The 43,780-nt window shown below is 73.6% G+C and carries 40 protein-coding genes; 25 read left to right on the forward strand and 15 right to left on the reverse strand.

Annotated features, from left to right (window positions below; genetic code table 11):
* Positions 1–131: 131 nt before the first annotated feature.
* A complete protein-coding gene (locus tag AB0D28_RS25400; RefSeq protein ID WP_357389666.1) occupies positions 132–938 on the reverse strand; it encodes a hypothetical protein in 807 nt (268 codons plus the stop codon).
* A 74-nt stretch (positions 939–1,012) separates the two neighbouring features.
* Between AB0D28_RS25400 and AB0D28_RS25405 the strand changes: the two genes are divergently transcribed.
* Positions 1,013–1,957, forward strand: coding sequence for a Ppx/GppA phosphatase family protein (locus AB0D28_RS25405; RefSeq protein WP_357389668.1), 945 nt, complete (start codon positions 1,013–1,015; stop codon positions 1,955–1,957).
* A 75-nt stretch (positions 1,958–2,032) separates the two neighbouring features.
* Positions 2,033–2,839 carry a sugar phosphate isomerase/epimerase gene (locus AB0D28_RS25410; RefSeq protein WP_357389670.1) on the forward strand — a complete coding sequence of 269 codons (807 nt, stop codon included), beginning with the start codon at positions 2,033–2,035 and terminating at the stop codon, positions 2,837–2,839.
* A 31-nt stretch (positions 2,840–2,870) separates the two neighbouring features.
* Here AB0D28_RS25410 and AB0D28_RS25415 read toward each other — a convergent pair whose 3' ends face one another.
* The 3 genes from AB0D28_RS25415 to AB0D28_RS25425 are packed head-to-tail and all read right to left on the reverse strand — an operon-like array spanning position 2,871 to position 4,909.
* The gene (locus AB0D28_RS25415; protein ID WP_357389672.1) at positions 2,871–3,437 is read right to left on the reverse strand and encodes a CGNR zinc finger domain-containing protein; all 567 of its coding nucleotides are present in this window, start codon (positions 3,435–3,437) and stop codon (positions 2,871–2,873) included.
* A gap of 19 nt (positions 3,438–3,456) precedes the next feature.
* The gene (locus tag AB0D28_RS25420; RefSeq protein ID WP_357389674.1) at positions 3,457–4,623 is read right to left on the reverse strand and encodes a glutathionylspermidine synthase family protein; all 1,167 of its coding nucleotides are present in this window, start codon (positions 4,621–4,623) and stop codon (positions 3,457–3,459) included.
* A 1-nt stretch (position 4,624) separates the two neighbouring features.
* Complete coding sequence (locus AB0D28_RS25425) at positions 4,625–4,909, reverse strand: hypothetical protein (RefSeq protein WP_357389676.1); 285 nt, start codon at positions 4,907–4,909, stop codon at positions 4,625–4,627.
* Between the two features lie 118 nt (positions 4,910–5,027).
* On the opposite strand from AB0D28_RS25425, the gene AB0D28_RS25430 reads away from it, so the two are divergent.
* Complete coding sequence (locus AB0D28_RS25430) at positions 5,028–5,948, forward strand: proline dehydrogenase family protein (protein ID WP_357389678.1); 921 nt, start codon at positions 5,028–5,030, stop codon at positions 5,946–5,948.
* Position 5,949: 1 nt separating this feature from the next.
* Here AB0D28_RS25430 and AB0D28_RS25435 read toward each other — a convergent pair whose 3' ends face one another.
* The gene (locus AB0D28_RS25435) at positions 5,950–6,354 is read right to left on the reverse strand and encodes a VOC family protein (RefSeq protein WP_357389680.1); all 405 of its coding nucleotides are present in this window, start codon (positions 6,352–6,354) and stop codon (positions 5,950–5,952) included.
* 76 nt (positions 6,355–6,430) lie between these two features.
* On the opposite strand from AB0D28_RS25435, the gene AB0D28_RS25440 reads away from it, so the two are divergent.
* The 11 genes from AB0D28_RS25440 to AB0D28_RS25490 all read left to right on the forward strand — a co-directional run bounded on the left by AB0D28_RS25440 (position 6,431) and on the right by AB0D28_RS25490 (position 16,475).
* Entirely contained in the window at positions 6,431–7,225 is a 795-nt protein-coding gene (locus AB0D28_RS25440; protein WP_357389682.1) for an alpha/beta hydrolase, read from the forward strand.
* Positions 7,218–7,787, forward strand: coding sequence for a TetR-like C-terminal domain-containing protein (locus tag AB0D28_RS25445; RefSeq protein ID WP_357389684.1), 570 nt, complete (start codon positions 7,218–7,220; stop codon positions 7,785–7,787). Before AB0D28_RS25440 ends, AB0D28_RS25445 begins: the two co-directional genes overlap by 8 nt.
* On the forward strand, positions 7,784–8,119 hold the full coding sequence (locus tag AB0D28_RS25450; protein WP_357389686.1) for a YrdB family protein: 336 nt from the start codon (positions 7,784–7,786) through the stop codon (positions 8,117–8,119). Before AB0D28_RS25445 ends, AB0D28_RS25450 begins: the two co-directional genes overlap by 4 nt.
* 116 nt (positions 8,120–8,235) lie before the next feature.
* Complete coding sequence (locus AB0D28_RS25455; protein ID WP_357389688.1) at positions 8,236–9,858, forward strand: hypothetical protein; 1,623 nt, start codon at positions 8,236–8,238, stop codon at positions 9,856–9,858.
* A gap of 29 nt (positions 9,859–9,887) precedes the next feature.
* A complete protein-coding gene (locus tag AB0D28_RS25460; RefSeq protein ID WP_357389690.1) occupies positions 9,888–11,285 on the forward strand; it encodes an efflux RND transporter periplasmic adaptor subunit in 1,398 nt (465 codons plus the stop codon).
* A complete protein-coding gene (locus tag AB0D28_RS25465) occupies positions 11,282–12,169 on the forward strand; it encodes an ABC transporter ATP-binding protein (protein ID WP_357389692.1) in 888 nt (295 codons plus the stop codon). The genes AB0D28_RS25460 and AB0D28_RS25465 overlap by 4 nt, the downstream gene beginning before the upstream one ends.
* Positions 12,166–13,350: an ABC transporter permease gene (locus AB0D28_RS25470; protein ID WP_357389694.1), complete on the forward strand. Its 1,185-nt coding sequence runs from the start codon at positions 12,166–12,168 to the stop codon at positions 13,348–13,350. Before AB0D28_RS25465 ends, AB0D28_RS25470 begins: the two co-directional genes overlap by 4 nt.
* Before the next feature lie 212 nt (positions 13,351–13,562).
* Positions 13,563–13,772, forward strand: a complete 210-nt coding sequence (locus tag AB0D28_RS25475; protein WP_013288759.1) for a helix-turn-helix domain-containing protein — start codon at positions 13,563–13,565, stop codon at positions 13,770–13,772.
* Between the two features lie 221 nt (positions 13,773–13,993).
* Positions 13,994–14,095, forward strand: a complete 102-nt coding sequence (locus AB0D28_RS25480) for an AURKAIP1/COX24 domain-containing protein (RefSeq protein WP_007465623.1) — start codon at positions 13,994–13,996, stop codon at positions 14,093–14,095.
* A gap of 119 nt (positions 14,096–14,214) precedes the next feature.
* Positions 14,215–15,288, forward strand: a complete 1,074-nt coding sequence (locus AB0D28_RS25485) for an NAD-dependent epimerase/dehydratase family protein (RefSeq protein ID WP_357389696.1) — start codon at positions 14,215–14,217, stop codon at positions 15,286–15,288.
* Positions 15,289–15,617: 329 nt separating this feature from the next.
* The gene (locus tag AB0D28_RS25490) at positions 15,618–16,475 is read left to right on the forward strand and encodes a lysophospholipid acyltransferase family protein (protein WP_357389735.1); all 858 of its coding nucleotides are present in this window, start codon (positions 15,618–15,620) and stop codon (positions 16,473–16,475) included.
* Positions 16,476–16,481: 6 nt separating this feature from the next.
* Here AB0D28_RS25490 and AB0D28_RS25495 read toward each other — a convergent pair whose 3' ends face one another.
* The 3 genes from AB0D28_RS25495 to AB0D28_RS25505 form a co-directional block, all read right to left on the reverse strand.
* Positions 16,482–17,360, reverse strand: coding sequence for an HAD-IB family hydrolase (locus AB0D28_RS25495; protein ID WP_357389698.1), 879 nt, complete (start codon positions 17,358–17,360; stop codon positions 16,482–16,484).
* A gap of 112 nt (positions 17,361–17,472) precedes the next feature.
* On the reverse strand, positions 17,473–18,330 hold the full coding sequence (locus AB0D28_RS25500; RefSeq protein WP_357389700.1) for a DUF5667 domain-containing protein: 858 nt from the start codon (positions 18,328–18,330) through the stop codon (positions 17,473–17,475).
* 282 nt (positions 18,331–18,612) lie between these two features.
* Complete coding sequence (locus AB0D28_RS25505) at positions 18,613–19,584, reverse strand: ECF subfamily RNA polymerase sigma factor, BldN family (RefSeq protein ID WP_357389702.1); 972 nt, start codon at positions 19,582–19,584, stop codon at positions 18,613–18,615.
* Between the two features lie 708 nt (positions 19,585–20,292).
* On the opposite strand from AB0D28_RS25505, the gene AB0D28_RS25510 reads away from it, so the two are divergent.
* The gene (locus tag AB0D28_RS25510; protein ID WP_013288752.1) at positions 20,293–20,547 is read left to right on the forward strand and encodes a glutaredoxin family protein; all 255 of its coding nucleotides are present in this window, start codon (positions 20,293–20,295) and stop codon (positions 20,545–20,547) included.
* A gap of 24 nt (positions 20,548–20,571) precedes the next feature.
* Positions 20,572–21,213: an HAD hydrolase-like protein gene (locus AB0D28_RS25515; RefSeq protein WP_357389737.1), complete on the forward strand. Its 642-nt coding sequence runs from the start codon at positions 20,572–20,574 to the stop codon at positions 21,211–21,213.
* 9 nt (positions 21,214–21,222) lie between these two features.
* Here AB0D28_RS25515 and AB0D28_RS25520 read toward each other — a convergent pair whose 3' ends face one another.
* Together AB0D28_RS25520 and AB0D28_RS25525 are read right to left on the reverse strand one after the other, a co-directional pair.
* A complete protein-coding gene (locus tag AB0D28_RS25520; RefSeq protein WP_357389704.1) occupies positions 21,223–21,879 on the reverse strand; it encodes a response regulator transcription factor in 657 nt (218 codons plus the stop codon).
* Between the two features lie 87 nt (positions 21,880–21,966).
* The gene (locus AB0D28_RS25525) at positions 21,967–23,271 is read right to left on the reverse strand and encodes a sensor histidine kinase (protein WP_357389706.1); all 1,305 of its coding nucleotides are present in this window, start codon (positions 23,269–23,271) and stop codon (positions 21,967–21,969) included.
* 390 nt (positions 23,272–23,661) lie between these two features.
* Between AB0D28_RS25525 and AB0D28_RS25530 the strand changes: the two genes are divergently transcribed.
* The 6 genes from AB0D28_RS25530 (at position 23,662) to AB0D28_RS25555 (ending at position 30,409) form a co-directional block, all read left to right on the forward strand.
* A complete protein-coding gene (locus AB0D28_RS25530; RefSeq protein ID WP_357389708.1) occupies positions 23,662–24,432 on the forward strand; it encodes a redox-sensing transcriptional repressor Rex in 771 nt (256 codons plus the stop codon).
* The gene (locus AB0D28_RS25535) at positions 24,429–25,802 is read left to right on the forward strand and encodes a glutamyl-tRNA reductase (RefSeq protein ID WP_357389710.1); all 1,374 of its coding nucleotides are present in this window, start codon (positions 24,429–24,431) and stop codon (positions 25,800–25,802) included. The genes AB0D28_RS25530 and AB0D28_RS25535 overlap by 4 nt, the downstream gene beginning before the upstream one ends.
* Positions 25,799–26,785, forward strand: a complete 987-nt coding sequence (hemC, locus tag AB0D28_RS25540; RefSeq protein ID WP_357389712.1) for a hydroxymethylbilane synthase — start codon at positions 25,799–25,801, stop codon at positions 26,783–26,785. Before AB0D28_RS25535 ends, hemC begins: the two co-directional genes overlap by 4 nt.
* Positions 26,782–28,362 carry a uroporphyrinogen-III synthase gene (locus tag AB0D28_RS25545; RefSeq protein WP_357389715.1) on the forward strand — a complete coding sequence of 527 codons (1,581 nt, stop codon included), beginning with the start codon at positions 26,782–26,784 and terminating at the stop codon, positions 28,360–28,362. The genes hemC and AB0D28_RS25545 overlap by 4 nt, the downstream gene beginning before the upstream one ends.
* A gap of 14 nt (positions 28,363–28,376) precedes the next feature.
* Entirely contained in the window at positions 28,377–29,360 is a 984-nt protein-coding gene (gene hemB / locus AB0D28_RS25550) for a porphobilinogen synthase (protein WP_357389717.1), read from the forward strand.
* A 476-nt stretch (positions 29,361–29,836) separates the two neighbouring features.
* A complete protein-coding gene (locus tag AB0D28_RS25555; RefSeq protein ID WP_357389719.1) occupies positions 29,837–30,409 on the forward strand; it encodes a helix-turn-helix transcriptional regulator in 573 nt (190 codons plus the stop codon).
* A gap of 32 nt (positions 30,410–30,441) precedes the next feature.
* On the opposite strand, the gene AB0D28_RS25560 is transcribed toward AB0D28_RS25555, so the two are convergent.
* From AB0D28_RS25560 to AB0D28_RS25570, 3 genes are all read right to left on the reverse strand, one after another.
* A complete protein-coding gene (locus tag AB0D28_RS25560; RefSeq protein WP_357389721.1) occupies positions 30,442–33,711 on the reverse strand; it encodes a lamin tail domain-containing protein in 3,270 nt (1,089 codons plus the stop codon).
* Between the two features lie 92 nt (positions 33,712–33,803).
* The gene (locus AB0D28_RS25565) at positions 33,804–34,820 is read right to left on the reverse strand and encodes a GNAT family N-acetyltransferase (RefSeq protein ID WP_357389739.1); all 1,017 of its coding nucleotides are present in this window, start codon (positions 34,818–34,820) and stop codon (positions 33,804–33,806) included.
* A 67-nt stretch (positions 34,821–34,887) separates the two neighbouring features.
* On the reverse strand, positions 34,888–36,234 hold the full coding sequence (locus tag AB0D28_RS25570; protein WP_357389723.1) for a murein transglycosylase: 1,347 nt from the start codon (positions 36,232–36,234) through the stop codon (positions 34,888–34,890).
* A gap of 38 nt (positions 36,235–36,272) precedes the next feature.
* On the opposite strand from AB0D28_RS25570, the gene AB0D28_RS25575 reads away from it, so the two are divergent.
* On the forward strand, positions 36,273–36,488 hold the full coding sequence (locus AB0D28_RS25575; RefSeq protein ID WP_357389725.1) for a zinc ribbon domain-containing protein: 216 nt from the start codon (positions 36,273–36,275) through the stop codon (positions 36,486–36,488).
* Positions 36,489–36,643: 155 nt separating this feature from the next.
* Positions 36,644–39,460: an adenylate/guanylate cyclase domain-containing protein gene (locus AB0D28_RS25580; RefSeq protein WP_357389727.1), complete on the forward strand. Its 2,817-nt coding sequence runs from the start codon at positions 36,644–36,646 to the stop codon at positions 39,458–39,460.
* Between the two features lie 55 nt (positions 39,461–39,515).
* Here the strand turns inward: AB0D28_RS25580 and AB0D28_RS25585 are convergent, their stop codons facing one another.
* Together AB0D28_RS25585 and AB0D28_RS25590 are read right to left on the reverse strand one after the other, a co-directional pair.
* On the reverse strand, positions 39,516–40,058 hold the full coding sequence (locus AB0D28_RS25585; protein ID WP_357389729.1) for a phospholipase: 543 nt from the start codon (positions 40,056–40,058) through the stop codon (positions 39,516–39,518).
* Positions 40,059–40,219: 161 nt separating this feature from the next.
* Positions 40,220–41,884: a family 10 glycosylhydrolase gene (locus AB0D28_RS25590; protein WP_357389731.1), complete on the reverse strand. Its 1,665-nt coding sequence runs from the start codon at positions 41,882–41,884 to the stop codon at positions 40,220–40,222.
* Positions 41,885–42,156: 272 nt separating this feature from the next.
* Between AB0D28_RS25590 and AB0D28_RS25595 the strand changes: the two genes are divergently transcribed.
* Positions 42,157–43,650: an amino acid permease gene (locus AB0D28_RS25595; RefSeq protein WP_357389733.1), complete on the forward strand. Its 1,494-nt coding sequence runs from the start codon at positions 42,157–42,159 to the stop codon at positions 43,648–43,650.
* Positions 43,651–43,780: the final 130 nt, after the last annotated feature.

Genomic DNA, 43,780 nt, shown 5'->3' on the forward strand with positions numbered 1-43,780 from the left:
CGCCCAGACCGTCCAGGTGTCGGCCTACCCCGACCACTACGCCCAGTGGGAGCAGCAGGCCGCCGACCTCGTCGCCGAGCACTGGAACAAGTAAGCGAGACAGGCCGGCACCCCGAACGGGGTGCCGGCCTTCACGCGCTTGCCGGGTGCGGGGCGACCTGGCCCTGGCGCTGCCGGGCGGCGCAGAGCTCGGCGAGCTTCGCGTACGCGGGCGCGCCGATCAGCGCGGTCAGCTCCGGGCCGTACGAGACGTACATCGGGTCGGTGCCGACGTGCGCGTCGGTGGAGGACGTGCACCACCAGTCGAGGTCGTGCCCGCCCGCGCCCCAGCCGCGCCTGTCGAACTCGGCGAGCGTGGAGATCAGCACCTTCGTGTTGTCCGGCCGCTTGTGCCACTCCTGGTCGCGGCGTACCGGCAACTGCCAGCAGACGTCCGGCTTGTACTCCAGCGGGTGCACCCCGTCGCGCAGCGCCTGGGCGTGCAGCGCGCAGCCGCCACCGCCGGGGAAGTCGGCGTCGTTGAGGAACACGCACGGGGCGTCCACGTCGCGGGTGGCGGTACGCCGGGCCGGGGTCTTGCCGTCGACCGTGTCGTTCTCGGTCCAGTTCTTGAACCCGCGCCGGAAGTGCTGCCACGTCTCCGGCGTCAGCCGCTTCACCGCGGCCCGGACCCGCTTCTCGTCGTCGGAGTCGGTGAAGAACGCGCCGTGCGAGCAGCAGCCGTCGGCGGCCCGTCCGGCGATGATGCCGTGGCAGCCCTGGCCGAAGACGCACGTCCAGCGGGACAGGAGCCAGGTGAGGTCGGCGCGGACGACATGCTTCGGGTCGGCCGGGTCGACGAACTCGATCCACTCCCGTGGGAAGTCCAGCCCGACCTCGCGGCTGCGCGGGTCCTCGGGGTCGTCCACCAGCACGTGAAGCTCGATCTGCCCTGTCACTCGGACCAGCGTACGCGCGGTGACCCCGCCCGGCCGTCGAGCCGACGAAACGTGTTGGCCCTAGGGTCTTTCCCATGCGACTGGGTGTCCTCGACGTCGGTTCCAACACGATGCACCTGCTGGTGGTGGACGCCCACCACGGCGCGCATCCCTGGCCGGCGCACTCGGAGAAGGTGGTGCTGCGGCTGGCCGAGCAGATCGGGCCGGACGGCGCGCTCACCGTCGGTGGCGCGGACGGCCTGGTCAAGGCGGTCGGCATGGCCAGGGCGGCGGCGGACGGGCTGGGCGCCGAGGATCTGCTGGCGTTCGCCACGAGCGCGGTCCGCGACGCCACGAACGCCGCCGACGTGCTGGCGCGCGTCCGCGACGAGACCGGCGTACGCCTGGAGGTGCTCTCCGGCGCGGACGAGGCGCGGATGACGTTCCTGGCGGTGCGGCGGTGGTTCGGCTGGTCCGCAGGGCGGCTGCTGGCGATGGACATCGGCGGCGGCTCGCTGGAGCTGGCCGCCGGCATCGACGAGCACCCGGACGTGGCGATCTCGCTGCCGCTCGGCGCGGGGCGGCTCAGCCGGGAGCGGCTCGCCGTCGATCCGGCCGGCGCGGCGCCGCCGCCGGCCGAGGCCGTGGAGGAACTGCGGGCGTACGTGGACGCGCAGCTCGACCCGGTGGTGGAGCAGTTGACAGCGGTGGGCTGGGAGCGTCCGGTCGCCACCTCGAAGACCTTTCGCACGCTGGCCCGGCTGGCCGGAGCGGCACCCTCCGGCGCGGGACTGTGGGCTCGGCGCAGCCTGACCCGTACCGGCCTGCGGCAGGTGCTCGGGTTCATCAGGCACATCCCGCCGGCCCAGCTGCCCGAGCTGGAGGGGGTCAGCGCGCAGCGGGCGCACCAGCTCCTCGCGGGCGCGGTGGTGGCCGAGGCGGTGATGCGCCGGCTCGACGTGGACTGCGTGGACATCTGCCCGTGGGCGCTACGGGAGGGCGTGATCCTGCGCCGGCTGGATCAGCTCGCGCCGATGTGACCGTACGAGCGCTCTGGGTAGTTTTGCGGTTGCTCGTCCCGATGCTCGCTGGCGGTTGGGGCTACCCTCGAAAGCGTGACCTACCGCGTTCCGGTGCTCCTGTCCACGTCCTCGGTCTTTCCCGAACGGACCGCAGCGGCGTTCCAGCTCGCCGCCGAACTCGGCTACGACGGCCTCGAAGTGATGGTCTGGACCGACCCGGTCAGCCAGGACGCGGGCGCGCTGCGCGGCCTCGCCGAGCACTACGGCGTACCGGTGCTGTCGGTGCACGCCCCGTGCCTGCTCGTCACCCAGCGGGTGTGGAGCCCCGACCCGTGGGAGCGGCTGCGCAAGGCCGCCGAGCTGGCCGAGACGCTGGAGGCGCCGACGGTCGTGGTGCACCCGCCGTTCACCTGGCAGCGTGACTACGCGCGCACCTTCGCCGACGGGCTCGACACCATCGCCGGGCAGTTCGGTGGGCTGCACTTCGGGGTGGAGAACATGTACCCCGTGCGGATGGCCGGGCGGCAATTCGTCCCGTACGCGCCGGGCTGGGATCCGACCGAGATCGGGTACGCCTCGTACACGCTCGACCTGTCGCACTGCGCGGCCTCGCACACCGACGCGATGGCGATGGCCGACCGGATGGGCTCCGGGCTGGCACACGTGCACCTGGGCGACGGCACCGGCGAGGGGCGCGACGAGCACCTCGTGCCGGGTCGCGGCGGCCAGCCCTGCGCGGAGATGCTGCGCTCGCTGGCCGGGCGGGGCTTCACCGGCTCGGTGGCGGTGGAGGTGACCACCCGGGGCGCCAAGAGCCGCGCGGTCCGTGAGGCGGACCTGCGGGAGTCGCTGGAGTTCGCCCGGGCGAACCTGACCGCGCCCTCGCCTGTCGACGTCTGACCGCGACGCGTCGCCCCGGCCGGGCGGCGGGTCAGCTCACCGGGGACAGCGGCTGCGCCGGTACGGCCTGCTCGCCGACCGCGGCCCGCTTGCGGGCCCGATGCGCCGCCACGTGGGAGCGGGTGGCGCAGCGCTCGGAGCAGAACCGGCGGCAGCAGTTGGACGAGGTGTCCAGGTAGACGTTGCCGCAGCGGTCGTCGGCGCAGACCCCGAAGCGGGCGCTGCCGTACTCGCAGAGCCACACCGACAGGCCCCAGACGGCACCCGCCAGGTATTCGGCGGAGACCGACGCGCCCCGGCTGGTCACGTGCATGTGCCAGTCGGAGGAGTCGTGGCCGGAGATGCGCGGCTGCACCGGGAACGCCTCCAGCAGCGCGTTCAGCTCCGCCACCGCCTCGTTGTCCCGGCCGGAGGTGCCGTATTCGAAGACGTCCCGGAGGCGCTTCTGCGCCCGCCGGAAGATCGCGAGGTCCCGTTCCGCGACCTCGTCGCGCATCCAGGCGTTCTCGTCCGGGAAGAGGGCCCGCAGGCCGTCGAGGTCGTCCAGCCGGGCGTTGACGAGCTCGACCCCGGTCCGGGCGTACGCGTCGAAGTTCACGACACCAACGGTAGACGACTCACGGCAGACGCGGTGCGTCGATGTAGTGGGGCAGGAACCGCGCGTAACCGTCGGTGATGAGGCTTTCGCTTTCCCGTACGCCCGCGCCGGCCGACTCGCCGTCCACGATCCAGCTGCCGAGCACCGTCCGGTTGCCCTCGAACTCGGGCAACGCGCGGAACTCCTGGAAGCAGAAGCCCTCCTCGCCGTAGATCCCCGGGTTGGTGATCTCCGTGCCGCCGGTCACGATGCGTACCGATCCGCCTTCGCGGCCGAGCAGCGGCTTGGCCACGTACTCGGTCATGCCGCGCGGCGAGTCCAGGTACGCGGGCAGCAGGTACTCGTGCCCGGGGTACAGCTCCCAGAGCACCGCGAGCAGCGCCTTGTTCGACAGCAGCAGCTTCCAGGCCGGCTCGATCCAGGTGGTGGGCGTGCCGGGGTCGAGCGCCGGCCGCCCGTACGGCTCGGCGAGCATCCACTCCCATGGGTAGAGCTTGAAGCAGGTGGTGATCGGCCGGTCGTCGGCGTCGACGAAGCGCCGCCCGTCCCAGCCGACCCGCTGGATCGGCATGAGCGTCACGTCCAGCCCGGCCTGGCGGGCCGTCTCGGCCAGGTAACCCGCGGTGATCTGGTCCTCGCCCGACTCCTCCTCGGAGGACCAGAGCACGTGCGCCCGCGGCTCGTGCAGCCCGGCGCCGATCTTGGCCCAGGCGCCGACGAGGCGTTCGTGCAGGCTGTTCCACTGGTCCGCGTCCGGGCGGGTGTGCTCCAGCCAGTACCACTGCACGATGCTCGCCTCGACCAGCGCGGTCGGGGTGTCGGCGTTGTACTCCAGCATCTTCGGCGGCCCGCTGCCGTCGTACCAGAGGTCGAACCGGCCGTAGAGCGTCGGCGGGGACTCGCGCAGCGAGCGTGCGACCGCCTCGGCGGCCCACTCGGGGATGCCGAACTCGGCGTACCGGTTGCGGGCCACCACGTGCTCGGCGGCGGCCACCGACATCCGGTGCAACTCCTCGGTGGCCTCCTCCAGCCGGAGCACCTCGTCCAGCGTGAACGCGTACGCCGCCGTCTCGTCCCAGTACGACATGATCTCGCCGTCGGGCAGCTCGGTGTCGACGTACACCAGGCCCTGGGCCCGGATGGTCTCGTCCCAGCCGGGGCGCGGCGTGCTCGCCTCGCGACGCACGTCAGCCGCCGCAGGAGGCGAGGTGGGTGCCGAAGCCGCCGCGTTCGGGCAGCGCGGAGGTCGTCGGGAACGCCTCGCCGCGCGCGCCGGTGGTGGCCGTCGCCGCCGGTACGCGCTGGGCGACGGCGACGACGTCGCCGCCCCCGCCGGCCGGGCCGAGCGCGCAGTCGTCATCGTCGTCGTCGTAACCGTTGTTGCAGCCGGAGAGCGCGAGGGCCAGCGCGGTCAGCGCGCCGAGCTGCACGGAGGCCGAGCGGAGCCGGCGCCGGGGGTGTCGTCGATCCACGTGAACGTTGTAGCCGATCCTCGCCAGCCGGGGGTGCCCGGCCCAGGTCGGAGGAGGGTGCGGGGCGGGCCTCGGACGTACCCGGCGGGGGTCCGGTGGTGAGCGTTACGCTCGGCTCATGCTCCGTTCCGTCATCCTCGCCGCCTCCCGGTCTTCCCAGGTGGAGCGGCTCGTCGCGACGGCCCCGTTCACCCGGGACGTCGTCCGCCGGTTCGTCGCCGGCGCCGCCACCGACGACGCGCTGCGCGCCACCCGCGAGCTGGTCGCCGACGGCCAAGCGGTCACCCTCGACTACCTGGGCGAGGACACCACCACCCCGGAGCAGGCGAATGCCACCCGGGACGAATACCTCACGCTGCTGAGTCGCCTCGCCGCCGCCGGGCTCACCCCGGGCGCCGAGGTCAGTGTGAAGCTGTCCGCGCTGGGCCAGATGTTCGACGAGCAGTTGGCGTACGACAACGCGCGGGCGATCTGCGCGGCGGCCGACGCGGCGGGCACCACAGTCACGCTGGACATGGAGGACCACACCACCACCGACTCGACGCTGGACATCCTGGCGAAGCTGCGCAAGGACCACCCGTCGACGGGCGCGGTGCTCCAGGCGTACCTGCGTCGGACCGAGTCGGACTGCCGGGAGCTGGCCTCGGCCGGGTCGCGGGTGCGGTTGTGCAAGGGCGCGTACAAGGAGCCGGAGTCGGTGGCCTACCAGTCCGCCCGCGAGGTGGACAAGTCGTACGTGCGCTGCATGAACGTGCTGATGTCCGGCGACGGCTACCCGATGCTGGCCACGCACGACCCGCGGCTGATCGCGATCGGGGAGGACCGGGCCCGCTGGTTCGACCGCGACCCGGCCCGGTTCGAGTTCCAGATGCTCTACGGCATCCGCCCGGAGGAGCAGCAGCGCCTGGTCGGCGAGGGTTACACGGTGCGGACGTACGTCCCCTACGGCGACCAGTGGTACGGCTACCTGATGCGCCGGCTCGCGGAGCGCCCGGCCAACCTGGCGTTCTTCGGCCGCGCGGTGCTGTCGAAGAAGTGAGTCAGTCGTTCGACCAGGCCCGGGTGCACAGCACGAGGCGGTAGCCGTCCGGGTCGGCGAACGTGACGCCCCACCTGTCCCAGTACGGGCCGGCGGAGACCCTGGTCCCGCCGGCCCGTTCCAGTCTCGGGACCAGCTCGTCGTCGGCCGGGCCGTCGAGGTAGAGCACGACCAGGTCCTCCTCGGCGGGTCGCGGGCCGCCGGCCAGCGCCGGACCGCCGACCAGTTCCAGGTGCCAGCCCGCCCCGGGCAGCCCGAGCATCACCAGGTCGTGCTCGTCCGCGTGACCGCCCTCGCTCCGGTAGAGCACGTCCAGGCCCAGCCCCTGCGTCCAGAACCGTTCGGCGGTGGCGAGGTCGCGGCTCGGGCGGGCGAGGCGTACGTGGGTGTCGGCGGTGATCGGCATGCCCGGGATCGTGCGACCTCATCCCGGGTTGAGGTCAAGCTTGACGGCGATGGCTAATACCATTAGCTTCACGGCTATGACGGTTAGCCAGGTGGCGCGGGACGGCGGCACGATCGCGTACGAGGTGCACGGGTCAGGACCGCTCGTGGTCCTCTCGCACGGCATGGGGGAGAACCGGGCGGCCTTCCGCCACCTGACGCCCCGGCTGGTCGCGGCCGGTTACCGGGTCGCCTCGGTCGACGTACGCGGGCACGGCGACTCCAGCCCGCACTGGCCCACGTACGCCCCCGAGCAGGTCGGCGGCGACCTGCTCGCCGTGGTACGGGCACTCGGCGGCGAGCCCGCCACCCTGGTCGGCAGCTCCTCCAGCGCCGCCGCCGTGGTCTTCGCCGCCGCCGAGGCGCCCGAACTGGTGAGCGGCCTCGTGCAGGTCAGTCCGTTCGTCGGCACGCCGAAGCCGAACCCGCTGATGCGTGTCGCGCAGGCGGCAGTGCTGCGCAGCCCTCGGCTGTTCGGGCTGTTCCACCGCACGCTGTTCCCCTGCGGGCGGCCGGCCGACGACGCCGCGTACCGCAAGGAGCTGGTCGCCAAGCTGCGCGGCCGGATGGCCGCGGTGCGCGGCGTGATCGCACCGGCCGACCCGCACTGGACCGCCCGCGCCCCCGAGGTGCGCCGCCCGGTGCTGGTGCTGATGGGTACGAAGGACCCGGACTTCCCCGACCCGGGCGCCGAGGCGCGGGCCGCGCGCCGGCTGTTCGCCGTGGCCGAGGCCCGGATGGTCGCCGACTCCGGGCACTACCCGCACGCCGACCAGCCCGACGCCACCGCCGCCGACCTGGTCGAGTTCCTGGCGGTGACCGCACGTGCCTAGGGCCGGCCTGACCCCGGCGACTGTGGTGCGGGAGGCCGCCGCGCTCGCCGACGAGGTCGGTTACGAGCGGCTGACCCTTGCCGCGCTCGCGGCCCGGCTCGGCGTCGCGCTGCCGAGCCTCTACAAGCACGTCCGGGGCGCGGACGCGCTGCACCAGAAGCTGGCTGTGCTCGCCACCGCCGAGATCGCCGACGTGCTCACGGCCGCCGCCGCCGGTCGCTCCGGCGGCGACGCGTTGCGCGCCGTCGCCGCCGCCTACCGGGAGTACGCGCGGCGGCACCCCGGCCGCTACCCGGCCGCCCAGCGCGCACCCGACCCGGCCGACCCCGACCACCTGGCCGCCGGGGAGCGCGCGGTCGGCGCGATCCGCGCCATCCTGCTCGGGTACGGCCTCGACGGCGACGCCGCCACCGACGCCATCCGGATGTTCCGGGCCGCCGTGCACGGCTTCGTCGCGCTGGAGGCGGCAGGCGGCTTCGGGCTGCCCCGCGACACCGACCGTTCCTTCGGCGAGCTGGTCGCCGGCCTGGACCGTGCCTACCTCTCCTGGGAGAACCGATGAAGGCGCTGCTGCTCGGCGTGATCTTCCTGCTGGAACTGGCCCTGCTGGGCTCGGCCGGATACTGGGGCTTCACGCTCGGCGCCGGCTGGCCGGTACGCCTGCTGGCGGGGCTCGGGACGCCGCTGGTGATCGCCGTGGTGTGGGGGTTGTTCTGCTCGCCGCGTGCCACTGTGACGTTGCCCGACCCGGCCAAGCTCGCCGTCCAGGCCGCCTGCTTCGTCACCGGCGGCGTGCTGCTGACCTTGGCCGGCCACGCGGTTCCCGGAGTCGCCCTGGTGGCTCTATGGACCGCAGACAAGACCGCGTTGACGCTGACAGGCACCCCGATCTGAGAAATCTTGGAAGGATTCGGCCCCTATGGGGGCCCTTTCGTACCAAGATCTCGGGGCGCGGCGGAACCGGGGCGGGGCTCTTTCCCGGAACGCCCGATTGGTCGTACCCTTCGCCGGTGACCGACGGCGACGAGCAGCCTCCCGGCCGGGCGACGGACGGCGACGAGTCTCGTCCCACCGCCGGCATGGCCGACGCGAGCGCTGACAAGGCGAGCGCCGCTGACGTGAGCGCCGCTGACGCCGACTTCGCTGCCGACGCGAGCGCCGCCGATCTCAAGGCCGACGCCGACGCCAGCGCTGATGACACCCGCGCCGAGGCCGCCCACGCCGCTGACACCAGCGCCGCCCCCGTCGTGGTGGACGTCCCCGTCTACGCACCGGCACCGGCTGCGGCTGCGGCACCGGCACCGGCTGCGGTGTCGTCGCCGTACCCCGTCACCGTCGCGGAGCCGTACCCTGTACCGCCGGCGCAGCCGGACCCGGCGCGGACAGTGCCGGGACGACGGCGGTGGGCGCTCTGGACCGCGCTCGGACTCGCGCTCGGCCTGGTGGCGGGCGCGGTGCCCGGCGTACTCCTGCGGGAGCCGCCACCGGACGCGGCCGGGCGGACGGCCGCGAAGGACGACCCGGGCACGGCGGCGCAGCGGCGGCTCGGCGAGCGGATGCTCGCGCTGCTGGACCGGCAGGCCACCGCCCTCGTCGGCGCGGACCGGGCCGGCTTCCTCGCGGTCGCCGAACCGGCGGCCCGGGCGGGGCTGACCCGCCGGTACGAGGCGCTGCGGGCGCTGCGCGTCACCACCTGGCGGTCGACGGCCGACGGGGTGCCGGCGGCGGTCGACGGCAAGCCGGGGGAGTGGCGGTTCGTGGTCACAGTCGGCTACTGCTTCGTGGTGCTCGACTGCGCGCCGAGCACGGTGGAACTCGGCACGCGCTGGCGGCTGACGGGGGAGGAGCCCCGGCTGGCCGCCGTGGACCCGTCCGCCACGGACCCGGCGGGCGTGCGCCCGTGGCAGGTGAGCGACCTCGCGGTGGCGGTCGGCAAGCGGGTCGTGGTGGCCACCACGCCCGCCCAGCGGCGCCGGCTGCCCGGCCTGCTCGCCCAGGCCGAGACCGCCGCCCTGGCCGCCGACCGGTACGCGATCGGCGGGACGCCGCCGGACCGGTATCTCGTCTACTACGCCGGGAAGGGCGAGTGGCAGCGCTGGTACGGCGGCGGCCGGCCGAAGTGGACCGCGGGGTACGCGGTGGGCGTCGGCGGGGGACGGCACGACGTCGTGCTCAACGCCCAGATCGTCACCCCGGCCGGCATCGACGACCTGCTCCGGCACGAGCTGACCCATGCCGCCTCGCTGCCCGACCGGGGCTACGCCGACCGCGCGGACTGGTGGCTGGTGGAAGGGCTGGCCGAGTACGCCGGGGCCGACGGCCAGCCCGTGCACCGCTACGACGGCCTGGCCGAGGTGCGGAAGCTGCTGCGCGGCGGGTGGTCCGGGCGGCTGGACGCGGTGGCGCCTGCCGACGACGCCGGCGACGACCGGGTCGGCGGTGCCTACGGCGTCAGCTACCTGGCCGTACGCCATCTGGTCGACAGGTACGGCGAACAGCGGATGCTGGACTTCTACCGGGCCGTCGTGCACCAGGGCCGGTCCCCGGCGCAGGCCGCCGACGAGGTGTTCGGCGACCCGTGGTCGATGCTGCACGACGACTGCGTGGCCTATGTGCGTGGCGTGGTCGGCTGACACGTCGACGTCTGTCGACGGGTCGTAGCATGGGCCGGGTGGCCCGCACCTCCTCGCCGCGGCTGCCCGCGGCCCGCCGCCCCCGTCTCGTCACCGCGGTGCTCGCCGTCGTCGCGCTGACCGGCACGACCGCCGCGTCCTGCGGCGACGACGCCCCGGCGGTGACGGTCGCCCAGGTCTCCCGCGCGCCGGTGAGCGAGGTGATCGACGCTCCGGCCACCGTCACCGCGCGAGCCGCGGCCACCCTCACCGCACCCGCCGACGGCACGCTCGCCCGCCTGCGGGTGCAGCCGGGACAGCGGGTGGCCCGGGGGCAGGTGCTCGCGGTGATCGACTCGCCGTCGGCCCGGGACCGCCTGGCGAAGGCGCGGGACGCGCTGCGCGCGGCGAAGCGGGCCGGGCGGGGCACCGGCACCGGCGACCTGGGCGGCAGCCGGCGCGGCACCGACCGGGCCGCCGACGAGGCGTTCGCCGCCGCCCGCACCGCCGCCGGCAGGGTCGGCGACCCGCGGGTACGCGCGGCGCTGCTGCTCCAGGTCCAGTCGGCGCAGCGACAGTACGAGTCGGCTGCCCGCGCCGCCGACCGGGCCGTCGCGCAGGTGCAGCGCGGGGTGGCCGGCCTGAACAGCGCCGTCGGCGCGCTGTCGGCCGCGCAACGACTCCAGGCCCAGCAGGCGTACGACCTGGCGAAGGCGACTGTGGACGCGCTGACGTTGCGCGCCCCGATCGCCGGTGTGGTGCAGCCGGGCGGCACCCGGTCGGCGGCGCCGGCCGACCTGGCCGGGCTGCTCGGTGCGGCGGGTGGCGCCGGGGTGCCCGGTCTCGACCCGTCGGCGCTGGGCGGTGGCGGGCAGGGCGGTCCGCCGCCGGGCGTTGACGACGCGATTCCGGCCGGGGGCCGGGTCACCGCCGGCACCCCGGTGCTCACCGTCGTGGACATCGGCCGGCTCGGCCTGCTCGCCGAGGTGGACGAGACCGACGTGCTGCTGGTCCGGGCCGGGGTGCCCGCGTCGGTCGAGCTGGACGCGGTGACCGGCGCGACGTACGAGGCGACGGTGCGGTCGGTCGACGTGCTGCCGAGCAGTTCGGCCCGGGGCGGCGTCACCTACCGGGTCCGGCTCGACCTGGGCGCCGGCCGCCTCGGTGAGGCCGAGGCCGCGCCGGCGCCCCGCCCCGGCATGAACGCCGTGGTGCGGCTGCGGGTGCGGGAGGCGGCCGACGCGGTGGCGGTGCCGGCGTCGGCGGTGTTCTCCGCCGACGGGCGGGACGCGGTCTGGGTGCTGCGCGACGGCCGGGCCGACCGGGTGCCGGTGACGGTCGGCGTGCAGGGGCAGGACCTGGTGCAGATCGTCGACGGCGTACGGGCCGGTGACCGGGTGGTGGTGCGCGGCGCCGACCAGGTGCGCGACGGCCAGGAGCTGCCGTGACCGTACCGGCGGTCGAGGCGGTCGACGTCTGGCGCACGTACGAGCTGGACGGGGTGTCGGTGTCCGCGCTGCGCGGGGTGTCGCTCACCATCGACCAGGGCGAGTACGTGGCGGTGATCGGGCCGTCCGGCTCGGGCAAGTCGACGCTGATGCACCTGCTCGGCGGGCTGGACCGGCCCAGCGGCGGCCGGCTGGTGATCGGCGGGCGGGACGTGACCACGCTCACCGCGCCGGAGCTGGCGACGCTGCGCAACGAGACGATCGGCTTCGTGTTCCAGGCGTTCCACCTGCTGGCCCGTACGTCGGCAGTGGACAACGTGGCGTTGCCGTTGGTCTACCGGGGTGTCGGGGCGCGGCAGCGGCGGGAGCGCGCGGCGGCGATGCTGGGCCGGGTCGGGCTCGGCCACCGGCTGCACCACCGGCCCAACCAGCTCTCCGGCGGTGAGCAGCAGCGGGTGGCGATCGCCCGGGCGCTGGTCACCGAACCGGCGGTGCTGCTCGCCGACGAGCCGACCGGCAACCTGGACAGCGCCACCGGCGAGGCGGTGCTGGAGCTGCTGGAACGGCTGAACGCCGAGTCCGGGGTGGCGCTGGTGATGGTGACCCACGACCAGGAGGTGGCTGCCCGGGCACACCGGCGGATAGCGGTACGGGACGGGCTGATCCGGTCCGACAGCGCTCATGATCGACCGCTGTCGGACGGATCCGGCGGACCTGCGACACTGGACCCCGCTCCCAGCGCGGAGCCCCGGTCCGCGTCCGGAAGCGGCCCGGGGCACCCGTCCGGTGGCCCCGGTGGCGCCATCGGGGCCACCGGGCGCCTTCCGCGGGCCGAGGAGCGCCTACCGGCCGAGGGCCGCCGCCGACAGGGCGGCGCCGGATGAGGCTTGCCGAGGCGTGGCGGGTGGCGTCGGACGCGTTGCGGGCCAACCGGCTGCGCAGCCTGCTCACCATGCTCGGGGTGATCATCGGGGTGGCCTCGGTGGTGATCCTGGTGGCCATCGGCACCGGCACGAAACAGCAGGTCGAGCAGCAGGTCGAAGGACTCGGATCGAATTTGCTGCTGGTGGTGCCGGGCCGCATCGAGGTGGGCAACGCGCCTGTGGTGTCGCCGCTGGACCTCGGCGACGCCGACGCGGTCTCCCGGGTGGTCGGCGACCCCGGCCGGGTCGCCGTCACGGTGGCCTCCGGCGCGACCGCGCGGGCCGGCAACCGGTCCGACTTCACTACGGTGCAGGGCGTGCTGGAGACCACCCCGTCGGTGTTCACCAGGTCGCTGTCGCGGGGCCGCTACCTCACCGGGGCGGACGTGGACACCAGCCGCCGGGTGGCGGTGCTCGGCGACTCGGTGGCCCGGGCGCTCTTTCCCGACCGGGACCCGCTCGGCCAGCAGGTCACGCTGGCCGGTGTGCGGTTCCGGGTGATCGGCGTCTTCGCCCCGCTCGGCCAGAGCCTCGGCGTGGACCGGGACGACGAGGTGCACGTACCGGTGACGGCGGCGCAACGGCTCTGGGGCACGCAGCGCATCGACGGCATCGCGGTCAAGGCACCGGACCGGGAACGGATCGACGAACTCGGCGACCGGATCGTCGCGGAGCTGTCCCGCCGGCACCCGGACACCGAGTTCAGCGCCGTCACCCAGCGGCAGATCCTCGGTGTGCTCGGCGACATCCTGGGCGTCCTGACCGGCGTACTGGCCGCCATCGCGGGCATCTCGCTGCTGGTCGGCGGCGTCGGCGTCTCGAACATCATGCTGGTCTCGGTACGCGAGCGGACCCGCGAGATCGGCCTGCGCAAGGCGGTGGGCGCCCGCCCTCGCGACATCGGCGTGCAGTTCCTGCTGGAGGCGGTGCTGCTCACCTCGGTCGGCGGCCTGGCCGGGATGGCGCTGGGCGTGGGCACCGCGCTGCTCGTGGACGCGTTCTCGCCGATCCCGGCGGCGATCACCTGGTGGTCGCTGGCGCTGGCGTTCGGCGTCTCCGCGGCGGTCGGCATCGTCTTCGGCGTGGTGCCGGCACAGCGGGCCGGACGGCTCGACCCGGTGGTGGCGCTGCGCGCCGAGTGAACACCGGTGGCGGATTCGGACGAGACACCCGTCCGGGCGAAAAAGCCCTGGTGGACATCGGGTGAACGGCTGTCCCGCCATGATCAAAGGGTGGAAGGGATCGCGCAGGTCACAGCCGTCCCGCTACCGTACTGGTAACACGCGCGTCGCTCGTCGAGGCGGAAGCACCTGCCCGGTGACACGCGCCGGGCACGGGAATGGGTCGGTGAGCCATGGCCGGGTCGCAGTCCGACGCACGACTGTCGGATGTCAGGTTCCTGACCGTCGCCGAGGTGGCGACGGTCATGCGGGTCTCCAAGATGACCGTCTACCGTCTCGTGCACAGCGGTGAGCTGACCGCGGTGCGGGTTGGCCGGTCGTTCCGGGTGCCCGAGCACGCCGTGCACGAATACCTCAGGGGCGCCTTCCAGGAGTCCGCCTGAGCCCTCGGCGCCCGGTCCGCCCGAGTGCGACGAAAGGGGCATCGACGGGGGCGCGTTGGTCCTGCTGACGCACTCCGGTTAGGCTGGACCACGACCGTGATCGCCCTCTGGTGTGCCCTGCCCACCACGCTGGTCCGGTCCGTTGTCCGCAAGCGGTCAGGATGCCACCTCGCGGTGGTGTTCTCCGGTCCGCCCCGCACGTTGCATCGAAAGGCTGTCGTATGGGCTCGGTGGTCAAGAAGCGCCGCAAGCGCATGGCTAAGAAGAAGCACCGCAAGCTGCTGCGCAAGACCCGCGTCCAGCGTCGCCGTCTCGGCAAGTGACCGGGCCGGGCTCCGGCCCGGCACCCGGCACCACTTGCCAACTGTCGACCCTCGGAGGCTCAGGTGATCAGGCCGTGGACGTCCCGGCTCGATCCCGCCTGCCGCGCTAGGCGCTCGACATGACCCCCGGTGACACCTCCGGTGCCCCGGGGGTCGTCGTCGTGACCGGGGTCGGTCGCTGGCTCGGCGCCCACGTGGCCGCCCGGCTCGCCGCCGACGAGCGGATCGAGCGCGTCATCGGCGTCGACCCGGCGCCGCCCAACCCCGAGCTGGCCGACCTGCTCTCCGACGTCGAGCGGATCCGCCTGGACCTCGACTCGCTCGGTGGCCTCCTGCTCGACCTCGACGTCGACACGGTGGTGCACCTGGCGCTGGTCAGCGCCCCCGACCCGCAGCAGGGCGGCCGGGCGGGGATGAAGGAACAGAACGTCATCGGCACCATGCAGCTGCTCGCCGCCGCGCAGCGCGCGCCCCGGCTGCGCAAGCTCGTGGTCCGCTCGTCCACCGCCGCGTACGGGGTGTCGTTCCGGGATCCGGCCGTCTTCACCGAGGAGACCGAGCCGCGCGAGGTGCCGCGCGGCGGTTTCGGCCGCGACATACTCGACATCGAGGGGTACGTCCGCGGGTTCCGCCGCCGCCGTCCCGACGTCACCGCGACGGTGCTGCGGTTCGCGCCGTTCATCGGGTACGCCGCCGACACCACGCTCACCCGCTACTTCTCCCAGCCCGTGGTGCCCACCGTCTTCGGCCGCGACCCGCGCCTGCAGTTCGTGCACTTCGACGACGCGCTGGAGGTGCTGCACCGGTCCGTCGCCGAGGACCACCCGGGCACCTACAACGTGGCCGGGCCGGGGGTGCTGTCGCTGTCGCAGGCGATCCGCCGGGCCGGTCGGGTGGCGGTGCCGGTCCTGGAACCGGGGCTGGCCGGGGTCGCCGCGGTGGCCCGCAGTCTGGGCTTCGGCCGGTACGGCTTGGACCAGGTGGATCTCTTCGTGCACGGTCGGGTGGTGGACACCAGCCGACTGGAGCGGGAGTACGGCTTCACGCCCCGCTCGACCGCCGCCGCGTTCGAGGACTTCATCCGCGCCCACCACGGCGGCGTCGTGGTCACCCGCGACCAGTTGGCCGCCGCCGAGCAGTTGGTGCTGGAGAGCATCAGGCAGGTCCGGTCGACCGTACGGGAGCGTTCGTGAGCAGCCCCGACGAGCGGCGTGACGCGCGCTACGACGTACCGCTGGAGTTGCCGGATCCGGGCGCGGAGCCGGCGCGGCGCAACGGGCACCGGCGGGTGACCGCGCCGTCCGCCCGCCCGGCGGCGCCGCCGGACGAGCCGGACACCTCCGCCGACGAGCCGGGCGTCGCCGCCGGCGCGGGCGTTCCGGGCCCGGCCACGCCGCACCAGGCCGCGAAGAAGACTGTGGCGAAGAAGACGGTCGCCAAGAAGGCCGTGGCGAAGAAGGCCGTCGCGCCGCAGGCACCCGCGGACGAGGCGTCGACCGACGCCGCGCCGTCGGGGCCGGCGGTGGCCGACCGGCCGGGGGACCAGTGGGACCGCCGGGTGGCCAAGGGGCTGGCGTTCCTGCGGCGGCGGCTGGCCGGCGACTACGAGGTGGACGAGTTCGGCTTCGACCCCGACCTGACCGACGCGGTGGTCCACCCGCTGGTCCGGCTGCTCTACCGGGACTGGTTCCGCACCGAGGTCACCGGCCTCGAGCACGTGCCCGCCGACGGCGCCGGCCTGGTCGTCGGCAACCACTCCGGCACTGTGGCGCTCGACGCGCTGATCCTCTCCACCGCACTGCACGACCGGCACCCGGCGCACCGCTACCTGCGGCTGCTCGGCGCCGACCTGGTCTTCCGGATGCCCGTCGTCTCGGAGATAGCGCGCAAGACCGGCGGCACCGTCGCGTGCAACCCGGACGCGGAGCGGCTGCTCGGCAACGGCGAACTGGTGGGCGTGTTCCCGGAGGGCTTCAAGGGCGTCGGCAAGCTCTACGCCGACCGCTACAAGCTCCAGCGCTTCGGCCGGGGCGGGTTCGTCTCCGCCGCGCTGCGCACCGGCACGCCGATCGTGCCGGTGGCGATAGTGGGCGGCGAGGAGATCTATCCGATGCTGGCCGACATCAAGCCGCTGGCCCGGCTGCTCAAACTGCCGTACTTCCCGGTCACGCCGACGTTCCCCTGGCTGGGGCCGCTGGGCATGGTGCCGCTGCCGAGCAAGTGGCTGATCGAGTTCTGCCCGCCGATCCCGACCGCGCACCTGCGGGACGCCGCCGACGACCCGCTTGTGGTGTTCAACCTCGCCGACCAGGTGCGGGAGACGATCCAGCAGACGCTGCACAAGCTGCTCGAACGTCGGCCGGACCCGTTCGGCCCCTGAGCCGGTTCAGGCGTCGCGGTGGCGGCGCCGGTGCAGCGCCAGGCCGGCGGTGACCGCTCCGGCGAGCAGCCCGGCCGCCGCGGTGGAGGGGACGGCGATGCGTGCGGCCCGCCGCCCGGTGCGGAAGTCGCGCACGTCCCAGCCCCGCTCGCGGGCCTGCCGCAGCAGCGCCGGGTCGGGGTTGACCGCCACCGCACGGCCGACGGCGGAGAGCATCGGCAGGTCGTTCGCCGAGTCGCTGTAGGCCGCGCACCGGGTCAGGTCCAGCCCTTCCACGGCGGCGAGCTGGGTGACCGCCTCGGCCTTCGCCGGCCCGTGCATCAGGTCGCCGACCAGCCGCCCGGTGTACGCGCCGTCGACCACCTCGGCCACCGTGCCGATCGCGCCGGTCAGGCCGAGCCGGGCCGCGATCACCCGGCCGATCTCCACCGGGGCGGCGCTGACCAGCCAGACCCGCTCGCCCGCGTCGAGGTGACGCTGGGCCAGGCGGCGCGTGCCGGCCCAGATGCGCGGCGCCATCAGCTCGTCGAAGATCTCGTCGGCGAGGCGTTCGATGTCGTCCACCCGCCAGCCCTGGACGAAGGCGAGCGCCGCCTCCTTGGCCTGCGACATGTCGCCCGCGTGCTCGGTGGCGAGCAGCCGGAACCGCGCCTGCTGCCAGGCGAACCGGGCCAGGTCACCGGTGGTGAAGTACTTCCGGGCGGCCAGCCCGCGGGCGAACCAGTAGATCGAGGCGCCCTGCATCATCGTGTTGTCGACGTCGAAGAACGCGGCGGCGGTCGGGTCCGGCGTGACTGTGGTCGCCGGTGCCGACGGGGTCTCCGACCAGCCCGCGGTGTGCCCGTGCGCGTCGGTGCTGACGGTCACCTTCCGGCTTCCGGCCACGGTGACCTCCCTGCCTCGACGACGGCGTGCGCCCTCCTCGTCGAGCGTATCCGGCACCGTGTGGCGGCCGGGTGCCCGCCGGGAGAAGTGTGGCGCGATAGGCGTCCGCCGCTCAGCGGTCGGCCGGGCAGGTGGCCGGAGCGGGCCCGAGCGTGTCGCTGGCCCGCGGTGCGGGCAGCCCGCAGGCGATCGCCTCGCGGAGCGCGTCCGCGCGCTTGCCCGCCGCGTCGAGCAGTGCCAGGGAGCGGCGGGTGCGCTCGCGGTCGGCGTGGTCGGGCCGGTCGAGCAGGCCGCTGACGACCCGGCGCTGGCCGGCCAGGAAGGTGTCCACCGCGTCCAGCGCCGTCGGGTCGGAGCGCTGCGCGGCGACAGTGGTCAGCAGGCGTACGCCCTGGCGGGTGTCCGCGTCCATGTCGTCGAGGACGGCACTGAAGCCGACCCGGTCGTCGCGCACCGAGGCGGCCTCGTCGAGCCGGGTGCGGGCGAAGTCGAGGAAGAGCTGCCCACGGCCGATGTCCGAGCTGGCGAGCGCGAGCTGGGCGCGTTCGGTGGAGCGCTTCATGCCGTACAGGGCGTCGCCGGGCAGCGCGTTCTCGCTCGCGGCGGAGATGCCGGAGAGGGCTATCGCCCCGGCGGCCACGCCGACCAGGATCGCTCCCCGGGCCCGCGCCCGGCGGCCGGTGATGGCGGGCAGCAGCGTGCCGCGTACCCCGGTGGTGGCGGTCTTGGCCGGGGCACCGACGCCCTCGCGCTCGGCGGTGGCCACGAGCATCGCCCGCAGGCCGGTACGGAACTCGGCGTCCACCTCGACGTCGGGCCGGTCTGCGGTGAGCCGGCGGCTCACCTCGACGAGCGCGGCGAGTTCGTCGTCCGCCCTGGACCGGACGTGGTGCCGGCGCCCGCCGTTGGCCTCGTCGAGGAGTTGCGCGAAGCGCTCGGCTCGCCGACGGGAGAAGAGGTCGCTGTCCACCGCGGCACCCCCTCTCGCTGGTCACGGCCGGACGGCCGTCGTCGTCACCAGCGACCGGTGGCAGCGTGTGGCCCAGGGCCGACCGGGACGGCCGACCTGACCCGCCGGACCGGGTGGCCCGGGGGACGCCGGGACAACCACTGGTCGCACCCGGAGAAACGGACCGCGCCGGTCGCCGGTTACGGCCGGGACGGCGGAAGAAATCACCGGGAGTGAGGGGCGAGCGGGCACGTCGGGCATGCGACACCGCCCGGCGTCCGTGCGCCGGGAGGGTACGACAGGTCAGGAGTGGAAACCGTCGGGCAGCAGCCGGGCCAGCGCCCGGACCGCCCGGTACTGGAGGGCCTTGATGGCGCCCTCGTTCTTGCCCATGGCGCGGGCCGTCTCGGCCACCGAGAAGCCCTGGAGGAAACGCAGCACGATGCACTCCTGCTGCTCCGGGTTGAGCTGCTTGACGGCGGTGAGCAGGGCGACGTTGGTGATGTGCTCCACCACCGCGGCCTCCGGGCTGCCCTCCGGCCCGCGGTCCTCCCGGTCGGCGTCCAGGACGTCACCGGTGGTGACCTCCAGCCGGTAGCGCCCGGACTTGAAGTGGTCGGCGACCAGGTTGCGGGCGATGGTGACCAGCCAGGCGCCGAGGTCGCGCCCCTGCCAGGTGAAGCTGCCGATCCGCTTGAGCGCCCGCAGGAACGTGTCGGAGGTGAGGTCCTCGGCGAGCTGGCGGTTGCCGACCCGGAAGTAGACGAACCGGAAGACGGTGTCCACGTACCTGTCGTAGATCAGCCCGAACGCCTCGGACTCGCCCGCCTGCGCGCGCTCGACGAGCGTCCACACCTCGGTCGCCGGGTCGGACGGGTCGGGGCGGCTGGGGAAGCCGGTGGTGGGCGCGGCGGCCGGCACGGCCGGCAGGACGGCGGTGTCGCCTGTGGTCACCGCCGGCAGGATCGCGGTCTCGGCGGCGGACGGCTCACTCCCGGTCGCCGCGTCGCCGCGTCGCGCCTGGGCGGGCATGGCCGGGCGGGTCGGGCTGCCCAGGCGGCCGGTCGCGGGCTTCGCGTTGCCGCCGGGCGCCGCGGGTCTCGGTGGCGCCTCGTTCGTGTGGTGCGTGCGGCTGCGTGCCCGCCAGCCCTCGCCGCGGACCGCGAGCTGGCCGTCGGCGCCCCGGGGGCCGGGGTCGGCGCGCTCGTTGAGCGGGTTGCGCTGGGCCGGGCCGGTGACACCGGATGGTCGTTCGGCGTACCCGAAGGTGGTCACCGCGCCTCCCCGGTCCGAGCGGACAGTGACCGTGCCGCGGGCCATGGTGGCGCCGGAGGACCGGGTGGCACCCGGTCGGGCACGGCCGGGTCGGGACGTGCCGACGCGCGGCAGATCCCCTTGAGGTGCTGGTCCAATGCGCTCAACGGCACGGGGGCCTCCTCGGGCTGAGGGGTGTCGACTCACGGCAAATGGGGTGAGCCGACCCGAGTGATGATAGGGCCAACGTCACCCACGCGTGGCAAGTCCGTTACACAGAGCGGAAGTATTTCCCGCCAGGTCGCACACATGGCGGACCGGTTGTCCGTCGCGCGTGGTTGACTTTCGCGCCGGAACCTGGTCCGCAGTGGAAAGTCCTGGTCGGAGCCGATTTTCTTTTCGCTCGGCGTGTCGCGGGGGTGGTGCGGTGGGCTCATCTCGGGCTGTCCGCCGGACACCTGTGGAGATCCTCGTCCCGTGGCAGGGAATCCCACGCTACGGCAATTGCAGTCCCGTGCGGGGGACCCGGCGGGCGTGTCCGGCATGGCCCGGCGGACACGGCGCGCCCGCCGCGCGCGTAACCTGGCCCGGTTCGAGTGCCCGACCGCAGTCGAGTTCGTCGGCAGCCCGCCGCACCCGGCGACCGGGAAGGCGCGCAAGGCCGAGCCGCGCCCGGCGCCCGCGTCCCGTCGCCGGCGCCGCCGACCGAGATCCGCACGGAGGTAACCGATGTCCAGTGACCCGAGGCTCATCCTGATCACCCGGCCCGGCTGCCACCTGTGCGACGACGCGAAGGCCGCGCTCGACCGGGTGGTGGCGGTCACCGGCGACCGCTGGGTGGAGCGGGACGTCACCGGCGACCTGGAGATGGAGCGCGACTACGGCGACCGGCTGCCGGTGGTGCTGCTCGACGGCAAGGAGCACGGCTACTGGCGGGTCGAGGAGGACCGGCTGCTGCGCGATCTGACCACGCCGCAGCTCTAGCCTTAGAGTGCTCGGGTGACGGGTATGCGACGCCACCTCGTGTGGGACTGGAACGGAACGCTCCTCGACGACCTCGACCTGGTGGTCCGGGCCACCAACGTCGCCTTCGCCAGCGCCGGCGGGCCGGCGGTCACCGCGGCCGAGCACCGGGTGCGGTTCCGGCGGCCGATCGCCGACTACTACGCCGAGATGCTCGGCCGGGCCGTGGACGCCGAGTCGTTCGGGACGCTGGACCGGGTCTTCCACGACGCGTACCGGGCCGGGCTCACCACCTGCGCCCTGGCCGCCGACGCCACCGCCGCGATCGAGGCGTGGGAGGGCAGCCAGTCCCTGCTGTCCATGTGGTTCCACGACGAGCTGGTGCCGACCGTGCACACGTACGGGCTGACCCCGCACTTCCGCCGGGTGGACGGGCTGCGCGCCACTGTCGGCGGCGGGCACAAGGCCGAGTGGCTGGAGAAGCACCTGGCCGAGCTGGGGCTGGGCGGGCACGAGGTGGTGCTGATCGGTGACTCGCTCGACGACGCCGACGCGGCCGCCTCTGTCGGCGCCCGCTGCGTCCTCTACACCGGCGGCCTCTCCGACCCGGACCGGCTGCGCGACAGCGGCCACCCGGCCGCCGACACGCTCACCGACGCGGTGACACTGGCCCGCACGCTGGCCTGACCGGCCCGGTCAGGCGCGCAGGTGGGCCAGGACGGCCAGGACGCGGCGGTGGTGGGTGGTCGCGTCCGGGGGCAGGTCGAGCTTGGTGAAGATGTTGCGGACGTGCTTCTCGACCGCGCCGTCACTCACCACGAGCGTCCGCGCGATGGCGGTGTTCGAGCGGCCCTCGGCCATCAGCGCCAGCACCTCGCGCTCGCGCGGGGTCAGCGATCCCAGCGGGTCGTCGCGCCGCCGCCGGACCAGCAACTGGCTGATCACCTCCGGGTCGAGCACCGTGCCGCCGGCGGCCACCCGGGCCAGGCCGTCCAGGAACTCGTCGATCGCGGCGACCCGGTCCTTGAGCAGGTAGCCGATCCCGCCGCCGGTCCCGCCCGCGGTGTCCAGCAGGTCGTCGGCGTACGACACCTCGACGTACTGGGACAGCACCAGGATCGGCGTACCCGGCACCCGGCGGCGGGCCTCCACCGCGGCGCGCAGCCCCTCGTCCGTGTGTGACGGCGGCATCCGCACGTCCACCACCGAGACGTCGGGCCGGTGCGCCACTACCGCCTCGACCAGCGCGACACCGTCACCGACGGCCGCCACCACCTCGTGCCCGTACTCGGTCAGCAGCCGGACCAGCCCCTCCCGGAGCAGTACGGCGTCGTCCGCGATCACCACCCGCATGGGTCCGGTGTCTATCACGCCCCGACCCGGCACCCGCCCGGCGGCCCGGATGCCGGGCGCGCGCCGCGTCACGCGCGGCGACCCGGCTCACCTCGGCAGTTCGGCGTGGATCCGGGTCGGGCCGCCGGCCGGGCTCTCCACCGCCAGCGTGCCGCCCGCCGCCCGGACCCGGTCGGCGATGCCGCTGAGCCCGTGCCCCTTGGCGAGGTGCGCGCCGCCCGCGCCGTCGTCGGCGACGGTGATCTCCAGCCGGCCCACCTTCCGGGTGACCTCCACCCGGCAGGCGGTCGCCCGGCTGTGCTTCGAGACGTTCGTCAGGGCCTCGGCCACCACGAAGTACGCGGTGCTCTCCAGCCCCGGGTCGAGCCGCCCGGCGGCGGTGCCCAGGTCGTCGTCCACGGTCAGCTCGGTGGGCACCAGGGCGCGGGCGGCGAGCGCGGCGAGCGCGCTGGGCAGGCCCCGGTCGACCAGGATCGGCGGCGCGATGCCCCGGGACAGGGCGCGCAGCTCGTCGAGCGTCTCCCGGGTCTGCGCGACCGCCTCGTCGAGCGTCTGCCGGGCCGCCTCCGGGTCGGCGGCGAGCTGGTGGCGGGCCCGGCCGAGGTCCATGGCGAGCCGGACCAGCCGCTGCTGCGGGCCGTCGTGGATGTCGCGTTCCAGGCGGCGCAGCGCGACCGCCTCGGCCGAGGCGGCGGCCCGCTTCTGCTCCTCCAGCGTGATGATCCGCTGCCGCATCTCGGCCACGCCGGTGAGCAGCGAGTACGCCAGCCCGGCCTGGAGCCGGGCGCAGCCGCGCGCCACCAGCGGAAGCGTGAACAGGGCGAACAGCCCGATAGCGGTGTTCAGCGTGATCCGCGCCCCCGCGCCGTCACCCATCCCGAGGAGCTGGCTCAGGTCCTGGTCGTCGACGCCGCGCGGGATGGCCCAGTCGTAGGTGATGTAGAGCGTGCCGCCCAGCGCCAGCACCCACCAGACCACCAGCAGCACGAACGTGGGCACCGCCACCAGCAGCCGGACGAACGCGTGCAGCAGGTCGAGCCACGACTGCGCGTCCCGGATCGGGGTGAACACCCGCCGCCAGAACCGCGCGCCCGGCTCCGGCGTGCGGTAGACCGGGCGTACCCGGGGCCGGTCCAGCACCCCGGCCAGCCGGAGCCGCTCGATGTCGGCCAGTCCCCGGGCCGCGTAGAGGAAGCCGGCGAGGATCGGCAGTCCGAGCGTGGTCACCAGCAGCCCGGCGCTCAGTGCGATCCCCACCACCGCGAGCACGAAGCTGACGATCGCCAGCGGGAAACCCACCAGTACGTAGGTGGAGTCGCGGGCGAGGCGGCGCAGGAGCCCGTGAACGGGGGACAGCGGTGTGGGCGCGGTGGCCAGTGGTACGGCGGTCATGGTTCGAGGCTATGGGCGCGTGCCCCGCCGACCCATCCCGCACGCGGGCCTCTTCGGGGTGGGGTTCTCCCTACTCGAAAACGTGAGACTCGCCTCGCCGCGCCGGTCACGGAGCGCTACGACCCGCGCGCGATTGGTCAGAGAAGTCTGGAATGAGCAATAATCGCCACGCGCCGCCGACGGACGCGGTTGATCGATCTTGCGGGAATGGAGGGGCAGGTGAAGGCGCGTCGCGAGCTTTCAAGATCGCGATTTGTGCACCCCTTCACAAACACCTACTCTGTAGTTCCGACGCGCCCTGCTAGCACAGCCGGCAATCTCGGTCGCCAGCGGGAGTCCCGAAACGACCGGCCCCCGTCGCTGGTCGAGGATCGCACCGCACGGAGTCTCATGAGCCAGCACCGTCAACCAGGCGCGCCCGATCGCACCGGTGCCATACCGGCGCTTCCGGACCTGCCCGAGGCGACCGTGTCCCGGCTCCCGGAATACCTGCGTGCGCTGCACGCGCTCGCCGACTCCGGGCACGAGACGGTGTCCAGTGAGGGCCTCGCGAACGCCGCCGGCGTCAACTCCGCGAAGCTCCGCAAGGACCTGTCCCACCTCGGCTCGTACGGCACCCGGGGGGTCGGCTACGACGTCGCGCTGCTGATCGACCAGATCTCCTCTGTGCTCGGGCTCACCCAGTGCCGGGCCGTCGCGCTCGTCGGCGTGGGTAACCTCGGTCACGCCCTGGCCGGCTACGACGGCTTCGCCAACCGCGGATTCCGCATCGCCGCGCTGGTCGACGCCGACCGGTCCCGCGTCGGCGAGGAGATCAACGGCCTGGTCGTACGGCACGTCGACGAGCTGCCCGACATCGTCGCCGAGGAGTCGATCTCGATCGGCGTCATCGCCACCCCGGCCCCGGCCGCCCAGGCGGTCGCCGACCAGTTGGTCGCCGTCGGCGTGACGAGCATCCTCAACTTCGCGCCCTGCGTACTCTCGGTTCCGGACGGGGTCGACGTGCGCAAGGTCGACCTCGCCATCGAGCTGCAGATCCTGTCCTTCCACGAGCACCGCAAGGCGTCGCTGACCGCGCTCCCCGCCACCGGCGGGTCCGCCCTCACCGCCCTGCCCGGCGGACTCGCGGCAACCGAGACCCAGGAGGCGATCGGCACGTGAAACTGCTCGTCGTCGGCGCGTCCTACCGCACCGCCCCGGTCGCCACCCTGGAACAACTGGCCGTCCCGCCCGCCGATCTCACCCGCACGCTGGACCGCCTGATCGCCCAGCCGTACGTCGCCGAGGCCGTCCTGGTCTCCACCTGCAACCGGGTGGAGGTCTACGCCGCCGTCTCCGGGTTCCACGGCGGGCTCGGCGACATCTGCGCGGTCCTGGCCGACCAGGCCGGCTGCCAGCCGGCGGCGCTCGCCCCGCACCTCTACGTGCACTACGACGCCGCGGCGGTGGACCACGTCTTCCGGGTGGCCGCCGGTCTCGACTCGATGGTGGTGGGCGAGGCGCAGATCCTCGGCCAGCTCCGCGACGCCTACCACTCCGCCGGTGGCGCCGACTCCGCCGGCCGGCTGCTGCACGAGCTGATGCAGCAGGCGCTGCGGGTCGGCAAGCGCGCGCACGCCGAGACCAACATCGACCGGGCCGGGCAGAGCGTCGTCACCGCCGCCCTCGACCTCGCCGCCGAGCTGCTCGACGGCGACCTGACCGGCCGGCCCGCCATGGTGGTCGGCGCCGGTGCGATGGGCTCGCTGGGCGTGGCCACGCTGTCCCGGCTGGGCGCCGGCCCGCTCACCGTGACCAACCGGGGCGCCGCCCGTGCCGTCCGGCTCGCCGAGTCGTACGGCGCGTCCGCCGTGCCGATGGCCGAGCTGATCACCGCGCTCGCCGCCGTCGACGTCGTGGTCGCCGCCACCGCCGCCACCGAGCCGGTGCTCACCCGCGACGTGGTGACCCGGGCGCTGGCCCACCGGGACGCCGACCGGGGCCCGCTGGTCCTGCTCGACCTGGCCGTCCCGCGCGACGTCGAGCCCGGCGTCGCCGAGCTGCCCGGCGTCGAGGTGATCGACATCGACCGGATGGCCGCCGTGCTCGCCGACGGACCGGCCGCCGCCGACGCCGCCGAGGTGGCCCGGATCGTGGCCGGCGAGGTCGAGGCGTTCCTGAGCTGGCTGCGTGGCGCCGACGTCGCGCCGACGGTGGCCGCCCTGCGCGGCCGGGCCGAGGACGTCGTCACCGCCGAGCTGCGCCGGCTCGGCCAGCGCCGTCCCGACCTCAGCGAGGACCAGCGCGCCGAGGTAGCCCGCACCGTGCACCGGGTCGTGCAGCGGCTGCTGCACCAGCCGACCGTACGGGTCCGCCAGCTCGCCGCCGAGCCCGGCGGCGACCAGTACGCGGCGCTGTTGCGCGAACTGTTCGACCTGGACGTCCCGCAGACGTCCCCGGTCGACACCGTCCCCGACGTGGTCACCACCGACCTCGACGGCCGGCCGTCGTTCGACGCCGCCGACGTCCCGCCCACCGGAGGTGCGCGATGACCGCCCCCCTTCGCCTCGGTACCCGGGGCAGCGCCCTGGCGATGGCCCAGTCCGGCCACGTCGCCGAGGCCCTCACCGCGGCCACCGGCCGCCCGGTCGAGCTGGTCGAGGTGGTGACCGCCGGCGACCGGTCCACCGCCCCGGTGCAGCGGCTCGGCGTCGGAGTGTTCGTCTCCGCGCTGCGCGACGCGCTGACCGCCGGTGAGATCGACTTCGCCGTCCACTCGTACAAGGACCTGCCCACCGCGGCGGCACCCGGCCTGCACGTCGCGGCCGTGCCGCCCCGGCAGGACCCGCGCGACGCGCTGGTGGCGACGAACGGCCGTACGCTCGCCGAGCTGCCGCCCGGTGCCCGCGTCGGCACCGGCGCGCTGCGCCGGATCGCCCAGCTGCACGCGCTGGGCATGCAGTTGGAGGTCACCCCGATCCGGGGCAACATCGACACCCGGGTGGCCCGGGTGCTCGGTCCGGACGCCGACCTCGACGCCGTCGTGCTGGCCCGCGCCGGGCTCAACCGGATCGGCCGTGCCGACGTCATCACCGAGACGCTCGACCCGATGCTCATGCTGCCCGCGCCCGCCCAGGGTGCGTTGGCCGTCGAGTGCCGGGCCGACGACCAGGACGTGATCGAGCTGCTCGCGTTGCTCGACCACGCACCGTCCCGCGCCGCGGTCATCGCGGAACGGGCGCTGCTGGCCACCCTGGAGGCAGGGTGCAGCGCACCCGTGGCCGCGTACGCCGTCCTCGCCGAAGGCGAGCCCACCGACGAGGGCGACGTGAATCAGGAGATCTACCTGCGCGGTGCGGTGATCAGCCCGGACGGTACGCGTGACCTCCGGCTGTCCCGCACCGGAACGCCCGCCGACGCGGCGGAGATCGGCAAGGCACTCGCCGCCGAACTCCTCGAACTCGGCGCCGACTCGATCCTCGGCCAGGACGCTCAGGCCGGCCCGAGGACCCAGCAACTTGGGAGCACAGAATGACCCGCACCCGTAAGCCCGTCGGCCAGATCGCATTCGTCGGGGCCGGTCCCGGCGACCCGGGCCTGCTGACCCGCCGGGCGCTGGACGCCCTGGTCGAGGCCGACCAGGTGGTCTACGACCGGGGCGTACCCGAGTCGCTCCTGGCGCACGTCCGCGCCCAGGCCCGGCCCGACGCCGAGTTCAGTCCCGCCGAGGGCGTACCGGGGGACGTGGCGAAGGTGCTGATCTCCGCGGCCCGGTCCGGGCAGAACGCCGTGCACCTCGTCGCCGGTGACCCGTTCGGCCACGACTCGGTGGTCAAGGAGGTGCAGGCGGTCGCCCGTACCGCCGCGCACTTCGAGGTGGTGCCGGGCGTCGGCCAGGCCGAGGGCGTGGCCACCTACGCGGGTGTCCCGCTGCCGGGCGTACGCACCGCCGCCGACATCGAGGACGTCACCGCGCTGGACTTCGAGGCGCTCGCCACCGCCGTCGGGCGGGGTTCGCTGGCGCTCGCCGTGGACGCCGGTGACCTGGCCGCCGTCCGGGACGGCCTGCTGGCCGCCGGGGTCGACGGCACCACGGCGGTCGGGGTGACCGGCGACGGCACCGGCGAGACGCAGTACACCACCACGTCGACTGTCGACTCCTTCGTCGCGGCGGCACTCGGCTTCACCGGCCGGGTGGTGCTCACCGTCGGCGCGGCCGTCACCGACCGCGACAAGCTGAGCTGGTGGGAGAACCGCCCGCTGTACGGCTGGAAGGTGCTGGTGCCCCGCACCAAGGAGCAGGCCGGCGTGATGAGCGCACGGCTGCGCGCGTACGGGGCGATCCCGTGCGAGGTGCCGACCATCGCGGTCGAGCCGCCGCGTACCCCCGCGCAGATGGAGCGGGCGGTGAAGGGCCTGGTCGACGGCCGTTACGCCTGGGTCATCTTCACCTCGGTGAACGCGGTCCGGGCGGTGTGGGAGAAGTTCGCCGAGCACGGCCTTGACGCCCGCCACTTCGGCGGCGTGAAGATCGCCTGCATCGGTGACGCCACCGCCGAGGCGGTCCGCGCCTTCGGTATCCAGCCGGAGCTGATCCCCTCCGGGGAGCAGTCCTCCGAGGGCCTGCTGGCCGAGTTCTCGCCGCACGACGAGATCCTCGACCCGGTCGGCCGGGTGCTGCTGCCGCGCGCCGACATCGCCACCGAGACGCTGGCCGCCGGCCTCACCGAGCGGGGCTGGGAGGTCGACGACGTGACCGCGTACCGGACCGTGCGCGCGGCCCCGCCGCCCGCCGAGATCCGCGACGCGATCAAGTCGGGCGGGTTCGACGCGGTGCTGTTCACCTCGTCCTCCACCGTGCGGAACCTCGTCGGTATCGCCGGGAAGCCGCATGCGCGGACGGTTGTTGCAGTGATCGGGCCCAAGACTGCGGAGACCGCCACCGAGTTCGGCCTGCGCGTCGACGTGCAGCCGCCGCACGCCTCGGTGCCCGACCTGGTGGAGGCGCTCGCCGCCTACGCCGTCGAGTTGCGGGAGAAGCTCGCCGCGATGCCGGCGAAGCAGCGCCGGGGCTCCAAGGTGCAGGGCCCGACCGCCCTGCGGTTCCGCTGACAGGAGGCCCCGTCATGCCGTACCCCGAGATCCGGCCCCGCCGGCTGCGCCGCAACGCGGCCGTGCGGCGGCTGGTCTCCGAGACCCGCGTCGACCCGGCCGAGCTGGTCGTGCCGATGTTCGTCAAGGAGGGGCTGACCGAGCCGAGGGCGATCGCGTCGCTCCCGGGGGTGCTCCAGCACTCCCGGGACTCGCTGCGCAAGGCCGCCGCCGAGGCGGTCCAGGCCGGGGTCGGCGGGATCATGCTGTTCGGGGTGCCGGCGACGCGGGACGAGACCGGCTCCGGTGGCCTCGACCCGGCCGGCGTGCTCAACACGGCGATCCGGGACGTGATCGCCGAGGTCGGCGACTCGACTGTGGTGATGAGCGACCTGTGCCTGGACGAGTTCACCTCGCACGGGCACTGCGGCCTGCTCACCCCCGACGGCGGGGTCGACAACGACGCCACGCTCGCCGCGTACGCCGACATGGCGGTGGCCCAGGCCGCCGCCGGGGTCCACGTGGTCGGGCCGTCCGGGATGATGGACGGCCAGGTCGGCGTGGTCCGCAAGGCGCTCGACGCCGCCGGGCACCAGGACGTCTCGGTGCTCGCGTACGCGGTGAAGTACGCCTCCGCCTTCTACGGCCCGTTCCGCGACGCGGTGGAGTCCGCGCTGGAGGGGGACCGGCGCACCTACCAGCAGGACCCGGCGAACCTGCGCGAGTCGCTGCGCGAGGTCGAGCTGGACGTGGCCGAGGGCGCCGACATGGTGATGGTCAAGCCGGCGCTGCCCTACCTCGACGTGGTGTCGGCGGTCCGGGCCGCCGTGAACGTCCCGGTCGCCGCCTACCAGGTCTCCGGCGAGTACGCGATGGTCGAGGCCGCGGCCGCTAACGGTTGGATCGACCGGGAGCGGGTGATGCTGGAGACGCTCACCTCGATCCGGCGGGCCGGCGCCCAGATCATCCTCACCTACTGGGCCGTCGAGGCCGCCCAGTTGCTGCGCCAGCGCTACTGACCGCCGCTCGGCCGGCGTCGCCCGCCCCTCTGCTGCCGGCACGTGCGGCAGCGGCGGGCTCGCCTCGCCGGTTCTCCGGTTTCACCCCTCGTTGTGGTCTCCGCTGTCCACATCCCAAAGTGGTAACTGAGCGTGTTCTTTCGGGCGGCAGGACACCCAACCCCGCGCCGACTTTGCTCTGCAGCCATGGGCGCAACCGTCACGAATCGTGAGCGCTGCCTCGGTGGCTGCAGAGCAAAGTCTGGTGAAGTGGTCCTATCTCCGGCGGCGAACGCGAGTATTATGTCCGCTCAAGTCTTGTTTGTGCCGCAGCCGGATCGCTCGTTTTGGTGGCGCGCTTAACGCTGAGTGAGCGTTACCCTCTGTGTGTGGCGACGGTCGGCGCCGGAGCGGGTTCGGACGTCGCATCCCGGGTTTTCCACAGGGGCGGGGAGCGGGGTTGCCCGGCCGGTGGGGGAGACGGGACCGTGGGCGGCGTGACAGACATCGCCGACAGCGAGCCGCGGGCGTCCGCCGCTACGGCGGGAGACGGCGGGCCGGCGCTGCTCACCGAGCCGTTCGACGTCCCGTTTCCGGCACCGGGGATCGTCCGGGCGGTACGTCGCCGGGCCGATGCCAGTCAACGCGAGCTGGCCCGGTTCGCCCGGGTGCATCCCAGCACGATCGGGCGGATCGAGGCGGGCAACCTGACGCCCAGCCTGGCCATGCTGTCGCGCATCGTGGGCACGGCCGGCTTCCGGCTCGTGGTCGTCGACGAGGCCGGCCGGGTGCTCAAGCCCATGCGTGACCGGGCCGACCTGCGTGACGGCGCGGACCGGCGGTACCCATCCCACCTCGACGTGGTCACCGACCCGGAGCCGGGAGAGTGGTGGGCCGACCGGTACGGGCTGGCCCGCCCGCCGGAGACCTTCTACCGCAACCGGGAGGTCCGGGACTGGCTGCGCCGCCGCAGCCAGTGGGAGGTACGGGTGGCCAAGTACCGGAACGTGCCGCCCCCGCCCGACCCGCAGCGGTGCGGATACCGCGGCGGCCCGCCGATCCGCCCATGAGGGGATCGACGGGCCGCCGCGCGGAACACCGCTCAGTCGTCGTTCAGGATCGTCCCGACGCCGGACGGATCGACGAGCCGCAGGCCCGCGACCCCGGTCACGTACAGCGTGAGCTTCTCGTCCGCCTCGCGTTTGCGGTCGCCGCGCACGGTGACCGGGAACTCCAGCGAGGTCCGGCCGGCGGCCAGCAACCGGCAGCCCACGTACGGGTCGTAGTCCGATCCGGCCAGGGCGGTGCTGCCGTAGGTGGCCGCGCAGATCAGGGCCGGTTCGGAGAGCGGGCGGGACACGGTGACGGTGAACGTCATCGCGCGGGTGCCCTTGTCGCCCTCGACGACCGAGGTGTCCGCAACCCGCAGCGAGGCGCGCGACCGGAACCGGGCCACCTGCGGGTCGTGGTCGCTCGCGCCCCGGTCACCCAACTCCGGCGCGTCGGTGGGGTAGTCGGCGTTGACGTGCGCCGTCCGTACCTGCACCAGGTCCTTGTGCATCGGGTCGTTGACGAAGAGGTTGTCCAGCGTCTGCGCCTGGCCGCTGAAGGTGTACGAGTACGCCGACGCGGGCGCGTCCGCCACCAGGTCGTCCCAGAGGTTGTGCAGCCCGGCCTCGTACAGCGGGGCGAGCTGGTCCGACGGGATCGGGTTCTGTGCGGTGGCGATCGGGTCGTCGGGGCGGGGGAAGACGTTCAGGTCCCCGCCGTAGACCACCCGGGCGTCCGGGTCGCTCGCCTCGACCGCCTGCACGATCGCCGCCCCGTACGCGGCCTGTTCGCGGCGCTGCCCGACCCGGCTGTCCGGCCCGGACGAGAAGTGGTTGGCGACCGCCCAGAGCGTGAACCGCTCGCTCGATCCGGGCGCGGCCTTGACCGTGAACCGGGCCACCTGCGCGGCGCGGGTGTAGACGTTGCTGCCGTCCACCCCGGTCGACCGGTCCACGTCGGCCGGCAGCACCGCGTTGAACGCCTTCGGGTTCTGCACCTCGGCGTTCGCGGGCAGCGCCGCCGAGCGGTACTGGACGGTCGGGGCGGAGCCCAGCAGCGGGTCCGTGGCGGTCGCCTGGGCGAGCGTCAGCCGGTCGGTGCGGTACAGGAACGCCGAGGCGATGCCCCGGGCGTCCGCGCCGGTCCGGTCGTACGCGGCGGCGTAGGCCGGGCCGCCGTTCGCCGCGATGGCCAGCGCGAGCTCCTGCACCGTGTCCGGCGCGCCGTCGGCGTTGTCGGCGTCGCCGCAGGCCAGTGCGCCGTCGACCACCGAGCAGATGTCCTGGTCCTCGGCCTCCTGCACCAGGATCAGATCCGGGCTGTGCAGCGAGTTGACGATCTGCCGGGCCTGCACGGCCAGCTTCGCCGCGTACGCCTCCGGGCTCGCCGGCACGTAGTCGAACGGCGGGTTGACGCCGGGGCAGCCGGTGTTGCCGGCGAAGTCGCAGCCGTCGAACGGGTCGTCCCGGTAGTCGTACAGGTTCTCCACGTTGTAGGTGGCGATCGCCACCTCACTGCCGCGGTCGGCCGGCTGCGGCGGGTGGTTTCCGGCCGGGTCCGTGCCACCGGTCAGGGTGAGCTGCTCGGGCTGCACGCTGTACTTGCTGAACGCGTACGAGACGGAGCCGTAGGCGTCCTCGGTGAGCGTGTCGAAGGTGCGCGCCTCGGGCAGCAGCGCCCGGGAGTCACCGGCGGTCGCCTTCACGCCACCGGCGCCCAGCAGGATCCGCTGGTTGTTGCCGTTGTCGAAGAGCGTGCCGGGGATGTCGTCGAGCGGGTGGGCGTCCCGGAACACCCGGCGGGCGTACGGGTCGGACCGCTTCATGATCGGGTCCTCGCGGTCCAGCACGTAGATCTCGGAGTCGGCGGTGGAGGAGTAGATGTGCCGGGGCGCGGAGACGCCGCTGCCGGCGCGTACCCGCATCCGCTCGCCCTCGTGCCGCTCCCAGAACAGGTCGGCGGCGGCCGCCTCGGCCGGCGGGATCGCGTCGTCGACCCGGACGACGGTGTCCACGTCGAGGCCGGAGTCGAGCTTGCGGACCAGCGAGGCGCCGGAGAGCTGGGTCTGGTTGAAGTACTCGGAGACCCGCCCGCGCAGCACGACCTCGTCACCGACGGTCGGGGCGTACCCGCCGATCAGCGTGGTGAACGAGCCCATGAAGACGAACAGGCCGTCGGAGGTCAGCGGGTCGCCGTCGGAGGTGCCGAGCCGGCTCTGGAGGTAGAAGCCCCACTGGTCGGCTCCGGCGGAACTGCGGGTCAGCGACATGCCGGTGATGACACCGCGTACGTCGTACAGCGTGGAGCTGGTGCCGTTGCCGCTGGCCGGCGCGAGCGGCGACCGGTCGGTGCGGCCGTCCTCGTCGTCGGCGGTGCGGCCCTGCACCTCGCCGATCGACAGCACGCTCGTGGCCTGCACGGTGAGCGTGCAGGTGGCGGTGTCGCCCTCGTCGTCGGTGGAGGTCACGGTGACCGCGTAGCCGCCGGCCGGCAGGCCGGTGGCGGTGAGCGTCGCGGTGGCCGTGCCGCCGTCCCCGGTCGCCGGGGTGAACGCGGTACGGCTGATCGAGCCGCTCGCCGGCACCGGCACGACCGAGGTGACAGCCAGGTCGGTGACCGTGTCGTCGGCGTCGGTAGCGGTCACCTCGCGGGTCGCGGTGGCACCCGCCGACAGCGTCAGCGCGCCGCCGCAGGCCACCGTGGGTGGCTGGTCGGCCGGGCCGCCGCCGACGGTGTGGCTGCCCAGCCCGTCGAAGGTGTCGGTGGCGAAGCCGGCCCACTGCGCGGCCGGGTCGAACGGGTCCGCCGGGTCGGTGTCGCCGGCGGTCACAGAGGGCAGGCGGCGCAGCGTGTTGTCCGCGGTGCTGGTCAGCCCGCTGCCCCACTCGGTGCCCGGGTCGACGCCGACCTGGCCGAGGGAGTCGACCACCGCGTCACCCTTGCGCAGCACTATCGCGTCGTCGCCGTTGAACAGCGAACCGGAGTACGTCTGGTCGGCCTGGGCGAGGATCGCCGGGCCGGCCGACGCGGCGGCGAAGACGAACACGTCACCGGCGGCGACGGTCCCGGTCAGGGCCACGTTCGTCGAGGTGGTGGCGCCGTTGAAGAAGAGCTGGAGCTGGTAGCCGCCGGCGGCCAGGTCGATCGGTGCGCCGGTGCCGTTGTACAGCTCGACGGCCTTGTTGTTGGACGACCCCTCGACATATTCGGAGATGAACAGGTCGGTGGGCGCGGCGCTGGCCGCGGTGGGCGCGACAGCGATCGCCGTGAGGGTGACGGCGGCGGTGGTCGCGAGCGCGGCGAGGGTGCGGCGCGGGCGCATGGGGCCTCCACGATGGGTGGACATGAACTAACGAACGTTAAGGCTCTCGTGGGTGCGCCGTCCAGCCCTGTCGATGACCGGCCGATGAACGATCAGCGATGACTGTCCAGCCGGTGCACCAGCTCGGCGACGTCCACACCGTATTCGCACCAGTCGCGGTCGGGGCGGTAGCCCAACTCGGCGTTCACCTTCAGCATCGACTCGTTGTCCTGCGCGTTCCAGGTCTGCACCTCGATCACCTCGGGCTCGGCCGAGCGCAGCTCCAGCAGCATCCGCGCCTTGATGGCCCGGTCGATGCCGTAGCCGCGGTGATCGTGGACGACAATCGTGTCGTACTGGTCGGCCCGGGTCGGGTGCTGCGCCGGCACGACCACCTCGGTCAACCCGGCCACCTCGCCGGTCTGCTCGTGCAGCGCCAGCACGATGTACGGCTTCATGCCGCGCCGGTGCAGCGTGGCGAGGCTGTCGCGCAGCCGGTCCGGGTCGTAGGAGCTGGGCCGCAGCTCCACGTCGTCGGAGTCGCGCACCTCGGCCTTGGCCCGCGCGTACGCCTCGATCAGCTCGTCCGGCGGGCCACCCGGCCAGAACTCCACGCGGTAGCCCGCGCCGAGCCCGGCGGCCATCTCGGTGAGCGCCGGCCAGTCCACCGAATGCAGGTCGAGCACGCTGCGGGTCTCCACGTAGTCCCGGGTGAAGCCCAGCGACTCGTAGAACCCCACGGCCGGGGTGTCGCCGACCACCTCCACGCCGATCGACTGGAAGCCCTCGTCCCAGACCCGGCGGGCGGCCACCCGCACCAGCTCACGGCCGACCCCGCCGCGCCGGATCGCCGGGTGCACCAGCACCTCCAGCACGCCGATCCCGCCGAGCAGCAGCACATGCACATGCCCGAGGATCGCGCCGGGCGTGCCGTCCGGCGCGGTGTCGTCCTGCGCGACCCACGAGATCCGCCGCTCGCCGGGCATCACCTCGGACAGATACTCCCGCAGGGAGCTCTCCCGCCATGGCGGATCCTGCGGCAGATCGGCCGCCAGGACCGCGTTCAGCGTGTCCAGCAGGGATGCGATCTCGGCGGACGACGCGGTCCGGGGATCCCACTCGCGCACCATCACCCGTCTAGCTTGCCGCCAACGGCAGCCGGGGGGAAGGGTTCAGTCCGCGAATGTACGTGAGCCGTCACCTCACGTTGCGGCTGAGCCTGCCGTACTCGTCGGCCTTGTCGAAGACCGCCTGGGCGTACCGACGCACGTCGTTGTAGGAGAGGATGGCGCTCCACCAGTCGCCCGGGATGGTCATGTTCCGACCGCCCTTGCACAGGTAGAGCCCGGCGGCCAGCGCCGCGTCGTCGATGTCGTGCGGGTTCTTCACGCCGTCGCCGTCGGCGTCCCCGCCGATCTCCTGCCAGGTGGTCGGGATGAACTGCATCGGGCCGAGCGCCCGGTCGAAGACGCGGTCGCCGTCGAGCAGCCCCTGGTCGGTGTCGAGGATGCGGGACCGGCCGCCCTGCCCGTCCAGCGGCTGCCCCTTGATCTCCGGCAGGGCCCGTCCGTCGGCTTGCAGCGTGGCGCCGTTCGCCGCACCGTGGCGCGACTCGACGTACCCGATGGCGGCCAGCGTGGTCCAGCTCAGCTGGCAGCCCCGGTTGGTCTGGGCGAGCGCCAGCTCGGCGTAGGCGTACGCCTGGAGCGCCACCACGGGGATGCCGGTCACCGCGCTGACCCGCTGCGCCCAGCCGGCGAGCGCGTCGGCCGGACGGCCGGCGGGCAGAACCGGGGCGGTGGTCGCACCGGGCAGTGGCGTGCCGGGCACTGGCGTGCCGGTCGGTACGGCGCCGCCGGGCAACCCGGTCAGGTCCGGCAACGGTGGTGTGGCGGGCGCGGCGGCGGTCTGCGGCACGCTCTGCGACGGCGTGGCGTCGGCGACCGGCTCCGGCCGGCCGACCGCCGCCGGGACGACCACCGCGCCGGCCGTGGCGGCGGCGGCGACCAGCGCGAGCAGGAACAGCGCGGGCATCGCGGTGCGGCCGCCGGGCCGCCGGGACCAGGCGCGGGTGGCCCGGGCCGCGCCGACAGCGACCTGCCGGGGACGCGCCCGGACAGCGTGCGCGAACGGCATCCGCCGTCGTCGCCCGCCGGCCTCGGCCGCCGTCCCGGCCTTCGCCGCCGCCTCTGCCGTTACCGCCCCGGCCCCGGCCTCGGCCGCCGCTTCGGTGGCCGGCTGCTCACGCTCGTCGTTCGACCCGGGCTCGGCGTCCGCCTTCGCGTGTGGTTCGGGCTGCGGCTTCTCGCCCGGCTTCGCACCGGCCCCCGCGTCGACCGCCGCACCCGTTTCGGCCGCCGTGCTCGTTCCGGCCGCGGCGTCCGCGTCGCGGGCCGGGTCGGCGGGCGGCTCCGGGGGAAGGGGCTTCCGCTCGCGGCGTGGACGCGGGATGGACCGGGTGCCGTCGTCGGGTGGCGCGGCGGGTCGCAGGGGCCGGGCCGTCGCTCGCCGTTCGCCGTCCACCACCCGTCGAGTATCACCCATCGGAGTGACGACGTCAGGCCCGGCCGTACGCTTGGGTCATGCCCCGGTACGAGTTCCGTTGCCGCGCCTGCGGCGACACCTTCGAGGTCAATCGTCCGATGGCGCAGGCCGCACGGCCGGCCACCTGCCCGCAGGGCCACGCCGACACGGTGAAACTGCTGTCCACCGTGGCTGTCACCGGCCGGGGCGGCGCCGCCCCGAGTGGTGGGATTCCCAGCGGTGGTGGTTGCTGCGGCGGCTCCTGCGGTTGCTGACTTTCCGTCGTCCGTCCCGCGTGTCGATCGGGGTCTTGCCGCCGGTGTGATCTTTTGGCACCTTGGGGCGGAATCTGCCCAGCCGTTCTCACGATGCGTGACGGCACGACCATAGGGCAGCATGAACCCGACGTCACCGGGCGGAGGTTCGACGTATGTCCAAAGGACACCACCTCCCCAGCGGGTGGGTGACCTTCGTGTTCACCGACATCGAGGGCTCGACACGGCTGGCCCGGATGCTCGGCCCGGTCTACCGTCCGGTGCTGCACGAGCATCGGCGGTTGCTGCGCGACACCCTGGCCGGCACGGACGGCGCGGAGCTGCTGACCGAGGGGGACTCGTTCTTCCTCGCGTTCCCGGACGCCGCCGCCGCGGTCCGCGCCTGCCTGACCGCGCAGCGGGCGCTCTCCGATCACGACTGGCCCAACCCGGACGCCACCCCACGGGTACGCATGGGGCTGCACACCGGCTACGCCGAGCCCCGCGACGGCGAGTACGCCAGCCCCGAGGTGCACCGGGCCGCCCGCGTGGCCGCCGCCGCACACGGTGGGCAGGTGCTCTGCTCGGCCGCCACCGCCCGGCACGCCGACCCGCTGCCGGACGGGGTGTCCCTGCTGGACCTCGGTCTGCACCGGCTGCGCGGGTTCGACGACCGGGAGCGGCTGTTCCAGCTCGTCGCGCCGGGGCTGGAGCGGCGGTTCCCGCGCCCGCGTACCGCCGACGCGACAGCGCACAACCTGCCCACCCAGGTCACCTCGTTCGTCGGCCGGCAGGCCGAGCGCGCCGAGCTTGGCCGGCTGGTCGAGGCGTACCGGCTGGTGACGGTGCTCGGCGCGGGCGGCGCCGGCAAGACCCGGCTGGCGGTGGAGCTGGCCTCCGGCATCGTCGAGGACTACCCGGACGGCGTCTGGTTCGTCGACATCGCCGCGGTGACCGACCCGGGGCTCGTGGCGTTCGAGATCGCCGCCGTGCTCGGCCTCCGCCCGGAGCCGGGCCGGCCGATGGTCGACACCCTCGTCGAGTACGCGGCGCCGCGCCGGATGCTCGTGCTGCTGGACACCTGCGACGCCCAGACCGCCGCGTCGGCCGACGTGATCAGCCGGCTGCTGGCCGGCGGCCGGGGGGTGCGGGTGCTGGCGACCAGCCGGGAGTCGTTCGGCGTACCCGGCGAGGTGGTGTGGCGGATCCCGCCGCTGTCGGTGGACGAGGGCCCCGACGGCGGGGGGAGCGACGCGGTGGCGCTGCTGCTGGACCGCACCGCCGTGGCCCGGGGCGGACGGGCACCGGAGCCGGCCGAGCAGGCCGACCTGCACCGGGTGGTACGCCGTCTGGACGGGCTGCCGCTGGCCATAGAGCTGGCCGCGGCCCGGCTGCGGGTGCTCTCGGTCGGCCAGCTGGCCGAGCGGCTGGACGACATGCTGGGCACGCTCGACGCCGGCCGGGAGACGGCGGAGCCGCCGCCGGTGGAGGCGGGCTGGAGCGGCAACCAGCAGGACACGGTGGACCTGGTGGCCGCCGCGACCGGCGCCGCCCCGCCCACCCCGGCGAGCCGGGCAGTGCAGCGTTCGGCGAGTGAGCGGCACCTGACCATCCAGGCCACTGTGACCTGGTCGTACCGGACGCTGGGCGCGCGCTCGGCCCGGCTGCTGCGCTGGATGGCGGTGTTCGCCGGCCCGGTGGACCTGCCCACCGTGCAGTGGCTGCTCGACGAGGACCCACTCGACCCGCTCTCGGTGCTGGTGGACAAGTCGATGGTGCTGGCCGAGCCGCACGCCTCCGGCAGCACGTACCGGATGCTCGACCCGATCCGGGCGTACGCGGCCCGGCGGCTGATCGAGGCGGGCGAGGAGCAGAGCGCCCGGGACCGGCACGTCGCCTGGTGCCGGCACGCGCTGGACCGGGCGCACCTGGGGCCGGACGGCCGCCCGGTGACGCTCTCCCTGTACGCGCTCGACCCGCTGGCGAACGAGTTGCGGGCCGCGTTGCGCTGGTGCGCCACCGGCGGCAGCGCGCGGTCGGGCCTGTCGCTCGCGGGTGACCTGGACCAGTGGTGGCGGGAGCGCGGGCTGGCCCGGGAGGGGCGGCTCTGGCTGTTCCGGCTCTACGGCCGGCTGGCCGAGACCGGCGAGGTGATGCCGGACGCCGAACTGGCCGCCGCGTACCACATGCACTCGTTGCACGCGGGCGCGGACGGCGAGTTCGGCGAGGAGCTGCGGTACTCGCAGCGGGCCGAGGCGGCCGCCCGGCAGTCCGGCGACCGGGGGCTGCTGGCCCGGGTGCTGGCCGGACGCGCGGCGCCGCTTGTCGACATGGGGCAGTTCGCCGAGGCGGAGCGGATCTGCCGCGAGGTGATCGACTGGGCGTACGCGCAGGACGTGGTGGGTGACGCGCTGCTGGCCGTCTACAACCTCTCCGAGCTGCTCTGGCGCCGGGGCGCGCTGGACGAGGCGGCCGACCTGCTGGCCGCGGCCCGCCCGGTCGAGGCGTCCCGGCCGGCCGAGCGGGGCGGACGCTCGGTGGACATGCTGCTCGGCATGGTGGCGCTGGCCCGGGGCGATCTGGTCGCCGCGCACGAGCACCTGCTGGTGGCGTTACGGTCCCGGATGAGCCACGGCTACCTGGGCCGGGCATGCGACACGATAAACGCGATAGCGGTGCGCTGCGCGCTCGCCGGGGACGCGTTGTCAGCGGCCCGGCTGTTCGGCGCGGCGCAGGCCACCCGGGCGAACCTGCGGGCCACGCCGGGGATATACGGCCCGTACTGGTCGGCCCGGCAGACGGAGCTGCGGCGGGTGCTCGGTGACGAGGCGTTCGACGCCGCGTACGGCGCCGGTGCGGGGCTGCGGCTGGACGAGGTGGCGGCGCTCGCGCTGCACGTGGAGCACCCGGACATGGCGGCCGACTCGCCGAGGTTCGGCGGGCGGAAGCCGGGTTCGTGGCCGGCGTTCGAGCCGCGCAGCACGGCGGGCTGAGCCGGGCCGCTGAGCGGCCGTGCGGGAGCCCGCCGGGCGGCGGGCTCCCCATCCGTCAGGCGCGTGCGGCGGCGCGGCGCTCGGCCTCGGCCTTCATCCGGGCGGCGCGGTCGAGGTCGGCCCGCGACACGGCGGCGACCGAGCCGAAGACGCTCACCGCCTGGTAGTACGTCCAGGCGAGGCTGTAGCAGGCGGGCCGGACCACCGCGTTGTACGTGGCGCAGACCCGCTTCAGGTCGGCGTAGAAGGCGTTGTCCAACCGGGACTTGCTGGCGGAGAAGACGCCCATGGCCTTGTGGTTGCGGTAGCCGAAGTCGTGGCGGTAGCAGGAGAGCTTGAAGTTGAACCCGATCGGGTTGTCGGGGCTGGACGAGCAGTAGTCGGTGGACCAGTCGAAGCCGTAGTCGGTCCAGGGCGACCGGTTCTGCCGGGCGCTGTTCCAGGCGTTGTAGCTGGACGCGCTGGTCTGCGTCCAGCTGGTCAGGACGGACAGCTTCTGCTCGGTGCTCACCGCGGCGGCGGCCGGTGCGGCCAGGCTGAGTGCCGTGAGCAGGGCGAGTGTTGCGGCGGCGAGGGTGGTGGCGAGGCGACGGGACACGGGAACCTCCGCAGGGGTGGCGTCCGGGATCTCCGGATGTCGACAAGTGTCGATCAAGCCGATGAGCTGCGACGATGTTCCGGGGAACGGCTCGCTGGCATCCGCCCAAACAGACGAATGCCCCCGGGCCGGCGAGGCGGCCCGGGGGCATCCGGTGGAGATCAGTGCACGAAGCGCGGCGGGCTCGCCGGGCTCTCGTTCGCCAGCCGGTCCAGCGCGGTCACGTAGTAGGTGTACTTCGCGCCGTCGGCCGCCGTGGTGTCCACCCAGGACTGCACCGCGTCGTCGGTGGCTCGCACGGTGCCGACCAGGTGCGAGGCGTCCGCGAAGTCGCAGCGCCCGGCCAGGCCGTGCCCGTCGAACCGGTAGATCGCGTACGACGCGGCGGTGCCGAGCGGGCCCTTGCCGTCGGCCGGCTGCCGCCAGCTCAGGCGTACCCCGTCCGCCTCCCGCTGGGCCTTGGTGACCACCGGGAACAGCAGCGGCTTGCGCGGCAGGTGCGTCATGGTGGGCACCAGCGCCGGGCGGGAGTAGTGCTCGGCCGCGTAGATGTCGGTGGCGCCGAGCCGGTTGGCCCGGACCTGCACCGCGGAGAAGTGCACGTTGCCGAGCACCTCCGGGTACGACCGGTTGAGCGTCAGGTGGTTCGACAGCTCCTGCGGGTTCATCCAGAACGACCCGTACGCCGGGTCACCGCTCTTGTAGTCGGCCTGGCCGATGTAGAGCTGCACCCGCGTGCCGCGCACCTGCTCGGCCCACCACGGCACCAGACGGGCGTAGTCGGCGGCCGGGTACTGGCCGATGTACCAGTAGAGCTGCGGCACGATGTAGTCGATCCACTCCTCCTTGACCCACTTGCGGGAGTCGGCGGAGATGATGTCGTACGACTGCGAGCCGGTGGTGTCCGAGCCGTTCGGGTCGGCCGACGCGTTGCGCCAGATGCCGAACGGGCTGACGCCGAACTTCACATACGGCTTGACCGCCTTGATCTTGGCGTTCATCTCCTGGATCAGCAGGTTGATGTTGTCCCGCCGCCAGTCGGCCTTGTCGGTGAAGCCCCTGTTGTACGCCGCGAACGTGGCGTCGTCGGGCACCTGGTGGGTGCCGCTCGGGTACGGGTAGAAGTAGTCGTCGAAGTGCACGCCGTCGATGTCGTACCGCTTGACCGCGTCCATCATCGCGGTCTGGACGAACTCGCGGACCTCGGGGACGCCGGGGTTGTAGTAGAGCCGGCTGCCGGCGACGCCGGCGGGCGGGTAGGCGAAGACCCAGTCGGGGTGCTGGCGGGCCGGGCTGTCCGGGGCCAGTTGCGACAGGTCGGCGCCGGCGCCGCCGGGCGCGGGCATGGAGACGCGGTACGGGTTGAACCAGGCGTGGAACTCCAGGTTGCGCTTGTGCGACTCGGCGACCAGGAAGTCCAGCGGATCCCAGCCGGGGTTCTTGCCGCGTACGCCGGTCAGGTACTCCGACCACGGCTCGTACGGCGAGGGCCAGAACGCGTCGGCGGTCGGGCGGACCTGGACCACGACGGCGTTGTGGTTGAGCTTCTGCGCCAGGTCCAGCCAGGCCAGGTATTCGGCCTTCTGCTTGGCCACCTGGTCCGGCGCGGTCCAGGAGCCCTTGCTGGGCCAGTCGATGTTCGTCACCGAGGCGATCCACATGGCCCGGAACTGGCGCTTGGGGGTGGCCGGGTCGGTGACGCAGTCGGTGGAGGGGGAAGTGGCGGTGCCGTTGTCGTCGGGTGCGGCCTGCGCCGGCGTGCCGGCGACCAGCGTGCCGAGCAACGCCGCGGCCAGCGCGGCGGCTCCGAGCCGAGTTGCCTTCATGCGGTGCGGTCCCTTCGTCGGGTCCGGGGGGACAGTCGGGGGCGGGCGTTGCGGCAAGATTCGCCGATACACCCATGCCTCCGGTAGGAAACTTTCATCTATCCGTGCCCGGCGCAAGACCTGGACGGCCGATCGATGTCCGGCTCCGTGCGATCGACCGGATCGTGACGATTCCGATACCTGGCGTACGGGATTGGGGTGGAAAACGGCTGGGTAGCTCCCCCGGTCACAGACCGCCACCGTGGCGGCCACACAGCGGGGGAGGTGATCAGATGTCGGTCCTGCGTACCAAGCCGATCCAGGACGTGCTCGCCCAGGGCGACGCCGACGGCGAGGACGGCAAGCCGGGGCTGCGGCGCCGGCTCGGCGCGGTCGACCTGATGGGCTTCGGCATCGGCATCGTGATCGGCACCGGCATCTTCACGCTCACCGGTGTCGAGGCGCGCAACAGCGCCGGGCCGGGCGTGGTGATCTCGTTCGGCATCGCCGGCCTGGTCGCGCTACTCGCCGCGCTCTGCTACGCCGAACTGGCCAGCAGCGTGCCGACCGCCGGCAGCGCCTACACCTACGCGTACGCGACGATGGGCGAGATCGTCGCCTGGATCATCGGCTGGGACCTGCTCCTGGAGTTCGCGCTCGGCGCGGCGGTGGTGGCCCGCGGCTGGTCCGGCTACCTCGCCGACCTGCTCGGCCTGCCCAGCGCCTGGTTCGCAGAGGAGGGCAGCGTCGTCAACCTCGGCGCCATCGGCATCGTGCTGGTGCTCGGCGTGGTCGCCATCGTCGGCATCCGCGAGTCCGCCCGGGTCACCAACCTGCTCGTGCTGGTCAAGGTGGCGATCTGTGCCTTCGTCGTCATCGCCGGGCTGTTCTTCGTCAAGGCGGCCAACCTCAGCCCGTTCATCCCGGCCGCCGAGCCGGCCGGTGCCGGGGACGACGGCATCAAGCAACCTGTCACCCAGGCCATCTTCGGGCTGGAACCCTCAGTCTTCGGCTTCGCCGGGGTGCTCACCGCCGCCGCCGTGGTGTTCTTCGCGTACACCGGGTTCGAGGCCGTGGCGAACCTGGGTGAGGAGACCCGCAAGCCCAAGCGGGACCTGCCGCTGGGCCTGCTCGGCACGCTGCTCATCTCCACGGTGCTCTACATCGGCGTCTCGCTGGTGGTGGTCGGGATGGTCAAGTACACCGAGATCGACGAGGGCGCGCCGATCGCGTCCGCGTTCCGGGCGGTCGGCGCCGGCTGGGCCGCGGTGCTCGTCTCCATCGCCGCCGTCGCCGGGCTCACCAGCGTGATCCTTGTCGACCTGGTGGCCATGGGCCGGATCGGCTTCGCCATCGCCCGGGACGGGCTCATCCCGCCCGCCATCGCCAAGGTGCACCCGCGCTGGGGCACCCCGTACCGGATCGCCGGGATCATGACCGTCGCGGTGGCGCTACTCGCCGGTTTCCTGCCGCTGTCCGCGCTCGCCGACCTGGTCAGCATCGGCGCGCTCTGCGCGTTCACGCTTGTCGCCATCGCGGTGCCGATCCTGCGCAAGCGCCGCCCCGACCTGGAGCGGCCGTTCAAGGTGCCGTTCTCGCCGGTGCTGCCGATCGTCACCGCGCTGGCCTGCCTCTACCTGAGCCTGAACCTCTCGGTCGAGACCTGGCTGCGGTTCCTCGCGTGGATGCTGATCGGCGCGGTCATCTACTTCGGGTACGGCCACCGCAAGAACCGGCTCGCCCGCAGCGAGCACTCGGACACCCCCGAGCCCGCCCCCACCCCCTGACGCCCGGAGGGAAGGGCCCCTTCTTAACGCCAGGCGTTAAGAACTCCTAACGTTGGAGTTGGCGCCAGCAGATGAGGGCGCAGGCGAGGCTGAGGAAGGCTTCGTGGATGTCGTCGCGGATTTCCCAGCG

It is taken from the genome of Micromonospora sp. NPDC048169 (genome assembly GCF_040652815.1).
Classification (GTDB): Bacteria; Actinomycetota; Actinomycetes; order Mycobacteriales; family Micromonosporaceae; genus Micromonospora.

What these genes read in the sequence shown, in the direction of transcription:
- AB0D28_RS25405 (WP_357389668.1), top strand. Translation starts at nt 1,013, where the DNA reads ATGCGACTGGGTGTCCTCGACGTCGGTTCCAACACGATGCACCTGCTG.
- AB0D28_RS25430 (WP_357389678.1), top strand. Translation starts at nt 5,028, where the DNA reads ATGCTCCGTTCCGTCATCCTCGCCGCCTCCCGGTCTTCCCAGGTGGAG.
- AB0D28_RS25435 (WP_357389680.1), bottom strand. Translation starts at nt 6,354, where the DNA reads ATGCCGATCACCGCCGACACCCACGTACGCCTCGCCCGCCCGAGCCGC.
- AB0D28_RS25440 (WP_357389682.1), top strand. Translation starts at nt 6,431, where the DNA reads ATGACGGTTAGCCAGGTGGCGCGGGACGGCGGCACGATCGCGTACGAG.
- AB0D28_RS25450 (WP_357389686.1), top strand. Translation starts at nt 7,784, where the DNA reads ATGAAGGCGCTGCTGCTCGGCGTGATCTTCCTGCTGGAACTGGCCCTG.
- AB0D28_RS25460 (WP_357389690.1), top strand. Translation starts at nt 9,888, where the DNA reads ATGGGCCGGGTGGCCCGCACCTCCTCGCCGCGGCTGCCCGCGGCCCGC.
- AB0D28_RS25470 (WP_357389694.1), top strand. Translation starts at nt 12,166, where the DNA reads ATGAGGCTTGCCGAGGCGTGGCGGGTGGCGTCGGACGCGTTGCGGGCC.
- AB0D28_RS25475 (WP_013288759.1), top strand. Translation starts at nt 13,563, where the DNA reads ATGGCCGGGTCGCAGTCCGACGCACGACTGTCGGATGTCAGGTTCCTG.
- AB0D28_RS25480 (WP_007465623.1), top strand. Translation starts at nt 13,994, where the DNA reads ATGGGCTCGGTGGTCAAGAAGCGCCGCAAGCGCATGGCTAAGAAGAAG.
- AB0D28_RS25485 (WP_357389696.1), top strand. Translation starts at nt 14,215, where the DNA reads ATGACCCCCGGTGACACCTCCGGTGCCCCGGGGGTCGTCGTCGTGACC.
- AB0D28_RS25510 (WP_013288752.1), top strand. Translation starts at nt 20,293, where the DNA reads ATGTCCAGTGACCCGAGGCTCATCCTGATCACCCGGCCCGGCTGCCAC.
- AB0D28_RS25515 (WP_357389737.1), top strand. Translation starts at nt 20,572, where the DNA reads ATGCGACGCCACCTCGTGTGGGACTGGAACGGAACGCTCCTCGACGAC.
- AB0D28_RS25520 (WP_357389704.1), bottom strand. Translation starts at nt 21,879, where the DNA reads ATGCGGGTGGTGATCGCGGACGACGCCGTACTGCTCCGGGAGGGGCTG.
- AB0D28_RS25525 (WP_357389706.1), bottom strand. Translation starts at nt 23,271, where the DNA reads ATGACCGCCGTACCACTGGCCACCGCGCCCACACCGCTGTCCCCCGTT.
- AB0D28_RS25530 (WP_357389708.1), top strand. Translation starts at nt 23,662, where the DNA reads ATGAGCCAGCACCGTCAACCAGGCGCGCCCGATCGCACCGGTGCCATA.
- hemC (WP_357389712.1), top strand. Translation starts at nt 25,799, where the DNA reads ATGACCGCCCCCCTTCGCCTCGGTACCCGGGGCAGCGCCCTGGCGATG.
- AB0D28_RS25545 (WP_357389715.1), top strand. Translation starts at nt 26,782, where the DNA reads ATGACCCGCACCCGTAAGCCCGTCGGCCAGATCGCATTCGTCGGGGCC.
- hemB (WP_357389717.1), top strand. Translation starts at nt 28,377, where the DNA reads ATGCCGTACCCCGAGATCCGGCCCCGCCGGCTGCGCCGCAACGCGGCC.
- AB0D28_RS25560 (WP_357389721.1), bottom strand. Translation starts at nt 33,711, where the DNA reads ATGCGCCCGCGCCGCACCCTCGCCGCGCTCGCGACCACCGCCGCCGTC.
- AB0D28_RS25565 (WP_357389739.1), bottom strand. Translation starts at nt 34,820, where the DNA reads ATGGTGCGCGAGTGGGATCCCCGGACCGCGTCGTCCGCCGAGATCGCA.
- AB0D28_RS25570 (WP_357389723.1), bottom strand. Translation starts at nt 36,234, where the DNA reads ATGGGTGATACTCGACGGGTGGTGGACGGCGAACGGCGAGCGACGGCC.
- AB0D28_RS25575 (WP_357389725.1), top strand. Translation starts at nt 36,273, where the DNA reads ATGCCCCGGTACGAGTTCCGTTGCCGCGCCTGCGGCGACACCTTCGAG.
- AB0D28_RS25580 (WP_357389727.1), top strand. Translation starts at nt 36,644, where the DNA reads ATGTCCAAAGGACACCACCTCCCCAGCGGGTGGGTGACCTTCGTGTTC.
- AB0D28_RS25590 (WP_357389731.1), bottom strand. Translation starts at nt 41,884, where the DNA reads ATGAAGGCAACTCGGCTCGGAGCCGCCGCGCTGGCCGCGGCGTTGCTC.
- AB0D28_RS25595 (WP_357389733.1), top strand. Translation starts at nt 42,157, where the DNA reads ATGTCGGTCCTGCGTACCAAGCCGATCCAGGACGTGCTCGCCCAGGGC.